The organism is Glaciimonas sp. Gout2 (assembly GCF_035018905.1).
In the GTDB taxonomy this organism is placed as follows: domain Bacteria; phylum Pseudomonadota; class Gammaproteobacteria; order Burkholderiales; family Burkholderiaceae_D; genus Glaciimonas.
This window is the reverse complement of record NZ_JASJXA010000001.1, coordinates 57,672-115,342: the sequence shown is the minus strand read 5'-3', so window position 1 is coordinate 115,342 and position 57,671 is coordinate 57,672. Positions and strand designations below refer to the sequence as shown.

Annotated in this window: 51 protein-coding genes and 1 pseudogene (1 of these 52 only partly in view); 33 read left to right on the top strand and 19 right to left on the bottom strand. The window is 49.8% G+C overall.

The features are described from left to right. Positions 1-654: 654 nt before the first annotated feature. Both QN379_RS00490 and QN379_RS00485 read right to left on the bottom strand, forming a co-directional pair. Positions 655-2,745 (bottom strand): M13 family metallopeptidase, encoded by a 2,091-nt coding sequence (locus tag QN379_RS00490; protein WP_322235986.1) that lies wholly within the window; start codon positions 2,743-2,745, stop codon positions 655-657. A 266-nt stretch (positions 2,746-3,011) separates the two neighbouring features. Beyond that, on the bottom strand, positions 3,012-3,776 hold the full coding sequence (locus QN379_RS00485) for a hypothetical protein (protein WP_323505732.1): 765 nt from the start codon (positions 3,774-3,776) through the stop codon (positions 3,012-3,014). Positions 3,777-4,153: 377 nt separating this feature from the next. Here QN379_RS00485 and QN379_RS00480 point away from each other — a divergent pair, with 377 nt between their 5' ends. Further along, positions 4,154-5,458 carry an MFS family transporter gene (locus QN379_RS00480; RefSeq protein ID WP_323505731.1) on the top strand — a complete coding sequence of 435 codons (1,305 nt, stop codon included), beginning with the start codon at positions 4,154-4,156 and terminating at the stop codon, positions 5,456-5,458. 326 nt (positions 5,459-5,784) lie between these two features. Then, the gene (locus QN379_RS00475; RefSeq protein WP_322240463.1) at positions 5,785-6,093 is read left to right on the top strand and encodes a c-type cytochrome; all 309 of its coding nucleotides are present in this window, start codon (positions 5,785-5,787) and stop codon (positions 6,091-6,093) included. Positions 6,094-6,316: 223 nt separating this feature from the next. On the opposite strand, the gene QN379_RS00470 is transcribed toward QN379_RS00475, so the two are convergent. After that, on the bottom strand, positions 6,317-7,474 hold the full coding sequence (locus QN379_RS00470; protein WP_323505730.1) for a branched-chain amino acid ABC transporter substrate-binding protein: 1,158 nt from the start codon (positions 7,472-7,474) through the stop codon (positions 6,317-6,319). 873 nt (positions 7,475-8,347) lie between these two features. On the opposite strand from QN379_RS00470, the gene QN379_RS00465 reads away from it, so the two are divergent. Further along, entirely contained in the window at positions 8,348-8,842 is a 495-nt protein-coding gene (locus QN379_RS00465) for a pilin (RefSeq protein ID WP_323505729.1), read from the top strand. A 54-nt stretch (positions 8,843-8,896) separates the two neighbouring features. On the opposite strand, the gene QN379_RS00460 is transcribed toward QN379_RS00465, so the two are convergent. Beyond that, positions 8,897-10,087 (bottom strand): branched-chain amino acid ABC transporter substrate-binding protein, encoded by a 1,191-nt coding sequence (locus QN379_RS00460; protein WP_323505728.1) that lies wholly within the window; start codon positions 10,085-10,087, stop codon positions 8,897-8,899. Between the two features lie 444 nt (positions 10,088-10,531). After that, positions 10,532-11,677 (bottom strand): branched-chain amino acid ABC transporter substrate-binding protein, encoded by a 1,146-nt coding sequence (locus QN379_RS00455; RefSeq protein WP_322235998.1) that lies wholly within the window; start codon positions 11,675-11,677, stop codon positions 10,532-10,534. Between the two features lie 182 nt (positions 11,678-11,859). Between QN379_RS00455 and QN379_RS00450 the strand changes: the two genes are divergently transcribed. After that, positions 11,860-12,369, top strand: coding sequence for an Lrp/AsnC family transcriptional regulator (locus tag QN379_RS00450; RefSeq protein ID WP_322236000.1), 510 nt, complete (start codon positions 11,860-11,862; stop codon positions 12,367-12,369). A 361-nt stretch (positions 12,370-12,730) separates the two neighbouring features. On the opposite strand, the gene QN379_RS00445 is transcribed toward QN379_RS00450, so the two are convergent. From QN379_RS00445 to folD, 6 genes are all read right to left on the bottom strand, one after another. Then, a complete protein-coding gene (locus QN379_RS00445; protein ID WP_322236003.1) occupies positions 12,731-14,047 on the bottom strand; it encodes a D-amino acid dehydrogenase in 1,317 nt (438 codons plus the stop codon). 136 nt (positions 14,048-14,183) lie between these two features. After that, positions 14,184-14,606 carry a hypothetical protein gene (locus QN379_RS00440; protein ID WP_322236005.1) on the bottom strand — a complete coding sequence of 141 codons (423 nt, stop codon included), beginning with the start codon at positions 14,604-14,606 and terminating at the stop codon, positions 14,184-14,186. A gap of 45 nt (positions 14,607-14,651) precedes the next feature. Next, positions 14,652-15,077, bottom strand: coding sequence for a DNA polymerase III subunit chi (locus QN379_RS00435; RefSeq protein WP_322236007.1), 426 nt, complete (start codon positions 15,075-15,077; stop codon positions 14,652-14,654). 31 nt (positions 15,078-15,108) lie between these two features. Continuing rightward, entirely contained in the window at positions 15,109-15,747 is a 639-nt protein-coding gene (locus QN379_RS00430) for a glutaredoxin family protein (protein ID WP_322236008.1), read from the bottom strand. A gap of 320 nt (positions 15,748-16,067) precedes the next feature. Continuing rightward, positions 16,068-18,176 carry a M3 family metallopeptidase gene (locus QN379_RS00425; RefSeq protein WP_322236010.1) on the bottom strand — a complete coding sequence of 703 codons (2,109 nt, stop codon included), beginning with the start codon at positions 18,174-18,176 and terminating at the stop codon, positions 16,068-16,070. A 3-nt stretch (positions 18,177-18,179) separates the two neighbouring features. Then, entirely contained in the window at positions 18,180-19,025 is an 846-nt protein-coding gene (gene folD, locus QN379_RS00420; protein WP_322236011.1) for a bifunctional methylenetetrahydrofolate dehydrogenase/methenyltetrahydrofolate cyclohydrolase FolD, read from the bottom strand. A 522-nt stretch (positions 19,026-19,547) separates the two neighbouring features. On the opposite strand from folD, the gene gshA reads away from it, so the two are divergent. From gshA to QN379_RS00405, 3 genes are all read left to right on the top strand, one after another. Next, complete coding sequence (gene gshA / locus QN379_RS00415) at positions 19,548-21,137, top strand: glutamate--cysteine ligase (protein ID WP_323505727.1); 1,590 nt, start codon at positions 19,548-19,550, stop codon at positions 21,135-21,137. A 185-nt stretch (positions 21,138-21,322) separates the two neighbouring features. After that, positions 21,323-21,823 (top strand): MarR family winged helix-turn-helix transcriptional regulator, encoded by a 501-nt coding sequence (locus tag QN379_RS00410; protein ID WP_416348505.1) that lies wholly within the window; start codon positions 21,323-21,325, stop codon positions 21,821-21,823. Positions 21,824-22,143: 320 nt separating this feature from the next. Continuing rightward, complete coding sequence (locus QN379_RS00405) at positions 22,144-22,569, top strand: organic hydroperoxide resistance protein (protein ID WP_322236015.1); 426 nt, start codon at positions 22,144-22,146, stop codon at positions 22,567-22,569. 157 nt (positions 22,570-22,726) lie between these two features. On the opposite strand, the gene QN379_RS00400 is transcribed toward QN379_RS00405, so the two are convergent. From QN379_RS00400 to QN379_RS00390, 3 genes are all read right to left on the bottom strand, one after another. Further along, complete coding sequence (locus QN379_RS00400) at positions 22,727-23,512, bottom strand: class II aldolase/adducin family protein (RefSeq protein WP_322236017.1); 786 nt, start codon at positions 23,510-23,512, stop codon at positions 22,727-22,729. 574 nt (positions 23,513-24,086) lie between these two features. Next, on the bottom strand, positions 24,087-24,728 hold the full coding sequence (locus QN379_RS00395) for a glutathione S-transferase family protein (RefSeq protein WP_322236018.1): 642 nt from the start codon (positions 24,726-24,728) through the stop codon (positions 24,087-24,089). Between the two features lie 143 nt (positions 24,729-24,871). Further along, positions 24,872-25,780: a LysR family transcriptional regulator gene (locus tag QN379_RS00390; RefSeq protein ID WP_323505726.1), complete on the bottom strand. Its 909-nt coding sequence runs from the start codon at positions 25,778-25,780 to the stop codon at positions 24,872-24,874. Positions 25,781-26,030: 250 nt separating this feature from the next. On the opposite strand from QN379_RS00390, the gene QN379_RS00385 reads away from it, so the two are divergent. The 20 genes from QN379_RS00385 to QN379_RS00290 all read left to right on the top strand — a co-directional run bounded on the left by QN379_RS00385 (position 26,031) and on the right by QN379_RS00290 (position 48,434). After that, positions 26,031-28,049, top strand: a complete 2,019-nt coding sequence (locus QN379_RS00385) for a hydantoinase/oxoprolinase family protein (RefSeq protein ID WP_322236022.1) — start codon at positions 26,031-26,033, stop codon at positions 28,047-28,049. Beyond that, positions 28,049-29,824, top strand: coding sequence for a hydantoinase B/oxoprolinase family protein (locus QN379_RS00380; protein WP_323505725.1), 1,776 nt, complete (start codon positions 28,049-28,051; stop codon positions 29,822-29,824). The genes QN379_RS00385 and QN379_RS00380 overlap by 1 nt, the downstream gene beginning before the upstream one ends. Positions 29,825-29,852: 28 nt before the next feature. Further along, entirely contained in the window at positions 29,853-31,031 is a 1,179-nt protein-coding gene (locus QN379_RS00375; protein ID WP_322236026.1) for an acyl-CoA dehydrogenase family protein, read from the top strand. 2 nt (positions 31,032-31,033) lie between these two features. Further along, positions 31,034-31,810 (top strand): enoyl-CoA hydratase/isomerase family protein, encoded by a 777-nt coding sequence (locus tag QN379_RS00370; protein ID WP_322236028.1) that lies wholly within the window; start codon positions 31,034-31,036, stop codon positions 31,808-31,810. 1 nt (position 31,811) lies between these two features. Further along, positions 31,812-33,008, top strand: coding sequence for a CoA transferase (locus tag QN379_RS00365; RefSeq protein ID WP_322236030.1), 1,197 nt, complete (start codon positions 31,812-31,814; stop codon positions 33,006-33,008). Further along, on the top strand, positions 33,008-34,132 hold the full coding sequence (locus tag QN379_RS00360) for a thiolase family protein (RefSeq protein WP_322236032.1): 1,125 nt from the start codon (positions 33,008-33,010) through the stop codon (positions 34,130-34,132). The genes QN379_RS00365 and QN379_RS00360 overlap by 1 nt, the downstream gene beginning before the upstream one ends. Positions 34,133-34,296: 164 nt before the next feature. Then, positions 34,297-34,725, top strand: a complete 429-nt coding sequence (locus QN379_RS00355) for a Zn-ribbon domain-containing OB-fold protein (protein WP_322236034.1) — start codon at positions 34,297-34,299, stop codon at positions 34,723-34,725. Positions 34,726-34,908: 183 nt separating this feature from the next. Then, a complete protein-coding gene (locus QN379_RS00350; RefSeq protein ID WP_322236036.1) occupies positions 34,909-36,144 on the top strand; it encodes an ABC transporter substrate-binding protein in 1,236 nt (411 codons plus the stop codon). Between the two features lie 84 nt (positions 36,145-36,228). Beyond that, entirely contained in the window at positions 36,229-37,452 is a 1,224-nt protein-coding gene (locus QN379_RS00345) for an ABC transporter substrate-binding protein (protein WP_322236038.1), read from the top strand. 65 nt (positions 37,453-37,517) lie between these two features. Next, complete coding sequence (locus QN379_RS00340) at positions 37,518-38,843, top strand: acyclic terpene utilization AtuA family protein (RefSeq protein WP_323505724.1); 1,326 nt, start codon at positions 37,518-37,520, stop codon at positions 38,841-38,843. Continuing rightward, positions 38,840-39,154 carry a hypothetical protein gene (locus tag QN379_RS00335; RefSeq protein ID WP_322236042.1) on the top strand — a complete coding sequence of 105 codons (315 nt, stop codon included), beginning with the start codon at positions 38,840-38,842 and terminating at the stop codon, positions 39,152-39,154. Before QN379_RS00340 ends, QN379_RS00335 begins: the two co-directional genes overlap by 4 nt. 143 nt (positions 39,155-39,297) lie before the next feature. After that, a complete protein-coding gene (locus QN379_RS00330) occupies positions 39,298-40,209 on the top strand; it encodes a crotonase/enoyl-CoA hydratase family protein (protein ID WP_323505723.1) in 912 nt (303 codons plus the stop codon). Between the two features lies 1 nt (position 40,210). Further along, positions 40,211-41,245 carry a phosphotransferase family protein gene (locus QN379_RS00325; protein WP_323505722.1) on the top strand — a complete coding sequence of 345 codons (1,035 nt, stop codon included), beginning with the start codon at positions 40,211-40,213 and terminating at the stop codon, positions 41,243-41,245. Further along, positions 41,245-42,540: an acyl-CoA dehydrogenase family protein gene (locus tag QN379_RS00320; RefSeq protein WP_322240469.1), complete on the top strand. Its 1,296-nt coding sequence runs from the start codon at positions 41,245-41,247 to the stop codon at positions 42,538-42,540. Before QN379_RS00325 ends, QN379_RS00320 begins: the two co-directional genes overlap by 1 nt. Continuing rightward, positions 42,537-44,171, top strand: a complete 1,635-nt coding sequence (locus QN379_RS00315; protein ID WP_322236047.1) for a class I adenylate-forming enzyme family protein — start codon at positions 42,537-42,539, stop codon at positions 44,169-44,171. Before QN379_RS00320 ends, QN379_RS00315 begins: the two co-directional genes overlap by 4 nt. A gap of 32 nt (positions 44,172-44,203) precedes the next feature. After that, positions 44,204-44,704: a MaoC family dehydratase gene (locus QN379_RS00310; RefSeq protein WP_323505721.1), complete on the top strand. Its 501-nt coding sequence runs from the start codon at positions 44,204-44,206 to the stop codon at positions 44,702-44,704. A 17-nt stretch (positions 44,705-44,721) separates the two neighbouring features. Beyond that, entirely contained in the window at positions 44,722-45,516 is a 795-nt protein-coding gene (locus tag QN379_RS00305; RefSeq protein ID WP_322236051.1) for an enoyl-CoA hydratase/isomerase family protein, read from the top strand. A 39-nt stretch (positions 45,517-45,555) separates the two neighbouring features. Further along, positions 45,556-46,410, top strand: a complete 855-nt coding sequence (locus QN379_RS00300) for a 3-hydroxybutyryl-CoA dehydrogenase (RefSeq protein ID WP_323505720.1) — start codon at positions 45,556-45,558, stop codon at positions 46,408-46,410. Between the two features lie 195 nt (positions 46,411-46,605). Continuing rightward, entirely contained in the window at positions 46,606-47,580 is a 975-nt protein-coding gene (locus QN379_RS00295; protein WP_322236055.1) for an NADPH:quinone oxidoreductase family protein, read from the top strand. 62 nt (positions 47,581-47,642) lie between these two features. Continuing rightward, positions 47,643-48,434, top strand: a complete 792-nt coding sequence (locus QN379_RS00290; protein WP_323505719.1) for an SDR family NAD(P)-dependent oxidoreductase — start codon at positions 47,643-47,645, stop codon at positions 48,432-48,434. 213 nt (positions 48,435-48,647) lie between these two features. On the opposite strand, the gene QN379_RS00285 is transcribed toward QN379_RS00290, so the two are convergent. The 4 genes and pseudogenes from QN379_RS00285 to QN379_RS00270 all read right to left on the bottom strand — a co-directional run bounded on the left by QN379_RS00285 (position 48,648) and on the right by QN379_RS00270 (position 52,708). Further along, positions 48,648-49,871 carry an ABC transporter substrate-binding protein gene (locus QN379_RS00285; protein WP_322236059.1) on the bottom strand — a complete coding sequence of 408 codons (1,224 nt, stop codon included), beginning with the start codon at positions 49,869-49,871 and terminating at the stop codon, positions 48,648-48,650. Positions 49,872-50,552: 681 nt separating this feature from the next. Next, the gene (locus QN379_RS00280; protein ID WP_322236061.1) at positions 50,553-50,819 is read right to left on the bottom strand and encodes a hypothetical protein; all 267 of its coding nucleotides are present in this window, start codon (positions 50,817-50,819) and stop codon (positions 50,553-50,555) included. A 599-nt stretch (positions 50,820-51,418) separates the two neighbouring features. Beyond that, positions 51,419-51,763: a hypothetical protein gene (locus QN379_RS00275; RefSeq protein WP_323505718.1), complete on the bottom strand. Its 345-nt coding sequence runs from the start codon at positions 51,761-51,763 to the stop codon at positions 51,419-51,421. Between the two features lie 289 nt (positions 51,764-52,052). Beyond that, a pseudogene (locus QN379_RS00270) lies at positions 52,053-52,708 on the bottom strand (molybdate ABC transporter substrate-binding protein). Positions 52,709-53,604: 896 nt separating this feature from the next. On the opposite strand from QN379_RS00270, the gene QN379_RS00265 reads away from it, so the two are divergent. From QN379_RS00265 to QN379_RS00240, 6 genes are all read left to right on the top strand, one after another. Beyond that, positions 53,605-53,901: a hypothetical protein gene (locus QN379_RS00265; protein ID WP_323505717.1), complete on the top strand. Its 297-nt coding sequence runs from the start codon at positions 53,605-53,607 to the stop codon at positions 53,899-53,901. Positions 53,902-53,934: 33 nt separating this feature from the next. Further along, positions 53,935-54,741, top strand: a complete 807-nt coding sequence (locus QN379_RS00260; RefSeq protein ID WP_323505716.1) for a tyrosine-type recombinase/integrase — start codon at positions 53,935-53,937, stop codon at positions 54,739-54,741. A 105-nt stretch (positions 54,742-54,846) separates the two neighbouring features. Continuing rightward, a complete protein-coding gene (locus QN379_RS00255; protein WP_322236071.1) occupies positions 54,847-55,125 on the top strand; it encodes a type II toxin-antitoxin system RelE/ParE family toxin in 279 nt (92 codons plus the stop codon). A gap of 12 nt (positions 55,126-55,137) precedes the next feature. Next, the gene (locus QN379_RS00250) at positions 55,138-55,464 is read left to right on the top strand and encodes a HigA family addiction module antitoxin (RefSeq protein ID WP_322236073.1); all 327 of its coding nucleotides are present in this window, start codon (positions 55,138-55,140) and stop codon (positions 55,462-55,464) included. Between the two features lie 317 nt (positions 55,465-55,781). After that, positions 55,782-56,390 carry a type I restriction-modification enzyme R subunit C-terminal domain-containing protein gene (locus tag QN379_RS00245; RefSeq protein WP_323505715.1) on the top strand — a complete coding sequence of 203 codons (609 nt, stop codon included), beginning with the start codon at positions 55,782-55,784 and terminating at the stop codon, positions 56,388-56,390. Between the two features lie 62 nt (positions 56,391-56,452). Further along, positions 56,453-57,094 (top strand): GIY-YIG nuclease family protein, encoded by a 642-nt coding sequence (locus QN379_RS00240; protein WP_323505714.1) that lies wholly within the window; start codon positions 56,453-56,455, stop codon positions 57,092-57,094. Between the two features lie 458 nt (positions 57,095-57,552). Here QN379_RS00240 and QN379_RS00235 read toward each other — a convergent pair whose 3' ends face one another. Then, positions 57,553-57,671, bottom strand: partial view of a hypothetical protein gene (locus QN379_RS00235; RefSeq protein ID WP_323505713.1) — the final stretch only. The gene runs 703 nt beyond the window's last position; 119 of the gene's 822 nt are visible here — the last part of the coding sequence; the start codon falls outside the window, past its right edge — the gene reads right to left on this strand; its stop codon occupies positions 57,553-57,555.

The following is a 57,671-nucleotide window of genomic DNA, read 5'->3' as shown; positions in this document are numbered from 1 at the left end:
ACTACATCAATCGATAACGCAGGGCGGAATACAATCTGTCTTGTTAGTTTTAATTTGGAATTGTTCCCGTAAACGGTTAAATAATGTGGTTGTTAGAGGCTTTTATCTAGGTAGATAAGTTCACTTTAACGCGAAAAAGTCGAAAGAATTTTCTCGATTTAACCAAGAAAAATCTAGGTGAATTTTTTTGAAGAGCATAGTAAATGACAGAGATTCAATACTTTTTTGATCTGGTACTGTCATAACGCAGCTGGTGACGTGACGCACGCGGCGTACTACTTAAAAGGCTAAAATATTTGACCGACGAGGGAATTTATTTGTACGCCACTACCGACGATTGAAATGTTAATCAAAGTGGAATGATGTCACCCGTTAGGTTTCAGGGCGCATTGAAACAGCGATTCAAATATGCTCGAACGGGATATATAAATGGAGGCGTTGTTGAGATGATCGCTGCGTGACACGCATCACGTTGCATGATGATTTTTCGGTGATTTGTTCGGGATGTACGCTAGTTTAATTATTGATTTTTTTGTGAAGAAATCGCTTCAACCTCCGCTAAATCTTGCTGGTCTTTGGACCAAATACCATTAGCTACTACTGATGGTTTACAGGTTATCTGTTCGCCATCAGCAGGATTTACTTAGTACTTCATCACCACATAATCACCCGTTCCGCCGGTGCCAAATACATCTTATCCCCCGGTTTAACATCAAACGCGCTGTAGAAGCCAGGCTGGTTGGCAAGCGTGCCGTTGCCGCGAAATTGCGGTGGTGAATGGGGATCGATTTTTACGTAGACGATGGCTTGTGCGTCGCGCACCTTGCCGCGCCACACTTGCGCCCATCCCAGATAAAAACGTTGGTTGCCGGTCATGCCATCGATCATTGGCGCGGTTTTTCCCGCTAAGGATAACTGATACGCTTTGTAGGCGATGGTCAGGCCAGAGTTGTCGGCGATGTTTTCGCCGAGGGTGAGTTCACCATTCAACTTATATCCGGGTACCGGACTGTAAGCGCCATATTGCGCGACTAATGCTTTGGTTTTCACTGCGAATTTCTCGTGATCGTCTTTGGTCCACCAATCGCGGAGATTGCCGACTTCGTCGTATTGACTGCCTTGATCGTCAAAGCCATGGCTGATCTCGTGACCGATTACCGCGCCGATACCGCCATAATTAACCGCATCGTCAGCCTTGGCGTTAAAAAATGGTGGTTGCAGAATAGCGGCCGGAAATACAACTTCGTTGAGTTCCGGATTGTAATAGGCGTTGACGGTTTGTGGCGTCATGCCCCATTCGTCGCGATCAACTGGTTTGCCCAATTTGTCAATATTGCGTTGATACTCAAAATCATTAGCCCGCATAATATTGCCGACCAGATCGCCTTTTTTGATCGTGAGTGTTGCGTAGTCACGCCACTTGTTCGGATAACCGATCTTGGTCATCAACGTTGAAAGCTTTTTCTCCGCCTGCTGTTTGGTGGCCGGTCCCATCCAATCCAGCGTGTGGATACTTTCCCGATAGGCTGCGATCAGGTTGCTGACCAGTTTTTCCATGCGCGCTTTATTCTCCGGTGGGAAGTATTGCGCAACATACAATTCACCTAATCCCTCGCCAAGCGTATCTTCCACCATTTTTACACCGCGTTTCCAGCGTGGTTCGTTCTGTGGAACGCCGCGCAATACGCTGCCATAAAACGCAAAGTTTTCATCAACATAAGGCTTGGATAGCGATGAGGAAAATCTACTCAGGACATGCCATTTAAAATAGGCTTTCCAGGCATCCATCGAAGTCGATTCCAGCACATGATCGAAGCCTTCAATATAGCTTGGCTGACTGATCACCACGTACGATATTTTATCTTTCAGTCCAGCTTCTGCCAGATAGCTATTCCAATCGTTATGCGGTGCTAACGTTGGCAACTGGCTTAATTCAACTTTGTTATACGTTTTAACCGGATCACGATTTTGGACCTTGGTCCATTGCAGTTTTGCCAGCGCGGTTTCCAGCGTGAGTATGCTGGCTGCATTTTGCGCTGGGGCTTTGTCGCCAGCCAGCGTCAGCATCTTTTCGATGTGTGCAAGATATTTGATCCGCGTCTCTTTCAGCTTCGCATCGTCATCTTTGAGGTAGTAATCCCGATCAGGCAATCCAAGGCCACTTTGTCCCAGGTCGACAATGACTTTGGTGGAATCCCTGGCGTCCTGATGGATCCCGATGTCATAAGGGACTTTGACGCCGATGCGTGATAAATGCGCGATCATGCCAGCGATTTGTTTTTTGTTTTGCAGTGCATCAATCCGCGCAAATTGCGTGGTTAATGGCGCAACACCTAGTGCGTCGAGTGTATTTTCATCCATGAAACTTGCATACACGTCGGCGATTTTTTGTTCATTTGAACCAACTTTGACTGTCTTGTTTTTGCTTACAGAGTCAACGATAGTGCGTAGTTGATTTAACGAATTTTCGCGTAATTCATAAAAAGAACCCCAAGACGATTTATCGGCGGGAATCTCAGTCTTTTTCAACCATGTTCCGTTGACGTAGCTATAAAAATCATCTTGAGGACGCACCGCCGTATCGGCGTTATGCATATCGATGCCAGACATTAATGGCGTAGTTGAGTTTGTCATTGAGGTTGTCATAGTGGTGGCGAAATGCGCTCCTTGGGAGGCATCGGCAGCATTGCTTGTGCCGGTGGTAATCATCGTTAGTCCTGCTGCGGCGATGAGAGTTCTAGTCATAATACGATTCACGGTTAAAAAATCCTTTGCGAGATTATTCGGAGTGTAGTCTGAAATAAGGCGGTATGCAGAAAGCGCTGTCCAAGACTGAGTTCCAAGACTGAGTTCCAAGGATATCTTAGGATGAGAAAGAAGGGCGCTTACAGCCTTGTAGTGTGGCAAAAATAAAAGACACCATTTGGCGCAGGTCAAACGTCGCGCCGCGGTAAACGCCACCAAGGTGTTCCTCATCTATGATTGTCGATTACGATCATGCGGGATAGTCATTAGCGGCGATAAGTACTCTCTTTGGTCGGTGGGCCGTTGAAATCACTACCGATTGCGTACAAGGAAATCACAATCCGTGCGGGTTCGGTAGTTCTGGTCAGAATAACTTTGCTGACCGGAACATCATCGACCACGCATTTGTTGCGTCGATCGATCCTTAACTCGACAACCGAATCGTTGGTGGCGACGATTGTATGGTTAGCCCGTTTGCAGTTCGGTGCATTCAATATCTTGTTGGAAACGGAGAGGGTCTCGTCCGTAGCGTAATTGACATTCGGAACGTCTGCGGACAGGCTTTCGGTCCACGTCCCTTTTGCCCATTGCGGCATAGAAAAGCCCGATAAAGAAACCGATGATACTGGCGTCGCTAATAAGCTAGGGAACACATCGTGTGCCATTTGACGGGTTAAAAACAGCTTTAGATGCGGCGTTTTGAGAGGGGCCATTAATTTGACGGTGCTGACGACGTTGCCATTCAGGCTAATTGTTAAATCTTCGTTGAGCGCGTCGCGAGTGACATCTTGCAGGCGGTGCAGGGCGGCCGGAGTAAGTTTTACGCTCAGCGCAACAAACTCCGTATCGTTTTGGCCCTGGTCGCGAATATTGAGATTAATTTCTGCAAAGTCGCGGTCTGATGAAAAATCAATTTCGGCAGCGTTAGCTGAGATAACTAAGAACGCGCTCAACGAAAGCATTAGAAGCTTAAGCTGCTGGCACCGTCTGGACATTATTTTCTCTCCAAAGCGCATTTTATCGGCATCCATTCGTATAATTATTCGATCTTACACAGATACTGGGAGAAAAGACGGTATTTGTACTATGACCTTGGCAGACCAGCGCTGACGTGACAAGGTGTCGACCCAGGTCGCTCACGTGATCGATTAGTGCGTGGCCTAGTGCGCCATGTCGTTCGTCATTCGCTATCCATAAAATTGGAGTCATAGAACGGGATGAAGTTCACTTGCCTACAATCGGGAGAAGTGGTTCTGGAAAATATTGAATAGCCCCATTCCAGTTGTTTGTCCTACAATGCATGCGATAACATGAAATATAAAGAAACGGCTATATAAGATTTCAAAGCAGCCGTTAAAGACGTTGTACAAGACATAATATAAAAACGTTGCACTTAATGAAAGATAAGATGACATCTATAGCACAGCAAGAGCTTTCACCTGCAGACGACCGCCGCAAGCGTATTTTTGCAATTGTGGGTGCCTCATCCGGCAATCTGGTTGAATGGTTCGATTTTTATGTCTATTCATTTTGTGCAATCTATTTTGCACCGGCTTTTTTCCCCAGTGGTAATTCCACTACGCAATTATTGAATACTGCTGGCGTATTTGCCGCTGGATTTTTGATGCGCCCGATTGGTGGATATGTTTTCGGTCGCCTTGCCGACAAACGCGGTCGCAAGACCTCAATGATGGTTTCCGTGTTGATGATGTGCACGGGATCGTTATTGATCGCCTGCCTGCCAACCTATGCCACCATCGGTGCTGCCGCACCCGCGTTGCTACTATTTGCGCGTTTGTTGCAGGGCTTGTCAGTTGGTGGCGAGTACGGCACCAGCGCAACATATATGAGTGAAGTCGCACTAAAAGGACAGCGCGGATTTTATGCATCGTTCCAATATGTGACCTTGATTGGTGGTCAGTTGCTGGCGGTATTGGTGTTGGTTATTTTGCAGCAATTGCTGACGACTGAACAACTGAAAGACTGGGGATGGCGTGTTCCGTTTGTACTAGGTGCTTGTGCAGCTGTCGTAGCGCTGTATTTGCGTCGCTCGCTGAATGAAACCTCGACCACAGACTCGCGCAAAAATAAGGATGCCGGAACCATCGCGGGACTGATGAAGCATAAGGTTGCCTTCATGACGGTGATCGGCTTCACTGCTGGTGGCTCGTTGATTTTTTATACGTTCACCACATACATGCAAAAGTATCTCGTGAACACCGCAGGCATGAACGCCAAAACAGCAAGCGCGGTCATGACTGGCGCGCTATTGGTTTATATGTTGATGCAACCGTTGTTCGGCGCGCTGTCGGATAAAATCGGACGGCGCACCTCAATGATCTGGTTTGGTGCGCTGGCCACGCTGATGACAGTGCCAATTTTGCACACCTTGGCCAGTGTGACCAATCCTTACGCGGCCTTTGGGTTAGTTATTCTGGCGTTGGCGGTGGTGAGTTTATATACCTCGATCAGCGGCTTAATCAAGGCAGAGATGTTTCCACCCGAAGTGCGAGCGCTGGGCGTTGGATTATCTTACGCGTTGGGTAATGCGGTATTCGGCGGTTCGGCTGAGTTCGTGGCCCTGAAACTTAAATCGATTGGCATGGAGTCGACGTTTTACTGGTACGTCACTGCGCTGTGTGCGATTGCGATGATTGTTGCGATTCGCATGCGCGATCCGGGTACCGAAGGTTATTTGCGGCACGAGAATTAACACCAAAATTGGTGGACGCCTGAACCTGAAGTGGCAGTTATGTTTCGATTCAGGTGGCAACTTGGTGATGGTTGATATTGAATAAGTGTCGATTAGTGCGTGGTAAGTAATGAATGGCAAATGGCGAGTAGTAAAGGATGAGTATTAAATGACGAGTATTAAATGAGGAGTAGCGAATGCGTAACCGATGAGAGCTGAAAGCCTTCTCTCATTGGCAACGCGAAAGCACGTAAATGATCGCTGACCAGATGTTGAACAGCGCATCATCCTATCTGCGACATTTTTAATGATGTGGGCAATACAGTAATTTATTCGGAGAAGTGATGATGAAGCAGTTGTTATTGATTGGAGGCGTATTCGCCTTTTTAGTTTCCGGTAGTGCGTTGGCAAACGCAGATCTTGCCAAAGCCAAAAACTGTATGGCGTGCCACTCTATTGGCAATAAAATTGTCGGTCCAGCCTTTAAAGACGTGGCTAAAAAGTATGACGGACAACCGGATGCAGAAGATAAGTTAGTCCAAAAAGTATTGAAGGGCGGCTCCGGCGTGTGGGGTCAAATACCAATGCCTGCCAACGCACAAGTCAGCGATGCAGAAGCGCACACGCTGGTTAAATGGATATTGTCATTGAAATAGGCGATTGATCAGCGATTGATTAGCGCTTAACCATCGGTTGCGGGCAGATCGCTGAGGCGCGCAGGCATGAAAGAACGTAAAAAAGGGTGCTCATTTGAGCACCCTTTTTTTGTAAACAACAGAGGAAAAAAAATAAACAACGAAATCGACTGCGGACATTCGCAAACGGTATGTTGAATTTTCCCCCTGTTTATTTCGTACTATGAGACACCAAGTTACTGACTTACTTGGTTACGCTAATAAGTGTGCGTTGTCCCGCTTTATACGTATACAACGTCAATGTCGCATTTTTCATATCGCCGTGCGTATCGAACGCAATCGTGCCGGTAACGCCTTTGTGATTGATCTTCGCCAAAGCTGGCAAATAGACTTTTGGATCGGTGGAGTTGGCTTTTTGCATCGCCTCCACCATCGTCATCAACGCATCATAAGCATACGCCGCATAGATCACTACTTCGTGCCCATAACGCGCTTTGAAGGCCGTCTTAAACGCGTCTAGCGCCGGTCGTCCGGCATCAGGAACACCGCCCGCTTCTGCGCAAATGACTTGATCGTCGGACAGCGCATCGCCAGCCAGTTTAGGCAACTCCGTGGTGCAGATGGCATCGCCGCCCATCATTTTTGCCTTGATCCCTAATTGCTTCATTTGACGCAACATCGGCCCCGCGCCAGCATCCAGACCGCCGAAGAAAATCACGTCAGGTTTCTTTGCCTTGATCGCCGTCAAAATCGCGCTGAAGTCGGTTGCCTTGTCGTTGGTGTATTGGGTCGCAACAATATTTGCACCGGCTGCCTTGGCGCGCTTGGCAAACTCTTGCGCCAGACCTTGACCATACGCCGTGCGGTCGTCGATCACGGCGATATTTTTGGCATGCAAAGTCTGGACCGCATAGCGTCCCAATGCGCCAGCTAACTGACCGTCGTTTGCCACAACCCGGAACGCGGTGTTATAGCCTTGTAGCGTGTATTTGGGATTGGTCGTGCCGGGGGAAATTTGCGGAATCCCCGCGTCGTAATAAATCTTGGATGCAGGAATACTGGTGCCGGATTGCAGATGACCGATGACGCCCTGGACCTTGGCATCGACCAGTTTTTGCGCTACTGAAGTACCTTGTTTTGGATCGCCGCCATCATCTTCTGTCATCAATACAAATTTAATTTTCTTGCCACCTATCGTCAGGCCTTTGGCATTCAATTCTTCGACAGCCATATTCGCACCGTTTTGCAGATCCTTGCCGACGTACGCAATGGGGCCAGTTGTCGGGCCAACTTGCGCCAGCTTGACGATTTGTTCTTGCGCACATGCGGGACCAGAAAGTGTCAATGAAAGCGCCAGTGCAGCGACAGCAGATAAAGAAATGACAGTTGTTTTAGATGACACCGTAGTTCCTCCTAAGGATTTCAAATGTGAGGGTATGAATGTAAAAGCGATTATCGTTGATCATCCGTCATGACGTTTTATGCCATTTTTATGACGTTTAACACTGCTTCACAACGTTCCACTATGCGCTGTGCCCGTTGGATGTCTTGGATGCAGTGTCCGCGACAAACATTGTAAATGAGCTTCTGCCAAAATTCGTTATTTGCGATTCGATAGGGTAACAATTTCACCATACCGATCAATGATTTAGTTATCTACGGTTATTAAGCGGCCGTTCGGCACGCTGGGATAGAACTAGTGTGCGCCTCAATAATACGTTACGAACGAGATTTTTTAATCTTCTGTTTGTCGACACAATCCGCTTTTTTGCCGCTACTTTTAGATCGGAGCGGTTTTTCATCAGGCATCGAAAGAGCAGCGTTAAAGCAGGGAAAGGACGATCGATATTCATTGAGCGCCATCAAAGCAGGAAAACACAACTTTACCGTATCGTAAAAGCGACAGTTAATTCAGGCGGTTATTACCATGAGAGGTTCTCTGTATTTTGTGCCGAGATTTATCTCTATCCCGTACACGATTCATCTTTTCATCATCGCTTTCACGACAAGGAATGTGTTTTCAAAGTACAAATTTCGTGTATTGACACATAAGTAATCCCCCTAACTGCCTCGAGCGCATTGCTAATTCGTCGAAACGTCGAGTTATAGTCGTTTCATGCTATTGGGCATCGTTTCTGCAAAATAGTTTTAGCAAATCGGCGCATGTATTCCATGCGATTTTTTTGCTAAGTAGTTTCCATAATTATTCACAAAAAAGTTCTATTTACGAAGGGCGAACCGAATTTTTTCGGCGCCATTACTGGGGAGTTTACGTATGAAATTTGCGCATTATAAACGGCAAGTACAAAAGGGTTTTACACTCATCGAGTTGATGATTGTGGTGGCGATTATTGGTATTTTGGCGGCTATTGCGGTGCCAGCTTATCAGGACTATATGCTCAAGGCTAAATTTTCCGAAGTGTATGCGATGGCAGCGCCATACCAACTTGCGGTGGGCATGTGTATTCAGATGGCTAATGGAAAGTCAGATGATTGTAATGCAGGCGAGAATGGCGTTCCTCCTGCGATGGCGACGGCGACGTTGCATGTTGCATCGGTTGAGGTCTCTAAGGGAATAATTACGGTAAAACCAACGGCTACTACGAATGAAGGCTCAACATTGGTTCTTAATCCCACTTACAGCACTAACGCTATTACTTGGGATAACAGTAAAAGTGGTTGCTTAAAGACAGTTGATAAAACACCGCCACTTTGCACTGAAGTTAAAGCGGTTGGAGCAGCATCAGCATCAGCATCAGCATCATCGTAAGCTCTCGCTTTTATTGATCGCAATTCGCGTGTTAAGACGCTAGTTGTAAATACCTTACTTGGTAACCGTCAAAACGGTGCGTTGTCCACCTCTAAAAGTATAGACGGTCAACGCACCATTTTTAATATCGCCATTCGCGTCAAAACCGATTTCGCCTGTCACGCCTTTGTGAACAATCTTCGCAAGTTGTGACAGGTATTTTTTTGGATCTGCTGAGTTTGCTTTTTGCATGGCGTCTGCAATGGTCATGACTGCGTCGTAGGTATAAGGCGCGTATTGTTTGATCTCGCTGTTATAGCGTTTCTTGTAGGCTGCTTTGAACGCATCCAGTTTTTTCTGCCCCGATTTTTCTACGCCACCCGCTTCTGCGCACACCACCTGATCATCACGCAAGCTGTTGCCAGCTAATAGCGGCAACTGATTGGTACAGATCGCGTCGCCACCCATCAACTTTGCGTTTATTCCGAGCATTTGCATCTGACGCAACATCAATCCGGCGCTGGCATCAATGCCGCCGAAGAAAATTAAGTCCGGCTTTTTTCTTTTGATAGTAGTCAGGATCGCATTGAAGTCAGTCGCTCTGTCGCTGATATATTGTCGCGTCACGATGGTGACACCGGCGGCTTTGGCGCTTTTGATAAATTCGTCAGCTAATCCTTGTCCATAAGCGGTGCGATCATCGATGACCGCAATGTTTTTTGCGGTGAGCGTTTTTGCGGCATAGCGTCCCAACATGCCGCCAAGCTGACCATCGTTGGCGACTACGCGGAATGTCGTATTAAAACCTTGCTGCGTATATTTGCGGCTAGTCGCGGAGGGCGATATTTGGGGAATACCCGCGTCGTAATATATTTTTGATGCAGGGATTGACGTCCCGGACTGAAGATGGCCGATCACGGCCTGGACTTTTGCATCGACTAGTTTTTGGGCAGCGCTGGTTGCCATTTTCGGATCGCTGCCGTCATCTTCTGCCAACAGAACGAATGTCACTTTTTTACCGGCGAGGGTGACGCCTTTGGCGTTCAACTCTTCGATGGCCATGCGCGCACCATTTTCATTGTCTTTGCCCATATGAGCAACTGGTCCAGTCAGTGGGCCGACGTGGCCGATTTTTACCAGCTGTGTCGGCGCAAACGCTTGCCCTTGGGCCGATGCGCTATCTGCGGTGATGACCAACGCCAGGACTGGAATTATTACAACAGCGATCATCGCCGACAATGGATCACGTCTGACATAAGCTTGCATGACTTTTCCTCTGAAAATAAAAACGGAGACGTTCACTTGCTATGCGATGCCATGCAGAGCCAAGCGAAGAGTGCTTGTTTAATGTGAAATACACATGTGAAGTGCATGTCACGGTGTTTTATCGGGATGGCTGTACATTCCGATCATCACTAAAAAGGACTGGAAACCGTTCGATGGCAAGATTTTACACAAGCAAGATAGCAGACGCCAAATAGGGCATGCTATTTATGGGAAAAGAGTATAAAGCGAATGATATTTAAAAAGATCCGCTGTGAAGACGGACGAAAAAAAACGCTTCGGTGTTGAAGCCGAAGCGTTTTGAGAGTGTATATGATCGATAGCTTAAACTAAATGTAGCGAGGGTTTATTGCGATCAAGGTTAACTTTCTAGTTCACCGTTTGTCGCTCACCACTCACCACATACCGATCAATGGTTGCCGCACTTTATTTAGTCACAGCCAGCAACGTACGTACGCCGCCTTTGTATGTGTACAAAGTCAAAGAACCGTCTTTGATATCGCCTTTTTTATCAAAAGCGATATTGCCGGTCACACCTTTGTGACTGATCTTAGCCAGGAAAGGCAAATATTTTTTAGGATCGGCAGACTTGGCTTGCTGCATCGCTTCAACCATGGTCATCAATGCATCGTAGACGTACGGTGCGTAGATCACGACTTCCTGGTTGAATTTCTTTTGGTAAGCGACTTTGAAGTCTTCCAGTGCTTTTTTGCCAGCGTCTGGTACACCACCAGCTTCGGCGCAGACTACCTGATCATCCCGCAGGCCTTCGCCAGCCAGTTTGGCCAACTCTGTCGTGCACAGGCCATCACCGCCCATGAATTTAGCGTCGATACCAAGTTGCTTCATCTGACGCAACATCGGGCCACCGACTGCATCCATACCACCGAAGAAAATCAGGTCAGGCTTTTTGGCTTTGATCGATGTCAGAATCGCGTTGAAGTCAGTTGCTTTATCGTTGGTGAACTGGGTTGATACGATAGTAGCGCCGTCTTTTTTAGCACCTTTCGAGAACTCTTCTGCAACACCTTGGCCATACGCAGTACGGTCATCAATGACCGCGATGTTTTTGGCTTTCAGTTTGTCGACAGCGTAACGACCTAAAGTACCGCCCAATTGACCATCGTTAGCGACAACACGGAAAGCAGTGTTAAAGCCTTGTTGAGTGTATTTTGGGTTAGTGGCAGATGGTGAAATCTGTGGAATACCAGCATCAAAATAAATCTTCGATGCAGGGATAGTAGTGCCAGAGTTCATGTGACCGATAACGCCATTAACGTGCGAATCGACTAATTTCTGTGCAACAGTTGTCGCAAGTTTAGGATCGGACGCATCATCTTCACCATCCAAAACGAATTTTACTTTTTTGCCGCCGATCATGGTGCCTTTGGCGTTCAGCTCATCGATCGCCATTTTCGCGCCATTTTCATTGTCTTTACCAATGTGGGCGTTAGGGCCGGTGAGTGGGCCAACGTGACCGATTGTGACGACTTGTTCTTGTGCGAATACTGAACCAGCAAGTGCGAACGCAATGGCGCCAACTAAAGGAAGCATTTTGGTCTTGATCTGCATGAATTTCTCTCCTGAGGATTTAAAATAACACTAAGTACTACAAAGCAATATAGCTCGGCCCAAAAACTTTGTTCCTCCGTTTGCAGCTTATTAGGTTGCTGCGAACATGCAAACGGTACATCATAAAAAACAGTTCGCAAAGCGGTTTTATGCGTTTTTTTTGAATCCCTCACACTTCCCATATGACCAAACAACACGTCCTCGATAAGGTAGATCGCAAGTTACTCAACTTGTTGCAGCGCGACAATCAAATTCCTACTCGTACCCTCGCCGAGAAGGCCCATATTTCACAACCAACCTGTCTGCGCCGCATCCGCGATTTGCGTGAGGCTGGTGTGATTAACGCTGATGTGGCGTTGGTCGATCCGTTTGCGCTCGGGTATGGCATGCTCGCATTTCTCGAAATTTCTCTTACCAATCAATCAGATGAACATATGCAGGAATTCGAACTGCGTATGAACAAAGAGGTTGAGGTAATGCAGTGTTATTTTGTTTCTGGCGACTATGATTATTTTTTGGTAGCCCATGTTATAGACATGGATGCTTATTATCAATTCGTCAGACGGGTTATTTCAGGTTCTGGCAATGTTCGTCACTTTCAATCTCGTTTTCCTATGAAGCGTGCAAAATTTGTCACTCGGATTGCCTTTGATGAGAAGGCCGCGACAATTCAGGTTCGCGCGCCAAAATAGGCTGACGCCCTGAAATGATGCGCAATAGCGGCAGAACAGGTGCATTAATCCCTTTTTTACTTGCTCGCACGACTCATTACGCAATATCTGGGCCAGGCTGTTTAAAACAAAAAAAGCCCAATCCTGACAGTGGGGATTGGGCTTTTAAGTGGCACTCAAATACGTTGTGGCATTGAATGGTCATCAGATTCTCGGTGAGCTCGGAACTCGCTCGACCTAAATCGAACTAGTTCGAACCAAGTATTAAATACTGAATTTATTACTCCGACAAGCGCTGGTGCAAGGCGCGGCGCGTGACGCAAGTGCACTGGCCTTGCTATTCCGTTCAACTCATCTGAGTCCGATTTTTTATCGCTTTAGTTCAGACCGGAACTTCACGCGGTTGCAGTGCCTTTTGTGGAGCGCGACGCGGCATGCCGGTAAATGCAAAATCAATTTCAGGCTGGCGACCGGACATGATTTCTGCAATTGCGCGACCTGACCCGCAGCCCATGGTCCAGCCGAGTGTGCCGTGACCGGTGTTGAGGAAGAGATTGCTGATTTTGCTCTTGCCAATATACGGCACGTTAGACGGCGTTAATGGTCGCAATCCGGTCCAGTACGTTGGATTGTCGTAGTCGCAGGCGTCTGGAAATAATTCACGGGTACGACGTGTAATGGCTTCGCAACGGGTGGTATTAAGTTCACGCGTGTAGCCGTTTAGTTCGCACGTTCCTGCGACGCGCAAGCGATCGCCCAAGCGCGATATTACTAGCTTGTAACCGTCATCGGTCAATGACACGCTAGGCGCGGCGGCAGGATTGGTGATCTTATAGGTGGCGGAATAGCCCTTGCCCGGATAAATCATCAAATTAATACCAAGCGGTTTCAGCAATTGCTCGGAGAAACTGCCCATTGCGACCACAAATGCGTCAGCGTGCAAAACTTGATGTTTTCCTTCTGCGTTAATGATTTCGACGCCGGTAATTTTTGCGTTAGCGCCGTGGCCTTCGCTGATCAAACGCGTAACTGTGGTGTTGAATTGAAATTTGACGCCAGCTTCTTGTGCTTTGTCAGCGAGTCCGGTAGTGAACTTATAGACGTCACCGGATTCATCATTGTCGGTGAAGTCGCCACCCACAATTTTATCGCGTATGCGGGATAACGACGGCTCTATCCTGACGACCTCGTCGGCGCTGATGGAGTTGCGTGGGCAACCCAGATCGCGCATCAATTTGGCCGCTGCCAGTGAGTCGTCGAATTCTTTTTGTTCTGTGTAGAAATGCAGAATGCCGCGTACCAAATGATCGTATTCGATACCTGTTTCAGCACGGACCGACAGCAGCGTTTGACGACTGTATTCGCAGATAGCGACGATTTGGCGAATGTTGGCGGCGGTGCGTGATGGTGTGCATTCGCGTAAAAAATTCAACGCCCATTTCCATTGCAGCCATTCAGGACGAAAGCGATACAGCAACGGTGCATCTTCCTTGCCCAACCATTTCAGCACCTTCAGCGGCGCTTGCGGATTTGCCCATGGCTCGGCATGCGAGACTGAAATTTGGCAACCGTTCGCAAAACTGGTTTCTTGTGCTGCGCCTGCCTGACGGTCAATGACAGTGACGTCATTGCCTTCTTTGTTTAGGAACCATGCTGACGAAGTACCAATGATGCCGGCGCCCAATACAATCACTTTCATGCGAAATCTCCGAATTGTCTTAACTAAGTGCCAGTATTGTAAGAAATTCTTGATTGTTTAGGTAATTCAATTTGATGGTCATTTTTTTTCTATTTATTCATTAGAGGCTAATTTTTGATTAATAATCAAAAAATAATTATTCTAATTTTGTTTTTCGCAATTTAACTAATTCCAGCGTCACTGCACTTGAAATGACCTCATTTAAGGTCTGATGCAAGCCTGCTTTGATTTGATCAGCCATTGCCTTAACAGCCGATTGCAACACCTCTGCCAAACTATCCCGCACGCGTTGTTCGATGACAAAATCTATACGGTCTTGTAGTTGCCATAATATTTTTTCGTGCAATTCATGCTTAAGCGTTTCCCAGTCGCGCTCGGTTAATGTCATCGCTGCGTGGGTTGCGGGGTGGATAAACTGATCATCTTGCACGCTCGACTGAGATGCTTGGATATGGTCCGTGGCGTTAGTGAACCAGGTATCTTCAATCGCGTCATCCTCCGCCGTTTCAATGATTTCAGTCAACAATGGAATACCTGCATCCAGCGCGTTATTTTTCATAGAATCTCCTCATATATCGGCGGATGCCTGTTTTTGCGTGTGCACCTACGCGTTTGCGGCGATAGAGTGGCTAAGTTGGTAGCCACGTTGCTGATAAAAGCGATAGCGCTCGCGACTATTATTCTTGTCGGTCTCGTTGAGAGTGACGATTTCAAACATGCGTTCAAACCGCGCAAAATGAGAAGGTGTATTGCCGGATAAATTAATCAGTACCTGATGATGCGGCAGCACGATGGTTTCATCGTCGGTCAAAATGACTGGCGTTTGTTGGGCAAGCGGATCATTGGCGACAACATGCGGTACAAAATCGTGCTCGGAAAAGGTCCACAGCGTCCGATCCATAGTAGCGAGGTCTTCGGCGTTACTTGTTAATATTACAATTTGACATTGCGCCATCCGCGCTTTGCGGACGAGTCGACACGTATAGAGAAATTTGTCGGGAATATTAGTGTGAAAATCGATTTGCGTCATGGTCTGTGCCGAAGGGCGTGCTAATTGCGGCTTAAAATCTGAATCCAGGCGGCGTATTGCCTGTCGCGGGACGCGGCGTACCTTGTTTGCTATTGTCAGTTGAATCGTCTATCGCGGGACTCGCCGTACTCGTGTTTACCGTTGGCGCGGCGGCAGTCGCTTGTCCATTTTGATATGTTTTTGGCAAACGATTGTTTTGCGGGTAACCGGCAGCGCTAAGTGCCGCATTCCAGGAAGTCGCTTCAAAGCCACTTTCTTTATTGCGTCCGATCACCATGAATGGCAATTGACTCTCTCCGGCAACTTCCTTTAAGCGCGCAATGTCATTGTTGGTACTAATCGTTTTTTCGCGGAACGGAATACCCCGATTACGTAGTAATTTTCGTCCATCGTCGCATGGAATGCATTTGCTGGAAGTATATAAAGTGACCGGACTATTTTTTTTAGCTTGCGCCAATTCATACGGTAGGTCGCTATTATCAATGTCGCTTTCGCTGTTTTTGGAGAGCGATTTTGAATCAACGATTTTGCCTGAATTAGGGGGAATATCGCTGTAAGTAACGCGACCGTCTGCGCCGATGGATTTGTAGAGTTGGGCTTGCGCAACAGATGTCGCTAACAGGCAAACTGCGAGGCCTGCGGTTGAAAATAATGATGCCACCAGTTTCATCTAATTTCCTAAAATGAAGAATTGCCACCTTGGTTGTCCAAGGACAAGCGGTTGCAATTCGTTTGAGTCCGTATTGTATGCCGGGTAACGCCGCGGGTGCGATGACTTCTGCGCACTAGTCGCCCTTTGCCCATTATGCCAATAGCTTCTACAAAGAAAAAATAAGAAAAACCGGCGAATGACTATGGACCTGATGATGCCATTGATCGGAATGGCCGTGGAGGCGCTTTGGCACATTCCACGGCAGACCTGCTTATTACTTGCTTATTACTTGCTTATGATTTGCTTATGATTTGTTTTTTATTACCTGTTTCGATTGGTTACGCTGCCATTCCGCTATGCCGTAATAAAGCATCAATATTTGGTTCACGGCCACGGAAGGCTTTGAATGATTCCAAAGCAGGGCGAGAGCCACCTACCGCCAAAATCTCACGTTGAAATTTACTGCCAGTTTCTGCTGATATCACATTACCACCGTTAGCGATTTCTTCGAACGCGCTATAAGCGTCTGCGGATAATACTTCAGCCCACTTGTAGCTGTAATATCCGGCCGCGTAACCGCCAGCAAAAATATGCGAGAACGCGTGTTGAAAACGATTAAACGCTGGCGGACTGAGAACGGCAATCTGCTCGCGAACTTGGTTGATCAGTTCTTGCACCGTTTGAGTGCCAGACGGATCGTATTTGTCGTGCAGATGCATATCCAGCAGCGAGAACTCAACTTGACGCAAGGTTTGTAGCCCTGACTGGAAATTTTTGGCGGCGGTCATTTTGTCAAACAGCGCGCGCGGCAATGGCTGACCATTCGTAGCTTCGGCGGTCATGTCTTGCAGAACGTCCCATTCCCAGCAGAAATTTTCCATAAATTGAGAGGGTAATTCAACCGCGTCCCATTCCACGCCGGAGATACCGGAGACGCTAATTTCATCCACTTGCGTCAGCATGTGGTGCAAACCGTGACCAAATTCGTGGAATAAGGTGATGACTTCATCATGCGTAAACAGCGCTGGCTTGGTGATCCCATCGACCACCGCAGGTGCGGAGAAATTGCACGTCAAATAGGCAATCGGCGTCTGAATGCCTTCCCCGTCGTTCAATTTGCGCCGCGCACGTGCGTCGTCCATCCATGCGCCGCCACGTTTGCCAGTGCGCGCATAGAGATCAAGATAGAACTGTCCGAGTATCTTGCCTTCTTTTTCGATCTTGAAAAACTTTACATCAGGATGCCAGACCGGTGCTTTATCCAGACTGATTTCGACCGAGAATAATTTTTGTACCAGTGCAAATAAACCTTGCACGACTTTTGTTTCAGGGAAATATTGTTTTACTTCCTGCTCTGAAAAGGCATAGCGTTGCTCACGCAATTTTTCCGATGCGTAGGTGCTGTCCCAAGCTTCCAGCGGCGTAATACCTAACTCGGTTTTTGCAAATTCACGCAATTCAGCTAGGTCTTTTTCTGCGAACGGACGCGCACGCTGGCCGAGATCTTCCAGGAAGGCGATCACCTCTTCAGGGGTTTGTGCCATTTTTGTCACCAGCGACAATTCGGCATAATTCTTCAAACCTAATAGTGCGGCTTCTTCGTTGCGGAGCTTTAGAATGCTGACGATATTTTGGGTGTTATCCCATTCCGGTTTGCCGCTGAGCTCGGACGCTTTGGTAGCATTTGCGCGATAGATTCTTTCACGCAGGACGCGGCTATCAGCATATTGCAATATCGGGAAATAAGACGGAAAGTGGAGCGTAAATTTATAGCCTTCCTTGCTATCCTTTTGGGCCGCCGCAAGGGCCGCTTGCTTGACATCGTCCGGCAAACCAGCCAGTTCGGCTTCATCCAATACAAACAGCGCGTAATCATTGGTGGCGTCGAGTACGTTTTCTGAAAACCGGGTGGTTAATGCACCGTGTTTTTCTTGAATGTCAGCAAAACGTGCTTTCTCTGCGTCTGGCAATTCAGCACCACCAAGACGGAAATCGCGCACCGCATTTTTAATGATTTTTTGACGTGCCGCCGATAAGGTCGAAAAGTCGGCGCTGGTTTCCAGCGCTTTGTATTTGTCGAATAACGCCAGATTCTGTGACAACGAGGTCGAAAATTCTATCAGTTTCGGCTGATTTTCGTTATACGCCGCACGCAGTTCGGGACTGTCCATGACCGCATTCAAATGCCCAACAATGCCCCACGCGCGCCCCAGATTTTCGGTGGCGTTTTCTAGCGGCGTGACAAAGGTTTCCCATTTAACCGACGCTTGCGGCGCTTCCAGTTGCGTGACGACAATACTGGCCTGTTCGAGCAAATAGGCGATGGCAGGCGTTACGTGTTCCGCCTTGATGGTATCAAAATGTGCCAGACCAGAAAAATCCAGAAGCGGATTGTTTTGTGGTGTCGCTGTCGTTGTGTCGCTTACTATTGCGGACGTGGATGTCATAAATTAGTTTCTTTCTGCGGCTTCAATCGTATTGACCAGCAACATGGTGATGGTCATCGGCCCGACGCCGCCTGGCACCGGGGTGATATAACCCGCAACTTCTCTGACATTGGCAAAGTCGACATCGCCGCACAATTTGCCATTGTCATCACGATTCATGCCGACGTCGATCACGACAGCACCCGGTTTGACCATGTCGGCGGTGACGATATTGCGTTTGCCGGTAGCAACGACAAGAATATCAGCCTGACGCGTATGGTGACCAAGATCGCGGGTCTTTGAGTTGCAGATGGTGACGGTCGCACCCGCTTGCAAGAGCAGCATGGATTGTGGTTTACCGACAATATTTGACGCGCCTACGATGACCGCATGCGCACCACGCACCGGATAATCGATCGATTCCAGCATTTTCATGACACCGTAGGGCGTGCACGGGCGGAATAATGGCTTTCCTGTCATCAACAATCCAGCATTGCTGACGTGAAAACCGTCGACGTCTTTTTCTGCGGCGATGGCTTCAATCACTTTATTAGCGTCAATATGCGCAGGTAAAGGCAACTGAACAAGGATGCCGTTGATTTTTGGATCGTGGTTTAGAGCGTCGATCCGTGCCAGTAAGTCAGCTTCGCTCAGATCGGCGTCATATTTTTCTAATACCGAATAAAGACCGTTGTCTTCACAGGCTTTGACCTTATTGCGGACGTATACTTGTGAAGCCTGACTCTCACCAACCAGAATGACTGCTAGTCCTGGTTGTTTGCCAAGCGCCGTCAGCGCGGCGGCGCGAGTGGCAACCTCGGCGCGTAATTGTTTTGAAAGGAGGGTTCCGTCAATGAGTTGAGCTGGCATAGTGGGGCGGTGTAAAAGCAAATTAAAACGAGATTATAAAGGTTCGCGTGCCATACAGAGATTGGTCCGTGACTTTGCTGCCATATAGTTTCAGTATATATATGTCTCAAATCGACAATTTTCATCTTGGCAGCGCAAAGTTGTTTAATTTTATCCGGGACAAACGCTTTACGATCTAGTGTCCATGGTTGATTGAGCAAGTAAGCGGCCTTTAGCGCATCCGACGCACTTTTTGATTTTCGGCTATTCTCGCGTATTAGGACGCTACTGAACCTAAGAGTAGTCGGCTGCAAAATGATTTGGACGGCCCATGTTTCTTCAGTTTCTTGACCAATAGCTAGCTATTGGCGCTTCGAATCTGAAAAAATCTGTTCTCGCCTAGTTCATTTGTCGCTTTAACCTCGTAATTCCCATAGCATCCTGGAGACTTTTGGGTCTGATTCAGCACTTTAATGAATCACCCGATAACAATCGCCGCAAATAAAAAAATAGACGGTAAAGCACAATTAAAAGGATAGTGAATTGACAAATTATTACACCCGCCGTCTGGCTTTACTCGGACAAGAACAGCATCGCGCTTTGCTTGGCAAAGGGTTGCGCGGGATAGAACGTGAAACATTGCGTGTCAATCCAGACGGAAAGTTGGCGCTGACGCCACATCCGCGCGCCTTGGGTTCAGCCTTAACGCAGCCCCAGATTACGACCGATTATTCGGAATCGTTATTGGAGTTCATCACGCCACCGGAGAACGATGTTGCGGTCGTGATGACCGAGCTAGAGGCTATTCATCGCTTTGCGTATTCGCAATTAGGCGATGAAATGCTATGGAGTGATTCCATGCCATGCGAGTTGCCCGATGAGGAGCAGATTCCTATCGCCTGGTATGGTACGTCGCATATTGGCATGCTAAAGCACGTGTATCGACGCGGCCTTGCGCTGCGGTATGGCAAGCGCATGCAGTGCATTGCAGGGATTCATTACAACTACTCGTTAGCGGATGAAATCTGGGCGGTGTTGCAACTTGAAGCCGGGCAGCCAACCTGCACGACAAAATCATTTCAGTCCGATGGTTATATTGCGTTGATACGCAATTTCCGGCGGTATAGCTGGCTATTAATGTATTTGTTTGGGGCCTCGCCAGCGCTGTCCAAGAATTTTTTGGCCGGTCAGGAACACAAGCTTGAAACGCTTGATGAAGATACGTTGTATCTGCCGTACGCAACCAGCTTGCGTATGAGCGATCTGGGTTACCAAAGCAAGGCGCAGGAGAATTTAACGCCGCATTACAACAATCTTGATAGCTATATTAAAAGTCTGTCGCAGGCAGTCAGTCAATCGTATCCCCCTTATGCCGCCATTGGCACGCATCGTGATGGTGAATGGATACAGATTAATACCAACATACTGCAGATCGAAAACGAGTATTACTCCACAATTCGCCCTAAGCGTGTAATTAACAGCGGCGAGCGGCCAATTCAGGCTTTATCGGCACGCGGGGTTCAGTACATCGAAGTGCGTTGTATGGACATCGATCCGTTTGAGCCAACTGGAATCAGCCTTGAAACAGGTCGTTTTCTAGATGCTTTCCTACTTTTTTGTGCGCTCGATGATAGCCCGTGCACGAGTGACGAAGAAAGTGTTGAAAACGTCGAGAATTTCTCTAAAGTGGTGAAAGAAGGACGTCGGCCGGGTTTGGCGTTACAACACAATGGCGCTTCCGTAACGTTGCAAGCATGGGGTTTGGCGTTGCTGGAAAAAATTTCAGCGGCCGCAACCTTATTGGATGCGCAGCGTGACGATCACCAACACAGTGATGCTCTGGAAAAGCAGCGTCGCAAATTGCACGATCCTGAACTGACTCCTTCTGCGCAGGTGTTGGCGGCACTGACGGAGCATAACGAAACCTTTGCTGAATTTGCGTTGCGTCAGAGCAATGTCCATGCCGCCCAATTTCGCGCTTATCCGCCAAGTGCAGAAGAGCACGCTTATTTTGCGGCCATGGCAGTAAAATCATTGGAAGAGCAAGATCAGATAGAGCGCACTCAAACCGGCGATTTCGATACCTTTGTGGCGGCGTATCGCGCTAGTACACTTGGCAATATGAGTGTCTAAATCCTGAGAGTGGCAGCAATTGATCGGCAGGTGGGAATAACGGGAAAATTCCTGTAATTCTTGGCCTGTGACTGTTGCTGTCATTTTTTTGCTGAACGCTGTGACACAATTAGACGTGTACCAACATGGTGGCAATTATATTAAATTGCTTGCAATTTAATTTTGCGCTGTGTATTATCTCAGTTATGGAAACGCACATTGAGAATGACATCAGTTACAAAGCAGACACAGAAAAAGATGTAAAGCATCTTGGATCTGAAACTTTGTTACTAGATAATCAATTGTGTTTCGCGCTATATTCCGCGTCGCTAACGATGACGAAGATTTACAAGCCGCTATTACAGTCATTAGGTGTTACTTACCCGCAGTATTTGGTCATGTTGACATTGTGGGAGCGCGACGAGATCACTGTATCGGAAGTCGGCGAGCGTTTGTATCTGGATTCTGGAACGTTGACGCCTTTGTTAAAAAGGCTTGAACTCAGTGGTTTGGTCAGGCGTCAGCGCTCAGTAAAAGATGAGCGGCAAGTGATTGTTAGTCTAACTGATCAAGGAAACGCTCTGCGGCAAGACGCCCGATTGATTCCGCAGCAAGTGAGTTGCTCTGCGCAATGTTCATTAGATGAGCTGCGCGCTCTGACAGGACAATTGCAGAGATTGCGCGCGGCGATGGCAAATAATGTTTAGGTGACCCTGACGTCGGCGTAATTTAGTGGGCGCCTTTATTCCGGATCGCAATGTGACGTGAGCTGAGCATGCGTTTTTTATTTAAAAGATAGTATGCAATAGATTGCGCACAATTTTATTGTGTAAATGATATGCCTGGTTTATAGTTGATGTAGAAGTACTTTTTAGATGCACGTTCTAAGAGAAGCTCTCACAGTATTGGTTTTTGTTATTTCATATAATTGATCTATTTTTATCCGACTTTTCAGTAGGGCCGACTGATTAGTTTTAACGGATTGTTTAAGCGGCCATTTCATTCAATTTGAAAAAAAGGAATCACCATGTCAGTCGAAAAAATTCTATTTACAGCCTCAGCCACAGCAACTGGCGGTCGTGATGGTCGTGCTACGACATCCGATGGCATTCTGGACGTAAAATTGACAACACCGAAAGAACTCGGCGGCGCAGGCGCGGCTGGTAGCAATCCAGAGCAATTGTTCGCAGCCGGCTATTCAGCTTGCTTTATTGGCGCGATGAAATTTGTTGCATCACAAGACAAAATCACATTGCCAGCAGACACATCAATCACCGGCTTGGTCGGCATTGGTCAAATCCCAGGTGGATTCGGTATCGAAGTCGAACTAAAAATCTCGATCCCGGGCATGGACAAAGCAGAAGCGAAAACATTGGTCGATAAGGCACATCACGTTTGCCCATATTCGAACGCAACACGCGGTAACGTTGACGTTACGCTGACACTGGTTTAATCGCATAGCGATAACCATTGCAATGACTTGTTGATCGCACCTTGCGATTAGCAGGAAGATCGGCAAGAAAGTAAAAAAGCGCATTACGTTCACCGTCATGCGCTTTTTTATTTTGCAGCAGATTGCCTCGTTATTAAAAAAACAGAATGTGCTCCGTTCAATGCCGGTAACTATTATCAATCCGGTCAAGCTTGCGCATAAGCGCCTCAAACTCAACCCCGCCTTCGCCTTGCGGATGCAAACTCTGAAAACTATCCAGATCTGCTCCCGATTGTGCGGCTAGCGTGATTGGCATGATATTGAGCTTGCCAGCGGCGGCGGCGTCAATTTGAACCTGACAGGCGCGTTCGAGTCGATACAAACGCAGGAACGTTTCGGGAACCGTACTACCCACAACCAGCAATCCATGATTCTTCAAAATCAGCGCTTTGGCGTTACCAAGTGACTTGACGATACGCTCACGCTCATCGAGCCGCAGCGCTGCGCCTTCATACTCATGATAAGCAAGTCGGTTATGGAACGCGGTAGAAAACATCGAAATCGGTTGGAGACCTTCTTCCAATGCTGCAACCGCCATTCCAGCGCGGGTGTGCGTATGCATGACGACGTGGTTATCTGAAGAGTGCACCATATGCACCGCGGAGTGGATAATAAAACCAGCGTAATTGACGGTGTGCCGCCGCCCCGCAATCACGTTACCATCCAGATCAATTTTGACCAGATTGGATGCCGTGATCTCGTCATAATTTAGCCCATAAGGGTTAATCAAAAAATGATTCTCGGCACCGGGAACGCGCGCCGTCAAATGACCGTAAATCATTTCAGACCAGCCATAAAATTCAACTAGTCGATAGGCCGCCGCCAGTTGCACACGCAGATTCCACTCTGCATCCGAGATATCCTGGGCATGCTGAAGCTGGATCGAATCAGGGTTTGTTGTCATCGTTCACCTCGTGATGTGTTGAGCCTTCGCTTGTTATCGAAGAACCGATTTTATAAGCTGTCAACATCTGAGTCGGAAAACACTGCGTTGGAACTGGCAGTATTTAGGTCCGATTGCGAAGCAAACTTACCGCAGCGTTCGGACGGATTATCAATGTCTCCAGATAGTTATCATGCCGAGGCAGGCAGCAAGGCAAAGTTTGCCTAACGCAATTCACGACAACGGCGCAGTTTTCCTACCTTTGGTCAGGTTATGCGCACAAGTACTCTTCGTTACTCTTGAGTTATATCGTATACCTCTTGGAATGAATAATCTAGGAGCGTGATATATTTTTTGCGTAAACTTTGGTTAGGCGCTGAGCAAACTGTTGGCATTCAACTATTTACTCAGTCGTTATTCGACACTTGAAACTCAGGTTCCAACGTCATTTATCCGTGTTGTCGATGCAATGTTTTTTGAAGCAGGATCAATGCCATTGTTAATTTTATGGTCGGCATAGATCCTGCTAAATATTATTCGTTGGCGCCACGTAAGTGATTTTTGCGTGCTCTTTATTTACTGATCAGGTACGTTTTCAGGTCAAAAGAAGTGTCATTCCCGGATCACCTTTTTCCATCGCACGCTGATAGCCTGTGCGTTGGCCGATCCGGCCAAGGTATGCCAGAATGTGCGGGTATGCGGTAAGCTCGAATGGCAAAAAGTAACGCATTGTCGTGAGCGAAAAGATGATCATGATATCCGCCGCCGTGAATTCGCGACCGGCTAGATAATCCACGTTCCCCAAGCGTGCTTCAACCAAGGCAAGCGCGCGATCCAGGCGCTCTTTTGTTCCTACCAAAGTCGGATTATCAGATGCTAAATTGAGTCGACGCAGCATCATATTTCGGCCCATGTGCGACTGAAGATTGGCGTTGGCAAAATGTAGCCAATAGAGATATTGCGCATAATCCGGATGCGTCGGGGCAAGGGCAAGGCGACCATCGCCATATTTACCAATGATGTATTCAATGATCGCCCCCGACTCGCCGAGAACCACTTCGCCGTCAGTAATAACGGGCGCGGTACCTAACGGATGAAGCGCTTTAAGTTCCGGCGGTGAGAGCATCGTAACCGTATCGCGCTCGTAACGCTTGATGATGTAAGGAAGGTCAAGTTCCTCGCAAAGCCAGATAATGCGTTCCGACTGTGATTTTCCGAGATGGTGAATAGTGAGCATTTTTTTGATCCTCGTTTAAAGTCCTGAGTGTACTAGTTTCTCGAAGATCGCAACGGTTGGTCGATTTTTTGTCGTTATTTTCTCTGTCGTTGCTGTCGTTGTTAATGTCGATCAAAGCCGGATTTACGCTTAGACTTTAAGCCCTATTTGTTGATAGCTGGAATTGGTTCTGCTCCGGCGACCGCCAGTCGCTTCCACATTTCTGTAGCGGCAACCGATAAGCTACGGTGCCTTCGTTTGACCATATAAATTGGTCGAAATGCTTTGCGATCACTCACCAGAACCGTTGCCAATCCCGGCTGACGGCATAGTTGCACGGCGAACTGCGGCACGATGCTGATGCCAAAGCCATTGACGACCAAACCGGCAAGCGTACTAAAGTGTGACACTTCCAGGCCGCTATCGTGAATCCCTGCGGCGCTCAGCATTGGTTGGGTCTGTTGCCAAACGCTGCCGGTACGCACTGTTTGAATAAACTCCTGATTGCGTAGTTCTTTTAGCTTGACCTCTTTTAGGTTTACCCATGGATCTTCCGTCCGGCAGACAAGGTACATGCGCTCGTTAAATAGCAAATGAGATTCAAATTCAAGTTGATTTCCCTGTTGCGCATTCAAGCCGAAATCGACGTCACCATGCGCGATCAAATTCAGGCAACGATCGGACACCACATCATCGAGCCGCAACGCGATGCCCGGATATGCCTGACGGAACAGGGCCATTTGTTCGGGTAGCCAGGACGCCGCCATCGACGGTGGGGCAGCAATGGTAACGCGGCCCATGGTGAATTGCGCACGATCCCGCAACTCGGTCAGGGAGGAATTTATCTCAGCAGCAATACGGTGTGCGCCCTGAGAAAAAATTTCACCTTCTGGCGTCAGTGCGACGTTGCGCGTATCGCGGTCAAAGAGGCGTGCGCCGACTTGCGCTTCAAGTCGCGTGATCATCTGGCTGAATGCCGATGGCGAAACGTAACAACGCTCGGCCGCAATAGCAAACCGTTTAGTTTCTTCCAGCGCTAAAAAAGCATCAATTAACCGGCCCGATAGATTCATTAGCAAACCTGCATAATTGTTCAGATAAATTCAGTTTACATGGATAAGGCGCGAGAACACAATCAAAATAGTGGTGACGCTACCTGGACCAAATTGTGAACAACGCGATTGTGCAAAGCAGCAAATGCAAAGCCCGCAGAAGTTCATAATTTACATCGAAAAGTCGATCATCCATAAAAAGAAACATAAAGAAGAAAAATAAAAAAAGCATAAAAAATAAACCAAACGGCACGCAGCCGAAGGAGACGAAATGGCAGGTATAGTTGGCATCGATGTCGGCGGCACGTTCACCGATCTGTTTTATTCAGGCAATTCCACACAGCCGCACCTGATTTTAAAAGTCCCTTCAACGCCGCAAGATCCTTCCATTGGTTTGCTCAACGCATTGCAGGCTGCCGGTCTGACACCGGATGAACTGGATGCGATTCTGCACGGAACCACCATTGCAACCAATGCAGTAATTGAACGACGCGGGGCCAAATGCGCGCTTATCACCACTACCGGCTTCCGCGATATTCTTGAACTGGGACGCCGCGACCGCCCGACAATGTATGGACTGGAAGGCACACACGAACCGTTAGTGCCGCGTGACCTGCGTTTCGAGGTCAATGAGCGCCTTGATCATGAAGGCAATATTCTAGTGCCGCTGGATGTCGCAGGTCTGCGCACCATCGGCAACATGCTCAAGGACAGCGACATCGAGTCTGTCGTCATCGCCTTTCTCCATGCTTACGCCAATCCTGCGCATGAATTACAGGCCCGCGCTATTCTGGCCGAGATCAATCCGGCATGGGAGTTGGTCGTTGCCACTTCGGTGGTCCGCGAATATTACGAGTTTGAACGCACCAGCACTGCGGTAGTGCAGGGCTACTTGCAGCCTTTGGTGGCGCGCTATGCCAAGAATCTGGCGCGTCAGTTGAGCAACTGGGGCTTTGACCGGGATGTCGCCATCATGCAATCCAACGGCGGCGTGGCGCCGTTACGGCAGTTGGGTCAGCGCTCGGCCTACATTGTCCGCTCCGGTCCTGCCGCTGGCGTCATGGCCGCAGCCAGGTTGGCTGGCGAGGCTGGCTTCTCGCATATCATTACCGCTGATATGGGCGGTACCAGTTTTGATGTTGCCGTGGTGATAGATGGCGAGCCAAAAGTCGCAGAAATCACTAATCTGGATTTCCGCATTCCGCTGCGTTTGCCCATGATCGATGTGCATACCATTGGCGCGGGTGGCGGTAGTATTGCGTATCTGGACCGTGGTGGCATGCTGTTAGTCGGACCACGCAGTGCCGGTGCTGTACCGGGCCCCGTGGCGTATAGACGTGGCGGCACGGAACCGACAGTTACTGATGCCAACGTTGTGCTCGGTCGCATCAATCCCGAAAGCCTGATGAATGGATCCGATACTGCGCTTGACGTTGCCGGTGCGCGTGCCGCTGTGCAACGCTTGGGCATCCAGCTCGGTCTGGGTTTGGAAGAAGCCGCTGAAGCCATTCTGGCGGTAGTAAATCAACGTATGGCGGGCCGCATTCGCCTGATGTCAATTGAACGCGGTCTTGATCCACGCGATTTCGCCATGGTCGCGTTTGGCGGCGCTGGTCCATTACACGGTGGTGCATTGATCCGCGAAGTGGGCGTCGGGACCATGTTGGTTCCACTCTATCCTGGCGTGCTGTGCGCGCTTGGTTGTGCTTACGCCGACTTGCGTTACGACATTTCTCAAACCACTGAAAAGCGTCTCGACAAATTGTTACCTGGCGAGCTGAGCGACATTATTTTGCGGCAGCGTGAGGAAGGTCAACAGCAGCTCAACGACAGCCAGGTGCCAATCGACGTCACGACGATCACGCATGCAGCCGACATGGCCTACGCCGGTCAGATTCATTCATTGCGCGTCACGATCGAATCGGACTGGGATGCGCCACGACTAGAGCAGGCTTTTAATGAAGTGTACAAAGCCACCTTTGGCAACACGCTGGTTGGTATTCCAGTCGTGATCGTCAACCTCCGTACGATTGCCGTTGGGACTCGCACCAGCGTGCCATTGCCGCAGTGCAGCTCAACTGCAACTGGTCAGCCGAAGCCCTCATCGCGTCGTCGGGTCTATTTTGGTGGCTGGCACGACACGCCGGTATTTGCCCGTGAGAACCTTGCGCCAGGCATGCATTTCGATGGTCCGGCAATCATTGAACAAAGTGATACGACGACCGTTGTCGAACCGGGCATGCGCCTGGACGTCGATTCGAAGGGCAACCTCTTGGTGAAGGTCAAATAATGGATCCGGTAACTTTGGCCGTGGTACGCGGCAGTCTCGAACAAATCGCCGATGAAATGGATTTGCATCTGATCCACGCGGCCATCTCTCCCATCATCTCTGAAACCAACGACTGTGCCAACGGCATCTTCCACCCGATCACGGGAGAAACCATTGCGCAAGGCCGCTACGGTCTTCCTGTATTTCTGGCTTACATGCAATTCACGGTCCAAACCGTCATTGGCATGGCGCTCAAAGACGGCGGCTTCAAGCCTGGGGATATGTGGATTCTCAATGATCCCTACATTGGCGGCAGTCATTTGCAGGACGTTCAACTCATTGCACCGGTGTTTGTGGACGGTGAATTATTTGCTGTCATGGCGACTACCGGCCATTGGATGGATATCGGCGGCAACGTGCCCGGTGGATGGGCCCCGCGCGCTACCGAAATTCATCAGGAAGGCATTATCATTCCGCCGGTTCGGCTATACGATGAAGGCAAGTTGAATAAAGCATTGGTCAGCATGTTCAAAGCCAACGTGCGTTTGCCGAGTGAAATTGCCGGTGACCTTGCCGCCATGTCGAACACCTTCTCGGTGGGTACACGTGGTATTGAAGCCCTGGTCAAGCGTTATGGCCGCACGATACTGGACGAATGTTTGAACGAAATGATTGCGTACTCAGAACGTCAGATGCGCTCTTACATTGCAGAAATTCCCGATGGCACTTATGCCTTTGAGGATTACTTCGACAATGACGGCATCATTGATGAACCGATACGCATCAATCTTGCGATCACGGTCACTGGTGACGATATGCATTTTGACTTCACCGGGACCGGACCGACTTCACGCGGCCCGCTCAACATGTCGCGCAATACCACGCTGTCGTCCTGTTACGTCGCGATCAAACATATTTTCCCGGATGTGCCGGTCAACGGCGGAACCTTCCGACCAATACACTTTACGCTGCCCGACAACACTTTATTATCGGCCCAATATCCCGCCGCAGTCGGTGGTTATCTGGACCCGGTCGGGCGTGTCATCGATGTTGTTTTTGGTACTTTGTCCAAGGTCATCCCAGAAAAATCGCCCGCTGCATTTTTTGGTACGACCGGCGTGGTGACGGTGAGTGGTGTGCATCCACGCACTAAAAATTATTTTGTAGGCGTGTTTCCATATCCGGGCGGCTACGGAGCAACACAAGCCAGCGATGGTTTGATTAACGGTAATCCGCCCCAGTCGATGGCTAATTTTATGTCGCTTGAGATGTCGGAGCATCGCTTTCCACTGCGTTTCGATTATTTCAAAATCCGTGACGATTCAGGTGGCGCTGGCTGGCATCGTGGCGGCTGCGGTACCGAATATGGATTCACTGCCTGGTCCGATTGTATCGTCTCGGTGCTTGGTGATCGGGTCGACTACGCGCCGTTCGGCATCGTCGGCGGCGGTCCAGCGGCCGCCAACAATGTCGAGTTTGTTACGCAAGGCAAAACCTGGAAACCAGAGTTACGCAGTAAGCAGGAAAAAGAGCCATTTACAGCCGGCGATTCCATTCGCGCAGCATCGCCGGGTGGAGGCGGCTTCGGCAATGCTTTAGATCGCGATCTGTTGATGGTCGAACGCGATCTGAACCGTGGCTACATCAGCCGTGAAACTGCTGAAAAGAGTTATGGCGTCGTCGTCGGCCAGGCAGTCGCGCTATCGGCCGAGCACACACGCTTCCAACTCGACCCGATTGCCAGTGCCACACGGCGTCAGACACTCCAGAAATTGTTAGTCAATTCCACCAAATAAAAACGTCAAACAACCAGAGGATTCAAGCATGGATAGGACAGGGAGTTGGGAACTACCGGAAGAACTGAGAATGCTCAGGGATACCGTGCGTCGTTTTATGGTGCAGGAAGTGAAACCGATTGAAGACAAGCTGGAGCACGATGCCTATACGCTGGAGCCTGAACCGCTTAAAGCCTTGCAGAGTAAAGCCCGCGAACTTGGGTTGTGGTGTCTGGAAACGCCTGCGGAACACGGCGGCGCTGGCTTGAATCTACTTGCACAATGCGTAGTGGCTGAGGAAACCTCCAAGTGTCGCATGGGCGCTTATATTGCTGGCTGCGGTGCGTTCGGTTTCGATCCTCCGAACGTGATCTGGAAGGGAACCGACGAACAAATTAACAAATTTGGTCGTGCTAATGTCGCCTCTGGCGACAAGGCTTTCGTTGCCATCAGCGAGGCCAGTGGCGGCTCAGATCCGGGCCGGTCCATTACAACGCGTGCTGAACGTAAAGGGGATCGTTATATTCTCAATGGTACCAAGTTATGGATATCCGGCGCAGGGCAGGCCAACTGGGGCATTGTATTTGCTCGAGTTGGAGAAAGCAAAGGCCGCGAGGGGATCACCAGCTTTATTGTAGAGAAAAATAAGCCGGGTATTTCGTTACAGCGGATTCCGGTGATTCGTTCATATTCGCCGTATGAAGTGCACTTTCAGGATTATGAAGTGCCGGTCGAAAATCGGCTGGGTGAAGAAGGGCAAGGCTTTGCGCTGGCTGAGGATTGGTTGGTACATGGCCGCGTGCCGTACGCAGCGGCGACGATCGGCATTGCGCAAGCCGCGCTCGATCTGGCGGTCGCATGGGCCAAACAGCGCAAAACATTCGGTAGCCATCTGGCGGATAAACAAGCCATTCAATGGATGATCGCCGACTCCGAGGTGGAACTGCGTGCCGCGCGATTGATGGTCTATCAGGCCGCTTGGAATGGCGATTTAGGGCGTGACATTAAGGTCGATGCGTCGGTTGCCAAGCTATATGGAACGGAGGCGGCAGGCCGAGTGGTTGATCGCTGCATCCAGATTTTTGGTGGTCTCGGTGTTGCGCAAGAAATGCCGCTTGAGCGTTGGTATCGTGAACTGCGCATCAAGCGTATCGGCGAAGGGCCATCCGAAGTCCATCGCATGGTGATTGCACGTGAACTGCTTGGCAGTAAGCGCGGGGAGTCCTGATTATGGCGATTGACTTTGAAGTATCAGATGATGGTATCGCGCTCATTACGATCAATCGTCCTGAGCGACTTAACGCCATGGATATTGATCATTATCAAGGATTATCACGTGCCTGGTGCACCGTGCGTGATGATCCGGCGATCCGGGTCGCCATCATCACAGGGGCGGGCGAACGTTCGTTTACTACCGGTGCGGATATCAAGAGTTTCGTCACCGCTCCGGCAGGTATTTCCGAAATGTGGCTGACGCAACGTGATCAGTTGCTCAATCGTGGCTTGGAAGTATGGAAACCCGTTGTGTCCGCAATCAACGGCTATTGTCTCGGGGGCGGTATGACGCTCATGATGGCGACCGACATCCGGCTCGCTGCGCCGCATGCGACGTTTAGTCTGGCCGAAGTAAAACGCGGCCTGATTCCCGGTAACGGTGGTACACAACGCGTGCTGGACCAACTGCCTTATCCCATCGCCATGGAAATGTTACTCACCGGCGATGGCATCGACGCCGTAGCGGCTGAACGTTGGGGGTTGATCAACAAGATCGTACCGTTGGAGTCGCTTCTAAGCACAGCATACGACTATGCGCGGCGCATCGCCATCAATGCGCCGCTGGCAGTGCAGGCGGCGAAAGAGCTCGCGGTGCGAAGCATTGACATGGATTTGGCGACCGGGTTGCGGATGGAAGCGGTCATCAATCGCATGTTACAGACTACCGAGGATGCGAAAGAGGGTCCTGAAGCCTTTAGCGCACGTCGAACACCGAACTTTAAAGGGAAGTGAAATGAGCGGCCACTATCCACTGGAAGGCGTCACCGTTATCGATCTTGGTCAAATTTATAACGGCCCGTATTGCACGTTCATGATGGCGATGGCAGGTGCAAAGATCATCAAAATTGAAGCAAAGGGTGGTGAACATTTACGCCGCCGTGGCGTAGTTGGCGGCGCGGCATTGCCGTTCGCCATGCTCAACTCAAACAAAACGTTTGCCACCTTAAATTTGAAATCCGAACGTGGTCGTGTACTGTTAAAAAAGATGGTGCGCCGTGGCGATGTATTGGTTGAAAATTTCTCGCCCGGTGCGATGGAGCGGCTTGGCCTTGGCTACGACGTTATGCGCGAAGTCAATCCTCGCTTGATTTACGGTGCCGGTTCCGGTTATGGCCGTACTGGTCCGAATAAAGACTATCCGGCCATGGATTTGACCGTTCAGGCGATGGCGGGGATTATGACAGTTACCGGATATCCGGATCGACCGCCGGTCAAGGCTGGCCCCGCGATGTGTGATTTTTTTGGTGGCGTGCATTTGTACGGCGCAATCATGACCGCACTTTATGAACGTGAAAAAACTGGCGTCGGCAGATTGGTTGAAGTTTCGATGCAAGAAGCGGTATATGCATCGCTCAGTTCCAACCTTGGTCTACATTACAGCATGGGCGAAACGGTCGCGCCGCGCACGGGTAACCGGCACGGTGGTCTGGCCGAAGCGCCGTATAACGTCTATCCAACCACTGACGGCTATATAGCGATTATTTGTGTCGGCGAGTCGCACTGGAAATCGCTCCTCAGTGTCATGAAGCGTGACGATTTGCAGACCGATCCACGCTATGCGGATTTACTTCATCGCGTGGAAAATATAGATGCCATAGACGAACTGGTCAGCACGTTCACCTCGGGTTATTCGAAACAGGCGTTGTTCGAATTGTTGATGGAGTATGGCGTTCCCTGTGCGCCGGTACGCAATCTTACGGAGGTCGTTAATGACCCGCATATGCATGCGCGGCGTGCGTTGGAATGGGTTGAGCATCCTCTGTACGGACGCGTCTGTTTGCCCAATTCGCCGCTACGCTTCGACGGTGTGGAGCCCATGGAAATCAAGCCAAGCGGCGAACTTGGTCGTGACAATCACGCCGTGTATTCCGATTGGCTTGGACTCAGCGATGCCGAAATCCAGCAACTGATCGAAGAAGAGGTGATTTGATGCGGGAAAAAGCAGTGATTGCAGGAATCGGACAAACCGCATTTGGCAAGCTGGAAGGACGCAGCACGCTATCGATGAATGTAGAAGCGGTAAGCAAAGCGCTGACAGATGCCGGAATCGATAAAAGTATGGTTGATGGCCTGTTCGTAAAGTGTCCGACATCACGGTTTGAGATGATGTACGCACAAAAACTCGCCGAATCAATGGGCATCATGCCGCGTATCGGCGGCGTATGGGATCAGGGTGGCGCATCGAGCGCAGGAATGATCGGTTATGCCGCGATGGCAATCGAAGCTGGACAGTGTGAAATTGCGTTGGTATGTCTTGCCGACAATCCAAAAACCGGATCACGCCAGGCATATGAAAAGGCCTGGGGCGATGACGGTCTGTATGGTTGGTTCGGTACGCCAGCAGGTTACGCGATGATTGCACGTCGCCATATGGGCGAGTTTGGGACGACTAGCGATCAACTGGGTGCGATTGCTGTGGCATGTCGCAAACATGGCGCAGCCAATCCACACGCGCAATTACGCAAACCGTTAACGCTGGATCAATACCGCGAGTCGAAGATGATTGCCGCACCGTTACGGCGTGACGATTGTTGTCTGGTCTCCGATGGTGGCGCGGCAGTCGTGGTGATGAGTGCCGAGCGTGCGCGTCAGTTGGGTGTTCCAAAGCCGGTCCCTATCCTGGGATTTGGACAAGGCCAGACCTCATGGGAAGTCGAACAGCGTCCAGATCTGACCTCAACCGAGGCGGTGATCTCGGCAAGGGCTGCGTTCAAGATGGCAGGATTGTCACCGAAGGATATCGATGTCGCGCAAATTTACGATTGCTTCACCATCACCGCGCTGATGACATTGGAAGACTACGGCTTCTGTGCCAAGGGCGAGGGCGGTCATTTTGTTGAAGATGGACGGATTGAAATCGGCGGTGATTTACCGATCAATACCGCGGGCGGATTGTTGTCGGAAACCGGCATGCCCGGCATGCAGTTGGTGCTCGAGGGCGTGCGCCAGATGCGGGGTGATGCATCGACGCAGGTCAAGAATGCACGCACCTGTGCGATTAGCAATCAGGGCGGGATCATGCACACGCACTCGACTTTGATACTTGGACAATGACAGCCGGACAATAACACCCAGACAATGATTCGATAAAACAATGAGACACACGCAAAACGGCTTCGCTAGCGTTAGCCCTTCCGCTTAGGTATCCGGGATGTCTTGGTCGGGATACCTCGACGAGTCGGTTTTGCATAAGTCCACAATAAGAAAGAATGTCATCTATGAATGCAACGTCAACGCCAGCTTCAACGCCATCCGCACCTGCGCCGCAGCGCGACGCCCTCAACGCACCGTATTGGGACAGTCTTGCGCGTGGCACTCTGTCGTTCCAGCGTTGCGGTTGTTGTGGAAAAGCATGGTTGCCAGCCCGCAGCGAATGTCCCGGTTGTCTGGCTACTGACTGGCGCTGGGAGCCAGCATCCGGCTCCGCCAGACTAATCAGTTGGGTCGTGTACCACGTGGCATATCACCCGGCATTCGAAAACCGCCTTCCTTATAACGTCGCCGTGGTCGAGCTGGACGAAGGTCCACGACTGATCAGCAATGTCGTCGGGATCGAAGATGCTGAAAATTTAAAAATTGATCAGCCGTTACGGCTAGTTATTGAAGAGGAAAACGGGATCGCGGTGGCCCGTTTTACACCGGCCTGATTGCTGTCAATAAACGCAGTAGAAAACGAGGCATCAGAGGGGGGGAACTGCAACGAAAATCATCCTGTAACAAGTAACAAAAAAAGCCGCAGCAACGTGGAACGTGGAACGTAGGACTTAGGGACGTAGGACCGAGCGGTGGAAATCATAATAATTATAGTTAGATCATTACAGGAGATGGATATGAAGGCATTGAAGAAGACATTAGCACGCGTCGCCGGGATTGGCCTTTTGGCCGGTACATGGATGTTATCCAATGCAGTTTTTGCTGCAGAACCGATCAAGATCGGGGCGATTAATCCTTTCAGTGGCGGGTTGGCGTTGTACGGTACCGAAATGACCCGCGGCTTTGATCTGGCGGTGGATCAGATTAATGCGGCTGGGGGCTTATTAGGCCGCAAGGTCGTATTGATTCGCGGTGACGCTGCCAATCCACAGCAGGGTATCGCAACCGTCGAACAACTTGCCGTTAAGGAAAAGGTTGATCTTTTTGTCGGGACTTATACCAGTGCTGTTTCCAATGCATCCAGCGATGCAGCGATGCGCTATAACAAACTGTATTGGGAGACGAACGCCTTGGTTGATAGCCTGACCGAACGCGGCTTGCCAAACTTTATCCGCACCGGCCCAAACGGCAGCAACTTTGCGGCAGGCACGGTCGATACTGTGCGCGACGTAATTGCGCCAGTGCTTAAAAAAGACATGAAGGACATCACCGTCTGGATCGAGCATGAGGATTCGATTTTTGGCACTTCAGTTGCCAACGAACAAAAGCGATTGCTGGAAGGTCTGGGCGTAAAAGTAGTTGGTATGGGCGCACATTCTGCACGTGCCATCGATATGACAGACATGGTGCTGAGGGCTAAGCAAGCGCATCCCGACGTGGTGATTGAGACGGGGTATGTACCCGACGGCAGTCTGTTATTGCGCACCATACGTGATCAAGGTTTCAAACCACCGGCGCTGGTCCTTGTTGGAACCGGCAATGAACCAGAAACCCTCGCAGCGGTGGGCGCACCTACACTCGAAGGCATGCTGGTAGTCGCCTATCCCCTGACCAATGTGGCTGAGAGTTATGCCCACGGCGCAGCGGCCTATCTTGAGGCTTATCGCACCAAATACAAGGTAGAGCCAAGTTTGCCGCAATCGATCAACGCTTATGTTGGTATGCAGATGCTGTTCGATGCAATCAAGATAGCTGGAAGCACCGATGTTGAAAAGGTGCGTGCTGCCGCAGCCACGATGGACAAACCGCTCGGTAGCTATGCAACAGGTTACGGCGTCAAGTTCGACAAGAATTTCCAGAACATCCGGGCACTCATCACCACGGTGCAATGGCAAGGTGGCAAGCCAGTAACGGTGTTTCCGAAAAAAGCGATCGCTCCTGGCGATGCGTTAAAAACGCTGGCACGTAATTAAATCGTAAGAGATTCTGCGATGTTGGGATAGCAGCAAACTGGTCGGTGGTAACTAAAATAATTCAATAAATCACAGGAGAGAGACATGAAGGCATTTAAACGCGTCGCAGGCGTTGCGCTATTAGCTGGTACTTCGGTGTTTGGACAAATGGCATTTGCCGCCGACCCAATTAAAATCGGCGCCATTAATCCCTACAGCGGTCCTCAAGCGTTGTATGGAACCGAAGTGACGCGTGGGTACGAATTGGCAGTAGATGAAGCCAATGCCGCCGGTGGTGTATTTGGCAGAAAGATCGTATTGGTACGCGGTGACGCCGCTAATCCTCAGCAGGGCATTGCCTCCGTAGAGCAATTAGCCAACAAAGAAAAGGTCGACATGTTTGTCGGCACCTACACCAGCGCGGTCTCCAATGCCGCCAGTGATGCCGCGATGCGGTATAACAAACTGTATTGGGAAACAAACGCGTTGGTCGATAGCCTGACCGAGCGCGGCTTGCCCAACTTTATTCGCTCCGGCGCTTACGGCAGCACGTTTGCAAATGGCGCGGCAGATACCGTCCGTGACCTGATTGCGCCCAGGCTTAAAAAGGATGTGAAGGACGTCACCGTCTGGATCGAGCACGAGGACTCGATTTATGGTTCTTCAGTGGCCAAAGAGCAAAAGCGCTTGCTCGAAGCAATGGGCGCAAAAATTGTCGGCGTTGGTGTTCATGCGTCCACTTCGATCGACCTGAATGATACTGTGCTGCGGGCTAAACAGGCACGTCCCGATGTGTTCATCGAAACCGGCTACGTACCGGATGCCAACTTGCTGCTACGCACGGCACGTGACCAAGGCTTCAAACCGCCTGCCATGGTGTTTGTCGGCACGGGTGATACACCGGAAACGTTGGCGTCAGTCGGTGCAGCTTCCCTCGAAGGCGTGCTAGTGGTGAATTACACGCGTAGCGACGTGGCCGAAAGTTTTGGTCCGGGTGGCAGAGCTTATTTAGCGGCGTATCGCGCAAAGTACAAGTCAGATCCCGTCGCGCCGCAGGGAATGAACGCCTATGTCGGCATGCAAATATTGTTCGAAGCGCTTAAAGAAGCAGGCAGCACCGACATGGAAAAGGTACGTGCAGTGGCTGCCAAAATGGATAAACCGTTAGGCAGCTATCCAACCGGTTCTGGTATCAAATTTGACAAAAATTTCCAAAATACACGTGTGGTGACGACCACCGTTCAGTGGCAAAAAGGGAATGTGGTCACGGTATTTCCTAAGAAAGCCGTCATGTCTGGCGTGGTCCTTGAAAACTTGGCGCGCAACTAGAAGATTGCTAAGTTATGAATAATCAGAAATATAAAGCAGGAATACTAAGTGGGGAAACTGAGACGATGAAAAATCAAAACACAGTGGTGTGCAGTATCGGCGCAGGCGCTGGTTTCGCTGGTGATCGCATCGATCCGGCGGTGGCGTTAGCCGCTTCTGGCAAAGTCGACACCGTGGTGCTGGAGTGTCTGGCGGAGCGCACGTTAGTACCGGCTCTCAAGGCACGTGCTGATAATCCGCGCGCAGGTGCTGATCCGCGCCTGCGCCGCCGCTTGACCCCGCTGTTGCCTGTTGCCGTGGCCAACAAGTGCCGTATCGTATCGAATCTGGGTGCCGCCAACCCACGCGCAGCGGGTGATGCCATTGCCAGACTGGCGGCTGAACTGGGTTGTCGCGGGGTGCGCGTAGCAGCCGTTCACGGTGATGACGTGCTCCATCTGCAAAATAACATTGCATGGGTCAGGCCGGTAGAGGGCAAGTTACTTGGCGCACACGTTTATCTCGGCAGCGGTGCACTGGCCGAAGCGCTAGATAATGGTGCTGATGTCGTGGTGAGTGGACGGGTGGCAGATTCTGCTCTATTTGCAGCAGCAGCTTTGCGGCATTTGAATCCGGGACCTGCGGCACTTGCCGGTGCGATTGCTGTTGGTCATTTGCTGGAATGTGGTGGTCAACTGACTGGTGGTAACTACGATCCGGTCGGCCAAAAACTGCTCTCCGCAGCGGATTACGCAAGGCTTGGCTATCCGCTTGCGCATATATACGCCGACGGCAGCGCCGACATCACAATTCTGGACAATGCGCCGGGCATACTTGATGCGGAAACCTGCACGCTACAATTATTTTACGAAGTCCATGATCCGGCACGTTACGCCACGCCCGACCTGATCATCGATTTTACCGGTATTCGTTTTGAGCAGATAGGCAAAAATCGCGTACACATGTCCGGCGCTCGCTCACTGGGACCGCCGCCCACCTTGAAGGTCGCCGGTTTTCTAGAGTTGCCCGGTTACATTGCGGATGCTGAAATTGGATTTGCAGGGACCGGTGCGATGATGCGCGCGCAACGTGCTGCGGAAACCTTACGACTACGCTTATCGGATTGGAAGGATGCAGATATTGCGATTGATTTGGTCGGTGTCAACTCAGTGTTGCGGGCGGGGTCACTTGCGACATTATCGGCTCCGGCCGAATTGCGGGTGCATGTCTCCGCACGTTGTGCCGATCTGGAAATCGCGCAAATCATCGAAGATGAAATCTACGCGTTAACATTATCTGGTCCTGCCGGAGGATGTAGCGTACGTAGCGAGCGCCGCCCGCGCATTGAAGTGTTGGATGGTTTTATCGCTCACGATCTGGTGCGACCAGAAATTGAATGGAGTCAATCATGAGAGTTGGTGATATTGCGACCGGCCGCGCCGGAGACAAAGGGAACGTCCTGGACCTGACACTCGTTGCCCGCGATGAAGCGGCGTACGCCATCCTGACGCGCGTTCTGACGGCAGAGTTTGTTGGCACGGCGCTTAACCGTGTCGTTCCAGGACCAACGGTGCGTTACGAAATTCCCGGACTGCGCGCACTTAAATATGTCTCGGATGAGGCACTCGCTGGTGGCGTTTATGCCTCGCTACGTCCAGGATTACATTGGCAAAAAGCGGCGATCTGGTTGCTGCTCGATTTGGATATACATGTTAGCGAATAATAATCCTAATAGTAATCCGTCTAAGCCTTCATCAGACCGCAAAAAAGAACAGAAAATAACCGCATGATGGCGTGATAATAAAAAATAGCTTGATAAAAATGACCGACATAGAGTCAACCCCAGGATAAGAGATCGGAGACGCAATGCAATACAGCACTATCGCTTATCGGGTGGAAAATGCGATCCTGACGCTCACTCTGAATCGCCCGGATCGCCTCAATGCGTTCACGGTAACGATGGCGGACGAACTGATCCATGCGCTTGATCGGGCCAGTGAAGATGATGCTGTGCTGGCAATTGTAGTCACAGGAGCGGGGCGTGCATTTTGTGCCGGTATGGATTTGGATGCATCCGTTGATGTTGGTAATGACGATGCTGATAGCAATAAAAATAACGTTTTCGGCCTCAACGAAGCGCTGCATCCAACCTTGCAAAGTCTGGAGGAGAACTTCGATGATCCTCTCGTAGTGAATGGTGTGCGTGATACCGGCGGCCGTGTGGTGTTGGCAATCTTTGACTGCAAAAAGCCGATAATTGCAGCTATTAATGGTGCGGCAGTCGGAGTTGGTGCAACGTTGACACTAGCCATGGATATACGCATCGCCTCAGATAAAGCACGTTTTGCCTTTCCATTTGGCAAGCTCGGGATTGTACCCGATGCCTGTTCAAGCTGGTTTCTCCCGCGGATTGTCGGTTTGGCCAAAGCGCTTGAGTGGACCTACACTGCGGAGATGATCGACGCGCAGGAAGCGCTGAACTGTGGATTGATAAAAACCGTCGTGCCGCAGGAAAAATTGCTGGAAGAGGCATACGTTATTGCACAAAAAATCAGCACTGATCGTTCGCCGGTTTCGGTCGCACTGATACGGCAAATGATGTATCGCAATTCAGCAGAACCGCATCCGATGCACGCGCACAAGATCGAGTCGCTGGGTATTTTCTATACTAGTCAAGCGGATGGTAAGGAAGGTGTCGCTGCCTTCCGTGAAAAGCGACCTCCTCATTTCAAGGCGGCATCCTCCGAGATGCCGTCATTCTATCCCTGGTGGAAATAATATGGACTTTGAACCAGCTCGTCTGGAAGCATTTTTGAAGAATGCAATTCCTGCGTTGGAAGGTGATATGACGCTGGAACGCATCGGCGGCGGCCAGTCCAACCCGACCTATTTTGTCAATTTTTCCAACCGCTCGTTGGTGCTGCGCAAGCAACCGGCGTCGAGTTTGTTGCCATCCGCGCATGCAGTAGACCGTGAGTATCGGATCATGCAGGCATTGTTTGGCACGGATGTACCAGTCCCAAAAATGGTGTTGTTCCATGCTGAGCGCGACGTAGTTGGCACGCCGTTTTACATCATGGAGCGATTGCAGGGCAGAATTTTTCCTGACTATGCACTGCCGGGGATGGTGCCTTCTGAACGGCACGCCATCTATATGGCGATGGCCGAGGCCATGGCACGCTTGCACAAAGTTGACTGGGCAGCGATTGGGTTGACCGATTACGGACGTCAGGGCAGCTATTTCACACGCCAGATTGCGCGTTGGACCAAGCAATGGCAGATGTCCAAGACGCGTGAAAATGCGGACGTTGAGCAGTTGATCGTCTGGTTACAAAAAAATATCCCTGATGAAACAGAGACAACGATCAGCCACGGTGATTTTCGGCTTGGGAATCTGATGTTTCATCCAACCGAGCCACGTGTGATCGGGGTGCTTGACTGGGAACTCTCGACCTTGGGCCATCCGTTGGCCGATGTGGCTTTCAACTGCATTGCTTACCGTACAGTGCCGTCCGAATATGGCGGCATTCTGGGGCTGGATCATGCCGCGATGGGGATTCCATCGGAAGTTGAATATTTACAACATTATTATCTCCATAGCGGGCGCCGCGATGGCCTCACTGCGTTCCATTTTGCTTTCGCATTATTTCGTCTTGCGGTAATTTTTGAAGGCATTGCGGCGCGCGCGCTTAGTGGCAATGCCGAGGCTGACAACGCACTTGAAGTTGGAGAGTTAAGTGTTGCTTTCGCCCATCGCGCAGTGGAATTTATTAACGGCACATCGCAACCTTCACCTAAAGGAAATTCCGCATGATGAATTTTGAATATTCGGAGAAAGTCACCGCACTACAGATTCGCGTGCGCGACTTCATGGAGCGCCACGTTATTCCCGCAAATACCGATTGGCATCATCAGGCTGACCAAGGCATATTTCCTATCGAATTAATGGAAAGGCTCAAGGTATTGGCGAAGACTGAAGGTTTGTGGAATTTTTTTCTACCGGGGCTGCGGGAGAATGAGCCGGGCACACGTCTGACCAATCTGGAATATGCACCGCTGGCAGAAGCTATGGGCCGGATTCCGTGGGCGGCTGAAGTGTTTAACTGCAATGCGCCCGATACCGGCAACATGGAGATGTTGCATCTATGCGCGACACCAGAGCAATCGCGACAATGGTTGCGGCCAATGCTGGAGGGACAGATTCGCTCGTCATTTTCGATGACCGAGCCAGAAGTTGCATCCTCTGACGCCACCAATATTCAAACCACTATTCGTCGCGACGGTGATCACTACGTTATCAACGGGCGCAAATGGTTCACCAGCGGTGCTTTGCATCCATTATGCAAAATGACCATTGTTATGGGCGTGTCCGATGAAAGTCCGGACGCAGCCAAGCATCGACGTCATTCCATGTTGGTGGTGCCGCTTGATACGCCCGGCATGCAGATTCTCCGTAATGTTGCCATCATGAATCATTTGGCACCGGAAGGTCATTGCGAAATTGTATTTAAAGACGCACGGGTTCCGCTGACAGCGCTGCTGGGTGACGAGGGCGGTGGTTTTGCATTGGCGCAAGCGCGCCTGGGACCCGGTCGAATTCATCATTGCATGCGCACTATCGGACAATGTGAACTGGCATTGGAAATGATGTGTGAGCGTGCCTTGGAACGACGTACTTTTGGCAAGCACCTGGCCGATTACGCCAACATTCAGGATTGGATCGCCGAATCACGGCTCGAAATCGATCAGGCCCGTTTGCTGGTTCTGCGCGCCGCATCGATTATTGACCGCTTCGGCAATCAGGCGGGACGCGTCGATGTGTCAGCGATTAAAATCGTCGCGGCACGATTACAGACGCGGGTTCTGGACCGCGCGATTCAGGTTTTTGGCGCAATGGGCATGACGCCTGACACACCGCTTGCATTCTTGTGGACATGGGGCCGAGCGATGCGTTTCATCGATGGGCCGGATGAGGTACATTTGCGTGTAGTAGCGAAGAATGAATTGGCCAAAGCAAAGGCAAATATGGGCAGCACCAAAGCTTATTTTACTTTGCCACAGCGCAGCGATAGCATCACACCAGATCAAAACAAGGATCACTTGAAATGAAACAATGGGACGATACCTGGCCTGCCACGCGACTGGAAACACATTTTGACGGGCGCGTGGTGCGCTGTTTTGTTGAGCGTCCAAAAAGTGTATACGCGATGCTGGATGATGCTGTGCAGCGCAATCCCAACGGAGATGCCATGGTGTGCGGCGCAGACCGCATTACGTGGAAGGGTCTACGCGATTCATCAGCGCGCTTAGCGACAGGTCTGGCAAGTCGTGGTATTGGTGTCGGCGATCGCGTGGCGATGCTGATTGGAAACCGTAACGAATTCGTCATCAGCTTATTTGCCATCGCCCGTCTCGGCGCCATCGCGGTTCCGCTCAGTATCCGCGAGCAGACTCCCGGGCTTGCTTATATGCTCAATGATTGCTCAGCAAGCCTCATCGTGCATGACGCCGAATTGGGTGAACGGCTGCCAGTCAGCGCTGACGTGCCATCACTGAAGACTCGCGTGTCAATCGGCCATTGCAGTGGATCTGAAGAATTCGCATCTTTGATGACCGCTTCGTCGAAAGAACTGCCAGCCAAAGTTAACGAAGAAGACGTCGTTGCAATCCTGTATACCTCCGGTACCACCGGTAAGCCGAAAGGTGCCGCCCTGACGCATCTTGGCGTTGTGCATTCTGGCATGCATCTTCAGACCGCAATGGGATTGACGATATACGACACTGCCGTGGCATCCGTGCCGCTAAGTCACGTCACCGGCCTGATTGCACTGGTCGCGACGATGGTGCGCTGCGCTGGAAAACTGGTCATCATGCCGAGTTTTAGAGCGACTGATTTTCTCGCGCTGGCAGCGCGTGAACGCATGACCTACACGCTGATGGTTCCAGCGATGTATAACCTGTGCTTACTGCAACCCGATTTTGAACGCCATGATATTTCCTCGTGGCGGGTGGGCGGATACGGTGGTGCGCCAATGCCGGTGGCGACCATCTCCAGCCTCGCCCAAAAAATACCAAGCCTGACCCTGATGAATTGCTACGGCTCTACGGAAACCACATCGCCTTCCACGTTAATGCCGCAGGGAGAAACTGCCGCCCATAACGACACCGTTGGCCGTGCTCTGGCGTGTGTTGAAATGGCGATTTTCGATGAATCCGGGTGTGAGGTCGAACCGGGTGTGTTGGGCGAAATATGGATCAAAGGGCCGATGGTGGTAAAAGGATATTGGAACAATCCAAGTGCCACCGCTGACAATTTTACCGGTGGATTCTGGCATTCTGGCGATATAGGCTCCATCGGTTCGGACGGTTATATCAAGGTAGCCGACCGGATGAAAGACATGATCAATCGCGGCGGCTATAAGATATATACCATCGAAGTTGAGAACGTCCTTTACCAACATCCCGCTGTGCTGGAATGCGCGGTAGTTGCTAAGCCTTGCCCGGTGTTGGGCGAGCGTGTGCACGCATTCGTGACGTTGCGCCAACCTGATACGCTTGCCGATGGTTTGTTACAAGCTCTCACGACATACTGCGCGGAACGTTTGTCCGACTACAAAGTGCCAGAAAGTTTTACGCTCTCAGAATCACCGTTGCCGCGCAATGCCAACGGAAAACTACTCAAACGCGCGCTGCGCGATCAGGCCAGCGCGCTGTTGCCAACCCCCAAAGCGCACCAATAATGACAGCGTCGGTCACCATCAAGGAAATCCCCATGTCGGAATCAATCATTCCACAATCAACCATTCTGCAACCCGATATCGGTACGCTGGCACTTCTCCGCACGCACATAGGAAGTGAGATTTTTGTCTCCGATTGGGTGCTGATGTCACAAAGCCGCATCAATCAATTCGCGGAGGCGACGGGCGATTTTCAGTGGATTCATGTCGATGTTGCCCGAGCAAAAAAAGAGTCGCCGTTTGGCTGTACCATCGCGCATGGTTTTCTGACGCTATCGTTGCTCGGCAAGTTTTATCAGGACAATTTTGAGTTGCCGTTCTGCGAGATGGGGATTAACTATGGTCTGAACAAGGTTCGTTTTACAAATCCGGTGCGGGTCGACAGTCGGGTTCGCGGTCGATTTTTGCTCAGCAGCGTCGCGGATATCCCCGGTGGCATCCAGATTGTCTTGACGGCAACGATTGAGATCGAAGGTGACGCCAAACCAGCCTGCATCGCTGAGTCGGTGGTACGCCAATATTTCACCAAAACCTAAAAATCAGGAACACAGCCATGAGCAATAGCGACGCAACCATTTTGTTTCATGTAGAAGATCAGATTGCCAACATTCGTTTCAATCGACCATCGGCCCTGAATGCGCTTGATCGCACTATGGCCGAAGGCTTGCTAACGATTTGCAAGAGTATCAAGGCTAGCCAAGATATTGGGGTCGTTGTCATTAGCGGAGAAGGGCGTGCGTTTATGGCAGGCGGCGATCTGGATTATTTTAAAGCTGATCTGGCCGCCGCTGCACAAGCAGCGCCAACCGTCATTGATCCGTTGCACGAAGCATTGTCGATTTTAACCAATCTGCCGCAACTCGTGATTGCCAGTGTGCACGGTGCAGTGGCGGGCGCGGGCGTCAGTCTTGCGCTGGCTTGTGACCTGTCAATTGCTGCAGAAGGCACGCGGTTTAACCTGGCATATTCCAAGATCGGTGCGAGTCCGGACGGATCGGCCTCGTGGTCGTTACCGCGCATGGTCGGCTTGCACAAGGCGCTTGAACTGACACTGTTGGCCGAGACCTTTGACGCAGCAGAAGCGCAGCGTCTTGGCATGATTAGTCGCGTGGTTCCAGCGGCGGCGCTGGCTGCCGAAACAGAAGCGCTGGCGCAACGTCTTGCATCGGGACCGGCATTCGCCTTTGCGAAGACTAAACAATTAATGCGCGCATCATTTGCGCGCACAATGGAAGACCAAATGCTGGCCGAGCGCGAATCCTTTATCGCGTGCGCTAAATCAGCAGATTTTGTTGAAGGCGTCAGCGCATTTTTTGACAAACGTCCGCCGCGCTTTACCGGAAACTGATTGCTCTACAATAGTTAAATTTAATTGAGGAAAGCAGCAATGCGCAAAATCAACACAGTCGGCGTTATCGGTGCAGGGATCATGGGCAACGGGATTGCGCAGTCATGCGCTATGGTGGGCATACCGGTTGTCATGTTAGACATTAGTGAGGTAGCAGTACAAAAGGGCCTAGTAAAAATAGGCAATAGTCTGGACCGACTGATCAAAAACAATACACTCACCTTGGCGCAAAAAGACGCTGTGATAGCGTTGATCACAGGTACGACTGATATCAATGCGTTTAAGACCGTTGATCTGGTAATTGAAGCCGCTACTGAAAATCAGGCGCTCAAGATAAAACTCTTGAAAGAAGTGGACGCTGTCATCGGTGAAGAGGTGATTCTTGCCACTAATACTTCATCGATTTCCATCACAAAACTGGCCGCGGCGACCAAGCGTTCGGATAGAGTGATTGGCATGCACTTCTTCAATCCGGTCCCATTGATGGATTTGGTCGAGTTGATACGCGGACTTCAAACCAGTGACGCCACGCATGCAAAAGTGGAAGCGTTCGCCAAACAATTGAACAAAAGCCCGATCACGGTGCGGAACAATCCCGGCTTCGTAGTTAACCGGATTCTATGTCCGATGATCAATGAGGCGATCTTTGTTCTCGCTGAAGGATTGGCCACTGCCGAAGCAATCGATAACGGTATGAAGCTTGGATGCCATCATCCAATCGGCCCGCTGGCATTAGCCGACATGATTGGTCTGGATACGTTGTTAGCCGTAATGGAAGTGCTGTATGAAGGATTTAACGATTCCAAATATCGGCCCGTACCACTGTTGAAAGAGATGGTCGCGGCTGGCTACCTAGGGCGTAAATCTGGACGTGGATTTTTTACGTATTCTTGATGCGGTCGATTGAAATTAACTAAAAGGTATTGCGTGGACGTCGTTGTCGACATTTGGTGCTTAACCACCAATTTGGCATTGAACGCCATGTTCGAACAATCATCAGCGTGATAAATCGCCACTTTCACAAATTGGCAGGCGCGCTGGCGCAAGATAGATTGCCGAGTTTGAGAACTTATTCAGGAGAGTGTGACAATGAGAGCAGTACGATGTCATCAATATGGGCCACCCGAAATGTTGGTAGTCGAAGATATTCCATCGCTAATCCCCGATGCTGGTCAGGTGATTATCAGCGTAAAGGCGGCTGGTGTGAATTTTCCGGATTCACTGATTATTCAGAATAAATATCAAATCAAAACCTCACTACCGTTTTCGCCGGGTGGTGAGTTGGCTGGTGTGATCAAATCGGTTGGCAGTGGCGTCACCAAATTCGTGGTGGGCCAGTCGGTGATCGCATTCTCTGGTTGGGGTGCGTTTGCGGAAGAGATTGCGATAAGTCAAGATAGCCTGATTCCGATGCCAGCCGAGATGTCCCACGAGATTGCAGGGACTTTTTTGATGACTTATGGTACGGCGTATCACGCGCTGAAAGATCGGGCCCAACTTGCTAAAGGTGAGACGGTGCTGATTTTTGGCGCTGCCGGTGGCATTGGCATTGCGGCTATCGAGATTGCCAAAGCGCTGGGCGCTAGAGTGATCGCCGCCGCATCGTCTGCCGAAAAACTGGCAGTTTGTAAAGCACACGGCGCGGATGAATGCATTAATTACCTCACGGAAAATCTGCGCGAGCGGCTCAAAGTACTGACTGATGGGCGTGGCATTGATGTCGTGTGCGATCCGGTCGGTGGCGCATACAGCGAACAGGCAATCCGCAGCATGGCGTGGCGTGGACGGTTTTTGGTGGTCGGTTTTGCAGATGGCGAAATACCCAAAATTCCACTCAATTTACCGTTGCTGAAAGGCTGTTCGATTTTAGGCGTTTTTTGGGGTGATTTTATCCGCAGAGAACCAGAAAATCTGGAGGCCGATTTAACCGAACTGGTATCGCTTTATCGACAGAAAAAAATCAAGCCATTGGTATCGGCACGTTATCCACTTGAAGGTGTCTGCGATGCGCTGAATGCGATGATGCAACGCAAGGTGAGCGGAAAAATCGTCATCATTCCATAGCACTTGCAACATTGGCACAAAATGCCATCCGTTAGTTGTCCTGCATTGTTGAGAGAAACCCTATGTTGACGAATCGAAGAGTCGCACTTATTACCGGTGGCGCGACTGGCGTGGGCGCGGCGGTCGCCAGGTTACTCGCCAGCCGACATTACAATGTGATGATTAACTATAGCCGCAGCAGCGAAGCCGCGGCTGGCGTGGTTGAAGACTGTCTGGCCCTTGGCGCGGATGCCGTCGCAGTGCAAGGCGATGTGTCCAATGACAATGACTGCAACGCATTGGCGTTACAAGCGATGGCGCGTTGGGGGCGTATTGACGCGCTGGTCAGCAGCGCGGGTACGACCCAGTTTATCCCGATGGCGGATCTGGACGCTGTGACCACTGCCGACTTTGAGCGTGTGTATGCGGTCAACACGATTGGACCATTTCAGATGGCCCGTGCGGTCAAAAAGTATATGCAACCTGGCAGTGCGATTGTGAACGTCTCATCGGTCGCTGGCGTTACTGGCAGCGGTAGTTCTTTCCCTTATGTATTATCCAAGGCCGCATTAAACATGCTGACCGTTGCGCTGGCGCGCACGCTCGCTCCGGCTATCCGCGTCAATGCCGTATTGCCCGGGTTGATCGAGGGACGATGGATGCGCGATGGTCTGGGTGACGAGGCCTATGAGCGCGTGAAAGGGGAATTTGCCGCCGTCGCTTTACTGGGAAAAGTCAGCACGCCAGAGCAAATTGCCAGCGCTATTTGTTGGTTGCTTGAGCCGGATTCAGTTGTCACTGGTCAGCTCATTACGGTAGATGGTGGATTTACTTTAGGACGGCCGCCATCAGCGGCAGGACAGTCGATGAAATAAAGAAGGTGGCATTTTTAAAGCGCCTGTGTGGCGCTTTTTTGATGACCATTTTATGGCAATACAACTTTAAAAATTGATGCCACGAATAGCGCGTTACATAAAGTAAACACCGACGTATTGAAAAATAAATACCCACGTGTTGTAAAACGCGTTCGAATCAATACGAGGTGCCGCTCGCATCGTGCAACGGCCCCCCGATTCATCATTCTATTATCAATTTCTTGCCAGATTCTGAAGAACAACGCCAGGCGCTACAGCCTTTTCTGGGAAGACTGTCACCATCTTGCCCGACTGCCATTGTCCGGTGGTGGGAGAGGCTCGCATATTTTGGAAATTTTTGTCGAATTTGATGCCGAAGCCGGTTGCATAGCTTCCTAGCGGTTTATCCATATTTGCAGCGGCAAGACGGACTTTTTCGAGATCAATGCTGTTCGCTGCTTTAATTGTGTCGAACAACATTTGAAGGCCAACATAGCCTGCCATACTTTGGGGTGCGATGGGATCACTTTTAAACTTGGCGCGATAGGCGGTGAGAAATGCTTTAGCCCCGGGGCCAAAGCTTTCAATGACATCGTTGCGCGGCCATCCAACCACCAACAAGCCTTCCAATGAAGTGCCGCCCAAAGACGCCAGCGTTTCGGCAGTATCACCCGTTCCGACGTATAGCATCGCAGCGGGCTTGAATCCTTGATCACGCGCCGTGCGTAGTAGCAGATTGCCATCCGGGACATAGCCAGTTTCGATGAACACATCAGGATTGGCCTGTTTGGCACGCAGGATCGTATCGTTCATATCAATCGAACGGGACGCATGCGCGCCCACGCCCACAATTTTTGCGCCTAACGCCTCCAGCATGCGCTTCTGTGAGATTGCAATTGACGTTCCGTAAATCGAATCCTCATGTTCGATCCATACCTTCAGATCTTTGACATTTTTTTTCAATGCAGGCGCGATCAAATCCTTCACCGTATCGACAGTGCCAGCAGCGAAGCTGAGTGCGTAAGTGCCGGAACGTATAAAGTTCGGCAAGCCGCGTTCTGTCAGATTTTGCGCCACCGCACCGGTATCCCAATAGAGCTTGTTATAGCGACTTGCCGCATCGCTTGCTGCGTTGGAGACCGCGCTAATGTAAGTGCCAGAAAACATATCAACGTTATCGTTGGTCACTAGCTGCTCGACAGCGGCAATCCCTTGCTGCGGATTGGCGGCATCGCCACGCACCAATGCCACTTTGCGGCCAAGCAATCCGCCACTCGCATTAACCTGATCCACCGCTAGTTCATAACCGCGTGTCATCTCAACGCCGTACAAAGCGAGTGGACCGCTAAAGGGATTGATAACGCCAATCTTGATCGGTTCGGCTGCAAAGAGGGCGGGTGATAATCCAGCCGCGCCCGCTATCAGGGCGATACTGGTAATCTTTTTTATTACATGCATGTTGGTCTCCGGGACTTATTTTTTATATTTTATTTTTATGCTTTAGTTTGCGTGCTACAGACATTTTTTTATTTATCCATCCATGTGATGACCTCTTTCTTTTTCGCGATTATTTTTTTAGGGCAGGTACTTACAGCGTTTCTTTTTTAATGTGTTATTTTCGCATTCTCGAAATCTGTTATGAGATTTTTTAATGTGCTTTAGTATGACCCGACATTGAAAACTTATGTGCATAAGTTGAGCAACAATGCGCTATCAACCGAAAAGCTTTTGCTGGTTGGATTGATGGTAAATTATCGTTTAGTTTTTTGCGCCAACTTCACGTCACGCAGACTTTTCTATTTGATTTTTTCTTGTTCCAGCCAAGAAATTCATTCAATTTTTTTTATCTATTTTTTTATTTGTTTTTTGATTTTTTGATTTTTTGATTTTTTTAATAATATTTTTTGAAAGCATGCCCGCTTTCAACGTGAGTAAAAATCATCCTAAGGAAAAAACGCGATGCCGACGAAGCTATCAGTAGTTTTTATTCCCGCCTTATGATGCGATGCCAGGCTTTATGGTCGGTGCGTGGCAAATCCAGCAATGCATCTCTGCGGAACGATTACCAATTGAAGCAGTTAATTGAATCAGTGAATTGAAGTTGGTGGCGACTACCAAAAGAGTCGTCGCCATCATTCATCATTCGCTTCTGCGTAAAGTTAAATCACGTTTATTGTGGCGTCGCGGAGATATGGGAGGACAGTTCAGTCCCTGTCTGAAGCGGCTATCAAGTCTATTGATATGCCGTGCAGCGGTGTCGGCCAGCATCTGCGATGACGTGAGAGCAAGGCGCAACAAACGCTCGGTGGCAATTATATCGAGTGTCGGCATGGTGTCGGTGCCACGATCCGCGTTGCTGACCTGCGTGACGTCAATACAGGTTTGAATGCCATGACAGACATCCATCGTCAGAGCATAAAATTGTGCCGACTCATTAGTTTGGATGCGCTGGTAACCATGAAAATGCGTGATGGAATGCTTCGGGTTCTGGAGGTGGCGACGATGTTGTTATGGTCGCGCCTCACGACTAGAAGTCGCTTGGCAGGCAAGTCGCTTGATGAATTGTATTTGAGGGAGAGTCGGGGAAATAATGGTGTTGAGCATTGTTGCTTTCTTTGTCCGGTTGAACCGCTGCCGCTGTCAAGCGGGTGGGTGGTAAATAACAGGGTTGACAGTCCGACGTACAAGATCCTCGGCAGGCCGAAGCCTCCCTGCCACTGCCGCCCATAAAAGGTGCAACAACGGTTTACACACATAAAAAGACCGCTATGCGCGGTTTGTGCGTCTTGTACGCTCGAGCTGTCAAACCCGTTCCCCTTTTTTCGGGGACCTATAAACGATAGCGGAGATTTCCGATAAGCATAATCTTTTAAATAAAAAGCAAGATTTAACTTACGTAAATACCTAGGCAATTTCGGAGAAGGACGCACAAATGCAGGCGACCGAATCATTCCCGTTGCCTGCAAAAGTTGCTTCTGTTATACGACATCGACTACGACGACAATTTACTTACCAATTTGTCGGCTGACGCCATTCTCTTGCTGGTTCAACACTGATTGTTCGGCTTTGGTGATGTGACCGCCATTTTGCCGGGACATATCACGTTCTTCTTGTCGAATCGCATGGTCATCCTTGTGCAAGGTTCTGGCCTGACCTTTGGTTATCTGACCATCTTTGACTTCAGTCTTGATACGATTGTTTTGATTGTTCAGCCGATTATTGACCTGTTCCCGGCGTGGATGATTTTTTTGCCACGTTGTCTCAGCCATTGCACTACCGGCTGCGCTGGCAAAAACCGTGACAAGTGCAGTGAGTATGATGGCTTTACCTGAGCGATTGCGCGTAAACATAATGTGTCCCCTAATTTAGGTGCAGTATTTGGCGTTAATATTGATGGGTGCTACGTGACATTAACGTTGGTGCTCTTTATTCGGCTGACGATACAAATTGTTTTTGTCGTAACGAATTGTTTCTGCAATCGCTTTCGATCTCTGCTGTCTCTCTTTGGTAGTGCCGTGTGTGGGGATATAAATTGTTGCCAGGTGGAGCGAGACGGTGTGCATCACCACTGTCAACATGCTAGCCATTATCAGACCCAGTTATGGCCCATTGAGCTGATAATAGACTAGTGGGAGGCTATTACTTTGGATCGAGTCCACTCTTGATGACATCGGCGCGCGCTTCTGGCGAGGCAAGGTAACGAATCAATGCGCGGGCGGCTTCCGGATGTTTGGCACCGACTGGAATGCCGGCTGAGAAGGTGGTGATACTTTGCACCTGCTCCGGGATCTTGCCAACAAATTCGATGCCCTGCACCGGCAGAATCTCGCTCACCTGCTGGAAGCCTAGTTCGTATTCACCGCTGGCCACTAATGAACCGACCGGGGTTTTCTCAATCATGTGTGCTTTCGGAATGATCTGTTTTTCAATACCCAGTTTCTTGAATAGTTCGGCCTCAATGTAGACGCCACTGGCGCTATCGGAATACGCGATTGATTTCGCATAGATCAACACCGACTTAAACTTCTCCACTGTGCTAATGTCCGGCTTGGCACTGCCGGTTCGCCACGCGCCAGACGGTTGGGGATTGCCTCCGGCGCTTTGCCCATTGATGGCCCCCACGCGGTCGTCAGCGTGTTGCCGCTAGCCGCTTCATATTTAGGTTGGAGTGCTTTATAAGCAGCGGTAAAGCCACCTGAATTCATGACATTGAGTTCATCGGCTTGGGTCGCGCCAGAGCTCAAGGCCAGGCTGAGCGTGCCGAGAATGAATAGCTTTGGCATGATTTGTTTAATACGCATAATCTTTGACTCCTGCTTTTTTTAGATATCGAATGGGTTTTGCCGAGTCATTATCGCGAACGTGATTGATAAAGTAAATTCGCTCAGTTTAAATGCGTAGAGCGCATCAATAAAAAGAGCCCTGCACGATTATGGCAATCGTCGCGGCCAGTTTTTTCGATCGTCTGATACAACTTGTCTGTCGCAGGCGAAAGCGCGGGACCATGGCGTTTAGTCAGCCCAGCCGTCCGATTCACAAACCACACCGCAAACCTTTTCAAATCGGCTCAAAATCGATCCTCGATTCCTTGATTCTATCGATGGAAGGCCATAAGAACTGTCGAATAATTTACAGTCGGATGTGTGAGCCGCCATGAAAGCCATCTCTCTTCATGATTAATATAAGATTTTTTTCTTCGGCATTTTGGCGCTCTACAGCTTAAAACCTGTGGTGGCTGCATGGAGGATGTATTTGGATCAACTGGCCCAGCCATGGGGCGATGAAGAAAGCTGAAAGAAAAAAGGGTTACGAGCCGAAGCCCGTAACCCTTTGATTGCATTGCCTAATTCTGGTGGCCCCCCGCAGAGTCGAACTGCGCACCAACGGATTATGAGTCCGAGAAATAATGTGTTTATCGGTGTTGATTGATAATCCTAAAAAATACAATTTATATAAATCAATGACTTAGTAAAATTACAGTGTTGATTTTTGTTAATCGATATTGCTTGATATACTCCAAATCGGGTTACATGGTTTACATGGGAGTGTTTGAGGGATGGCAAAGGTAAATTTTACGGCTGGTCGGGTAGCTGATTTTGAATGTGATTCTGGCAAAAGCCAATGTTTCCTTTGGGACACGTCTGCACCGGGTTTGGGCCTGCGAGTAACAGCGAATGGTGCAAAAGCATTCATGTTTCAAGCCAAGTTGAATGGCCAAGCGATGCGTATAACAATCGGCTCGCCTTCCATCTGGACCATAGAAGCCGCAAAAATCGAATCTCGCCGTCTGAAGGTCATTATTGACAACGGCCAAGACCCGCGCCAAGTGAAAACTGACGGGCTGGTCGCAGCGCAAGTAATCCGTGATGTTCAGGAAGCCAAAAAAACAGCCGCCGCTACACTAGCAGCCAAAAACTCAACTACTTTTAAACAGGTATGGGATATTTACCTGCAAGAACGAAAACCTCATTGGGGCGAGCGTCATTAACTAGACCACCTTAATAAGATTGCTGCTGGTGGCTTGCCTTCGCTGCGGGGAACCCGTGGTCTTGGCGTAACGATAGCTGGGCCGTTGCACTACTTTTCTGCAATGCCATTAAATAATGTTGATACCGAAATAGTGGAAGCATGGGCCAAGCTGGAAGGCAAGGTCCGTCCCACTTCGGCACGGCTTGCGTGGCGTATGTTGAAAGTATTTTTTCAGTGGTGCTACGAAAGCAAGACCTACCGCGACCTAATTCAACCGCAGAACCCCGCTAAGACAAAGAAGAGCGGTGAGGCTTTAGGGAAGGCCAAGGCAAAACGAGACGACCTGGAAGCGGCACAGCTTCAGGGGTGGTTCGATGCCGTCCAAAAACTGGGCAACCCAACCATCAACGCCTATCTGCAAACCTTGCTTCGGTCCGGTGCCCGTCCCGGTGAAGTACTGGAAATGAGGTGGGAGGATATTAACTGGCGCTGGGAGTCTATCGTTATCCGAGACAAAATGGACGGGGAGCGGACCATACCATTAACTCCTTTTATCGCCCATCTGTTAGCGGCATTGCCAAGGCGAAACGATTACGTTTTCTCAAGCGCATTAAAAGAGGTAGCTATCATCGCCAAACCACATTTACCGCATAAGCTGGCGTGCGATGCTGCCGGGCTACAAGGCCTGACCTTACATGGTTTGCGGCGTTCGTTTGCGAGCCTTGCTGAACAGACCGAAGCCCCCGGGGGGTGGCTGCACAGATTCAAGGCCACAAACCCCAGAGCGCCAGAGAGAAAAGTTACATCGTTCGACCAATGGATTTTTTACGTAAATGGCATTTCATTATCGAAGCAATAATTTTAACGCAGGCTGGAATCGACTTTGTTCCCGAGCAATCAGGTTTGTGCATGATAAAAGGTTGATTGATATTGATGCGTGTAACGTTACGCACTACAATAGCGTATGATTAAGACATTCCAGCACAAGGGCTTGAAGGCCTTTTTCGAAACCGGGAGCATGGCTGGCATTCAAGCGACGCACGCCCCGCGACTAGCCGCCATGTTGCGCCGTCTGAATGAATTGCCCGATGCGTCAGGTATGAATTTGCCGGGCTGGGGATTGCACCCATTACGAGGCGACCTTAAGGGCCATTTTTCGGTAAAGGTCAACGCAAACTGGCGCATGACATTCAAGTTTGATGGCACGGACGCCGTACTGGTCGATTATCAAGACTATCACTGAGGAGAATTTACTATGGCACGCATGTTTAACCCGCCACATCCTGGATTAACTTTACGCGATGACGTATTACCGGCGCTGGGTTTGTCGGTGACTGAGGCCGCGCAACAACTCGACGTAAACCGCGTCTCACTCTCCCGCGTGCTCAATGGGCGCGCTGCAATTTCGCCAGAGATGGCCTTGCGTATTGAGGCATGGCTTGGAGTGGACCGTGGCGGCGATGCCCGCATATGGCTGGCAGAACAAAGCGCCTATGACATGTGGCAAGCCGAGCAGCGGTTTAAGGCTGTACCGATGCATGTTCAGCCTGCACCGACGATAAGCATGCCTGACGCCGCCTGACGTTAGGCAAATAGTTTAAAGCGCCAGTCTATCCCGACGGGGAGACAAACCGGAAACCTTCACCGGCCTGACTGGTGCCCCATTTAATGAAGGCGCTTGAAGGAGCGCAGCACGAGTGAAAATTTACTTGCTATTCCAATATGCATTCCCATAGCGTCAGACATTAAAGCACATTTGCATAAGGCTTTTGACGAACTTACTCCTGTGTTGGCCGCCAGAGTGGAGCAAGCATTTAAAGCGGTCGTTCTCGATTCACAGTTAGATGAATTAACGAGTGATGAACGGAAAAAACGGGATATTTCCACGTCACCATCGCCATGCTTGAGAACGCCCGTAAGAAATTGCGCACCTTAGTCAAATTGATTGAAAAGGGCAAAAAGAACATCGTATACACAGATTTTCGAGATGAATTTGGTGAGGATACAGCGATTACGTTGCCGGGTATCAGTACAGGTATGAACTTCGCTAAGTTCAAGGAAAAAGCCCGGCAGTTTCTGAGGGTGCATGAAAGTCACCTGTCTTTGCAGCGCCTGCGTCGCAACCAACCGCTGACGTCTTCCGACCTTGAAGAGCTGGGACGCATGCTGGAGGATGCCGGTGGTTCCGCCGATTTGATTCAACAGGCAACAGAACAAAGCCAGGGGCTTGGTATCTTTATTCGTTCTCTCGTTGGGTTAGACCGTGAGACTGCTAAGCAGGCATTCAGCCAGTTCGTGGTGGGTACTACTGTCACCGCCAGTCAGTTGGAGTTCATTAACCTCATTGTGCAATATCTGACGGAAAACGGAGTAATGGATGCGGCACGGCTGTATGAGTCTCCGTTCACTGATATCAGCTTGCAAGGGCCCGAGGCATTGTTCTTGCCAATGCGCGTGACGGAGATGGTACTTGTTCTCGATGAGATAAGGAAACGTGCGATAGCCTAAATTAGCGTTCAGCAACAGATTAATCTATAGGCAAAACATGAGACAGGCAAAAGACGGAAATTATGGCAGAAAATAGCAATCAAATTGTGTATGTACTCACAAATCCTGCAATGGTTGGATTGGTAAAAATCGGAAAAACGTCTCAGTTTGAGGTCGAAGAGCGGATGAAGCAGCTTTATGGGACCGGGGTGCCAGTTCCTTTTGAGTGCGCGTTCGCCTGCCAAGTTAAAGACGCGAGCGAGGTCGAGAAGGCATTACATTACGCTTTTGGTAAAACGCGCATCAATCCGAGCAGAGAGTTTTTTAGAATTGAGCCAGACCGGGTTATAGCCGTTTTGAAGCTACTGAAGGTCGATGACATAACTGTTCAATTTGAACAACAGTTGACTAAAGAATTGGACCCTGTTGATAAGCAGTCCGGGCAAAATCTAAAAAATACGAAACGTCCCTTCATGAATTTCCACGCGCTTGGTATGCCAGACGGCTCTGTTCTGGTTTCAAAGGATGGTGCCATGCAAGTAACCGTCGCCAGTGAACGGAAAGTGAACTTTGAGGGCGCTGTATGTTCATTAATAGTGCCCACAAGAAAATTACTAAATTTAGCCTTAGATTACCCAATTCAGCCGTCCCCATATTGGACATTCAACGGAAGCACAGTTAAAGAAATTTATGAAGCATTTCATAATGAATCAAACAACGACTAGGCCAAGCCAGGCTGTGCGTTGTTAGCGGCTCTATATCTGTGAAGGTGTGGTCATTTCCTAAATCGGGTTACACAGCGGTTACATGGAACGATAAAGCAAGCAGGGAAGAAAAAGGGTCACCAGCCGAAGCTCGTAACCCTTTGATTTTACTATCTAATTCTGGTGGCCCCCCGCAGAGTCGAACTGCGCACCAACGGATTATGAGTATCTACGTCTAATGGAATACCCTTATAGATCAATAACTTACAAATTCATGCAATATTGTAAGTGCTTGATATTTATGGATCATCCTCCGCATTTGTAGCCTTGCGTGTAGCCTAGACTCCGTTGCAAACCAAAGGACAAAGAATCCTTTACTCTAATCGATCAAATAAGTTTATCTCCCCCGAAAATTTTAGTTCGCTTTTAGATATATTATTCGAAAGTTAGTATAAAAAATATATCCTCAAGATAAATTATTATATAATTTCATTAATATCATGAACCCAATATCTTTTCACCACCCCGTGTGCACTCATAACTTTCGTCACCGTCAACATCATCTTTCCTTTGTTTTCTTTCTTATGCTCTTGCATTG

Bases quoted from the DNA above. Each gene is read 5' to 3' on its own strand.
- QN379_RS00280 (WP_322236061.1), bottom strand. From the start codon at position 50,819: ATGGATGTCTGTCATGGCATTCAAACCTGTATTGACGTCACGCAGGTC.
- QN379_RS00255 (WP_322236071.1), top strand. From the start codon at position 54,847: ATGATTAAGACATTCCAGCACAAGGGCTTGAAGGCCTTTTTCGAAACC.
- QN379_RS00460 (WP_323505728.1), bottom strand. From the start codon at position 10,087: ATGCAAGCTTATGTCAGACGTGATCCATTGTCGGCGATGATCGCTGTT.
- QN379_RS00385 (WP_322236022.1), top strand. From the start codon at position 26,031: ATGGCAGGTATAGTTGGCATCGATGTCGGCGGCACGTTCACCGATCTG.
- QN379_RS00315 (WP_322236047.1), top strand. From the start codon at position 42,537: ATGAAACAATGGGACGATACCTGGCCTGCCACGCGACTGGAAACACAT.
- QN379_RS00265 (WP_323505717.1), top strand. From the start codon at position 53,605: ATGTTTCAAGCCAAGTTGAATGGCCAAGCGATGCGTATAACAATCGGC.
- QN379_RS00245 (WP_323505715.1), top strand. From the start codon at position 55,782: ATGCTTGAGAACGCCCGTAAGAAATTGCGCACCTTAGTCAAATTGATT.
- QN379_RS00295 (WP_322236055.1), top strand. From the start codon at position 46,606: ATGAGAGCAGTACGATGTCATCAATATGGGCCACCCGAAATGTTGGTA.
- QN379_RS00395 (WP_322236018.1), bottom strand. From the start codon at position 24,728: ATGCTCACTATTCACCATCTCGGAAAATCACAGTCGGAACGCATTATC.
- QN379_RS00485 (WP_323505732.1), bottom strand. From the start codon at position 3,776: ATGGATGCCGATAAAATGCGCTTTGGAGAGAAAATAATGTCCAGACGG.
- QN379_RS00480 (WP_323505731.1), top strand. From the start codon at position 4,154: ATGACATCTATAGCACAGCAAGAGCTTTCACCTGCAGACGACCGCCGC.
- QN379_RS00425 (WP_322236010.1), bottom strand. From the start codon at position 18,176: ATGACATCCACGTCCGCAATAGTAAGCGACACAACGACAGCGACACCA.
- QN379_RS00275 (WP_323505718.1), bottom strand. From the start codon at position 51,763: ATGTTTACGCGCAATCGCTCAGGTAAAGCCATCATACTCACTGCACTT.
- QN379_RS00320 (WP_322240469.1), top strand. From the start codon at position 41,245: ATGAATTTTGAATATTCGGAGAAAGTCACCGCACTACAGATTCGCGTG.
- QN379_RS00350 (WP_322236036.1), top strand. From the start codon at position 34,909: ATGAAGGCATTGAAGAAGACATTAGCACGCGTCGCCGGGATTGGCCTT.
- QN379_RS00305 (WP_322236051.1), top strand. From the start codon at position 44,722: ATGAGCAATAGCGACGCAACCATTTTGTTTCATGTAGAAGATCAGATT.
- QN379_RS00490 (WP_322235986.1), bottom strand. From the start codon at position 2,745: ATGACTAGAACTCTCATCGCCGCAGCAGGACTAACGATGATTACCACC.
- QN379_RS00445 (WP_322236003.1), bottom strand. From the start codon at position 14,047: ATGAAAGTGATTGTATTGGGCGCCGGCATCATTGGTACTTCGTCAGCA.
- QN379_RS00300 (WP_323505720.1), top strand. From the start codon at position 45,556: ATGCGCAAAATCAACACAGTCGGCGTTATCGGTGCAGGGATCATGGGC.
- QN379_RS00325 (WP_323505722.1), top strand. From the start codon at position 40,211: ATGGACTTTGAACCAGCTCGTCTGGAAGCATTTTTGAAGAATGCAATT.
- QN379_RS00405 (WP_322236015.1), top strand. From the start codon at position 22,144: ATGTCAGTCGAAAAAATTCTATTTACAGCCTCAGCCACAGCAACTGGC.
- QN379_RS00290 (WP_323505719.1), top strand. From the start codon at position 47,643: ATGTTGACGAATCGAAGAGTCGCACTTATTACCGGTGGCGCGACTGGC.
- QN379_RS00465 (WP_323505729.1), top strand. From the start codon at position 8,348: ATGAAATTTGCGCATTATAAACGGCAAGTACAAAAGGGTTTTACACTC.
- QN379_RS00410 (WP_416348505.1), top strand. From the start codon at position 21,323: ATGGAAACGCACATTGAGAATGACATCAGTTACAAAGCAGACACAGAA.
- QN379_RS00370 (WP_322236028.1), top strand. From the start codon at position 31,034: ATGGCGATTGACTTTGAAGTATCAGATGATGGTATCGCGCTCATTACG.
- QN379_RS00330 (WP_323505723.1), top strand. From the start codon at position 39,298: ATGCAATACAGCACTATCGCTTATCGGGTGGAAAATGCGATCCTGACG.
- QN379_RS00250 (WP_322236073.1), top strand. From the start codon at position 55,138: ATGGCACGCATGTTTAACCCGCCACATCCTGGATTAACTTTACGCGAT.
- QN379_RS00435 (WP_322236007.1), bottom strand. From the start codon at position 15,077: ATGACGCAAATCGATTTTCACACTAATATTCCCGACAAATTTCTCTAT.
- QN379_RS00430 (WP_322236008.1), bottom strand. From the start codon at position 15,747: ATGAAACTGGTGGCATCATTATTTTCAACCGCAGGCCTCGCAGTTTGC.
- QN379_RS00345 (WP_322236038.1), top strand. From the start codon at position 36,229: ATGAAGGCATTTAAACGCGTCGCAGGCGTTGCGCTATTAGCTGGTACT.
- folD (WP_322236011.1), bottom strand. From the start codon at position 19,025: ATGCCAGCTCAACTCATTGACGGAACCCTCCTTTCAAAACAATTACGC.
- QN379_RS00365 (WP_322236030.1), top strand. From the start codon at position 31,812: ATGAGCGGCCACTATCCACTGGAAGGCGTCACCGTTATCGATCTTGGT.
- QN379_RS00360 (WP_322236032.1), top strand. From the start codon at position 33,008: ATGCGGGAAAAAGCAGTGATTGCAGGAATCGGACAAACCGCATTTGGC.
- QN379_RS00375 (WP_322236026.1), top strand. From the start codon at position 29,853: ATGGATAGGACAGGGAGTTGGGAACTACCGGAAGAACTGAGAATGCTC.
- QN379_RS00355 (WP_322236034.1), top strand. From the start codon at position 34,297: ATGAATGCAACGTCAACGCCAGCTTCAACGCCATCCGCACCTGCGCCG.
- QN379_RS00310 (WP_323505721.1), top strand. From the start codon at position 44,204: ATGTCGGAATCAATCATTCCACAATCAACCATTCTGCAACCCGATATC.
- QN379_RS00450 (WP_322236000.1), top strand. From the start codon at position 11,860: ATGACCAAACAACACGTCCTCGATAAGGTAGATCGCAAGTTACTCAAC.
- QN379_RS00340 (WP_323505724.1), top strand. From the start codon at position 37,518: ATGAAAAATCAAAACACAGTGGTGTGCAGTATCGGCGCAGGCGCTGGT.
- QN379_RS00455 (WP_322235998.1), bottom strand. From the start codon at position 11,677: ATGCAGATCAAGACCAAAATGCTTCCTTTAGTTGGCGCCATTGCGTTC.
- QN379_RS00240 (WP_323505714.1), top strand. From the start codon at position 56,453: ATGGCAGAAAATAGCAATCAAATTGTGTATGTACTCACAAATCCTGCA.
- QN379_RS00390 (WP_323505726.1), bottom strand. From the start codon at position 25,780: ATGAATCTATCGGGCCGGTTAATTGATGCTTTTTTAGCGCTGGAAGAA.
- QN379_RS00400 (WP_322236017.1), bottom strand. From the start codon at position 23,512: ATGACAACAAACCCTGATTCGATCCAGCTTCAGCATGCCCAGGATATC.
- QN379_RS00285 (WP_322236059.1), bottom strand. From the start codon at position 49,871: ATGCATGTAATAAAAAAGATTACCAGTATCGCCCTGATAGCGGGCGCG.
- QN379_RS00440 (WP_322236005.1), bottom strand. From the start codon at position 14,606: ATGAAAAATAACGCGCTGGATGCAGGTATTCCATTGTTGACTGAAATC.
- QN379_RS00335 (WP_322236042.1), top strand. From the start codon at position 38,840: ATGAGAGTTGGTGATATTGCGACCGGCCGCGCCGGAGACAAAGGGAAC.
- QN379_RS00475 (WP_322240463.1), top strand. From the start codon at position 5,785: ATGAAGCAGTTGTTATTGATTGGAGGCGTATTCGCCTTTTTAGTTTCC.
- QN379_RS00380 (WP_323505725.1), top strand. From the start codon at position 28,049: ATGGATCCGGTAACTTTGGCCGTGGTACGCGGCAGTCTCGAACAAATC.